General features: G+C 61.5%; 54 protein-coding genes (2 of these 54 cut by a window edge). 16 read left to right on the top strand and 38 right to left on the bottom strand.

The window, feature by feature from the left end:
- The 3 genes from G7020_RS04560 to ppsA form a co-directional block, all read right to left on the bottom strand.
- Positions 1–696, bottom strand: partial view of a zinc transporter ZntB gene (locus G7020_RS04560; protein ID WP_181082752.1) — the 5' portion only. The gene continues 294 nt to the left of window position 1, outside the view; the window shows 696 of its 990 coding nt (coding positions 1–696); its start codon is at positions 694–696; the stop codon falls past the left edge of the window.
- Positions 697–904: 208 nt separating this feature from the next.
- On the bottom strand, positions 905–1,393 hold the full coding sequence (gene rraA / locus G7020_RS04555) for a ribonuclease E activity regulator RraA (protein ID WP_181082751.1): 489 nt from the start codon (positions 1,391–1,393) through the stop codon (positions 905–907).
- 64 nt (positions 1,394–1,457) lie between these two features.
- Positions 1,458–3,830: a phosphoenolpyruvate synthase gene (gene ppsA / locus G7020_RS04550; protein WP_181082750.1), complete on the bottom strand. Its 2,373-nt coding sequence runs from the start codon at positions 3,828–3,830 to the stop codon at positions 1,458–1,460.
- A 155-nt stretch (positions 3,831–3,985) separates the two neighbouring features.
- On the opposite strand from ppsA, the gene ppsR reads away from it, so the two are divergent.
- Positions 3,986–4,804, top strand: a complete 819-nt coding sequence (gene ppsR / locus G7020_RS04545; RefSeq protein WP_181082749.1) for a posphoenolpyruvate synthetase regulatory kinase/phosphorylase PpsR — start codon at positions 3,986–3,988, stop codon at positions 4,802–4,804.
- Between the two features lie 90 nt (positions 4,805–4,894).
- Here ppsR and prpF read toward each other — a convergent pair whose 3' ends face one another.
- The 5 genes from prpF to G7020_RS04520 all read right to left on the bottom strand — a co-directional run bounded on the left by prpF (position 4,895) and on the right by G7020_RS04520 (position 11,753).
- Positions 4,895–6,082 (bottom strand): 2-methylaconitate cis-trans isomerase PrpF, encoded by a 1,188-nt coding sequence (gene prpF, locus G7020_RS04540; RefSeq protein ID WP_181082748.1) that lies wholly within the window; start codon positions 6,080–6,082, stop codon positions 4,895–4,897.
- 158 nt (positions 6,083–6,240) lie between these two features.
- Complete coding sequence (gene acnD, locus G7020_RS04535; RefSeq protein ID WP_181082747.1) at positions 6,241–8,844, bottom strand: Fe/S-dependent 2-methylisocitrate dehydratase AcnD; 2,604 nt, start codon at positions 8,842–8,844, stop codon at positions 6,241–6,243.
- Positions 8,845–8,918: 74 nt separating this feature from the next.
- Entirely contained in the window at positions 8,919–10,046 is a 1,128-nt protein-coding gene (prpC, locus tag G7020_RS04530; RefSeq protein ID WP_181082746.1) for a bifunctional 2-methylcitrate synthase/citrate synthase, read from the bottom strand.
- A 97-nt stretch (positions 10,047–10,143) separates the two neighbouring features.
- Positions 10,144–11,031: a methylisocitrate lyase gene (prpB, locus tag G7020_RS04525; RefSeq protein ID WP_181082745.1), complete on the bottom strand. Its 888-nt coding sequence runs from the start codon at positions 11,029–11,031 to the stop codon at positions 10,144–10,146.
- Positions 11,028–11,753, bottom strand: a complete 726-nt coding sequence (locus G7020_RS04520) for a GntR family transcriptional regulator (protein ID WP_181082744.1) — start codon at positions 11,751–11,753, stop codon at positions 11,028–11,030. Before G7020_RS04520 ends, prpB begins: the two co-directional genes overlap by 4 nt.
- 269 nt (positions 11,754–12,022) lie before the next feature.
- Between G7020_RS04520 and G7020_RS04515 the strand changes: the two genes are divergently transcribed.
- The 4 genes from G7020_RS04515 (at position 12,023) to pabB (ending at position 16,536) form a co-directional block, all read left to right on the top strand.
- Entirely contained in the window at positions 12,023–12,559 is a 537-nt protein-coding gene (locus tag G7020_RS04515; protein WP_181082743.1) for an ATP-dependent zinc protease, read from the top strand.
- Positions 12,560–12,563: 4 nt separating this feature from the next.
- Positions 12,564–14,090, top strand: coding sequence for an inactive transglutaminase family protein (locus G7020_RS04510; protein WP_181082742.1), 1,527 nt, complete (start codon positions 12,564–12,566; stop codon positions 14,088–14,090).
- Between the two features lie 4 nt (positions 14,091–14,094).
- Positions 14,095–15,081: an alpha-L-glutamate ligase-like protein gene (locus tag G7020_RS04505; RefSeq protein WP_181082741.1), complete on the top strand. Its 987-nt coding sequence runs from the start codon at positions 14,095–14,097 to the stop codon at positions 15,079–15,081.
- A gap of 108 nt (positions 15,082–15,189) precedes the next feature.
- Positions 15,190–16,536 (top strand): aminodeoxychorismate synthase component I, encoded by a 1,347-nt coding sequence (gene pabB / locus G7020_RS04500; protein ID WP_181082740.1) that lies wholly within the window; start codon positions 15,190–15,192, stop codon positions 16,534–16,536.
- A gap of 219 nt (positions 16,537–16,755) precedes the next feature.
- On the opposite strand, the gene thrH is transcribed toward pabB, so the two are convergent.
- Positions 16,756–17,373, bottom strand: coding sequence for a bifunctional phosphoserine phosphatase/homoserine phosphotransferase ThrH (gene thrH, locus G7020_RS04495; RefSeq protein ID WP_181082739.1), 618 nt, complete (start codon positions 17,371–17,373; stop codon positions 16,756–16,758).
- A 186-nt stretch (positions 17,374–17,559) separates the two neighbouring features.
- On the opposite strand from thrH, the gene G7020_RS04490 reads away from it, so the two are divergent.
- Positions 17,560–18,294 carry a phosphoadenylyl-sulfate reductase gene (locus G7020_RS04490; RefSeq protein WP_181082738.1) on the top strand — a complete coding sequence of 245 codons (735 nt, stop codon included), beginning with the start codon at positions 17,560–17,562 and terminating at the stop codon, positions 18,292–18,294.
- A 92-nt stretch (positions 18,295–18,386) separates the two neighbouring features.
- Here the strand turns inward: G7020_RS04490 and cysB are convergent, their stop codons facing one another.
- Positions 18,387–19,361 (bottom strand): HTH-type transcriptional regulator CysB, encoded by a 975-nt coding sequence (gene cysB, locus G7020_RS04485; RefSeq protein WP_181082737.1) that lies wholly within the window; start codon positions 19,359–19,361, stop codon positions 18,387–18,389.
- Positions 19,362–19,693: 332 nt separating this feature from the next.
- Between cysB and G7020_RS04480 the strand changes: the two genes are divergently transcribed.
- A complete protein-coding gene (locus tag G7020_RS04480; RefSeq protein WP_181082736.1) occupies positions 19,694–20,770 on the top strand; it encodes a 3-deoxy-7-phosphoheptulonate synthase in 1,077 nt (358 codons plus the stop codon).
- A 53-nt stretch (positions 20,771–20,823) separates the two neighbouring features.
- Here the strand turns inward: G7020_RS04480 and G7020_RS04475 are convergent, their stop codons facing one another.
- On the bottom strand, positions 20,824–21,111 hold the full coding sequence (locus G7020_RS04475) for a GNAT family N-acetyltransferase (protein ID WP_181082735.1): 288 nt from the start codon (positions 21,109–21,111) through the stop codon (positions 20,824–20,826).
- Between the two features lie 443 nt (positions 21,112–21,554).
- On the opposite strand from G7020_RS04475, the gene G7020_RS04470 reads away from it, so the two are divergent.
- A complete protein-coding gene (locus tag G7020_RS04470) occupies positions 21,555–21,809 on the top strand; it encodes an Lpp/OprI family alanine-zipper lipoprotein (protein WP_037022633.1) in 255 nt (84 codons plus the stop codon).
- 110 nt (positions 21,810–21,919) lie between these two features.
- On the opposite strand, the gene G7020_RS04465 is transcribed toward G7020_RS04470, so the two are convergent.
- From G7020_RS04465 to G7020_RS04455, 3 genes are all read right to left on the bottom strand, one after another.
- Positions 21,920–22,882 carry a L,D-transpeptidase family protein gene (locus G7020_RS04465; RefSeq protein ID WP_181082734.1) on the bottom strand — a complete coding sequence of 321 codons (963 nt, stop codon included), beginning with the start codon at positions 22,880–22,882 and terminating at the stop codon, positions 21,920–21,922.
- 68 nt (positions 22,883–22,950) lie between these two features.
- Complete coding sequence (locus tag G7020_RS04460; protein ID WP_181082733.1) at positions 22,951–23,232, bottom strand: hypothetical protein; 282 nt, start codon at positions 23,230–23,232, stop codon at positions 22,951–22,953.
- Positions 23,233–23,276: 44 nt separating this feature from the next.
- Positions 23,277–23,882, bottom strand: coding sequence for an arylesterase (locus G7020_RS04455; protein WP_181082732.1), 606 nt, complete (start codon positions 23,880–23,882; stop codon positions 23,277–23,279).
- A 10-nt stretch (positions 23,883–23,892) separates the two neighbouring features.
- Here G7020_RS04455 and G7020_RS04450 point away from each other — a divergent pair, with 10 nt between their 5' ends.
- From G7020_RS04450 to greB, 3 genes are all read left to right on the top strand, one after another.
- The gene (locus G7020_RS04450; RefSeq protein ID WP_181082731.1) at positions 23,893–24,579 is read left to right on the top strand and encodes an ABC transporter ATP-binding protein; all 687 of its coding nucleotides are present in this window, start codon (positions 23,893–23,895) and stop codon (positions 24,577–24,579) included.
- Positions 24,576–27,080, top strand: a complete 2,505-nt coding sequence (locus G7020_RS04445; protein ID WP_181082730.1) for an ABC transporter permease — start codon at positions 24,576–24,578, stop codon at positions 27,078–27,080. The genes G7020_RS04450 and G7020_RS04445 overlap by 4 nt, the downstream gene beginning before the upstream one ends.
- An 88-nt stretch (positions 27,081–27,168) precedes the next feature.
- Complete coding sequence (greB, locus tag G7020_RS04440) at positions 27,169–27,669, top strand: transcription elongation factor GreB (RefSeq protein ID WP_181082729.1); 501 nt, start codon at positions 27,169–27,171, stop codon at positions 27,667–27,669.
- A gap of 93 nt (positions 27,670–27,762) precedes the next feature.
- On the opposite strand, the gene G7020_RS04435 is transcribed toward greB, so the two are convergent.
- A complete protein-coding gene (locus G7020_RS04435) occupies positions 27,763–29,175 on the bottom strand; it encodes a transglycosylase SLT domain-containing protein (RefSeq protein WP_181082728.1) in 1,413 nt (470 codons plus the stop codon).
- Positions 29,176–29,353: 178 nt separating this feature from the next.
- Between G7020_RS04435 and G7020_RS04430 the strand changes: the two genes are divergently transcribed.
- Entirely contained in the window at positions 29,354–30,151 is a 798-nt protein-coding gene (locus G7020_RS04430) for a TatD family hydrolase (protein ID WP_181082727.1), read from the top strand.
- Here the strand turns inward: G7020_RS04430 and G7020_RS04425 are convergent, their stop codons facing one another.
- From G7020_RS04425 to selD, 7 genes are all read right to left on the bottom strand, one after another.
- Complete coding sequence (locus G7020_RS04425) at positions 30,152–30,949, bottom strand: acyl-CoA thioesterase (RefSeq protein ID WP_181082726.1); 798 nt, start codon at positions 30,947–30,949, stop codon at positions 30,152–30,154.
- Between the two features lie 118 nt (positions 30,950–31,067).
- Positions 31,068–33,065 carry a transglutaminase TgpA family protein gene (locus G7020_RS04420; RefSeq protein WP_181082725.1) on the bottom strand — a complete coding sequence of 666 codons (1,998 nt, stop codon included), beginning with the start codon at positions 33,063–33,065 and terminating at the stop codon, positions 31,068–31,070.
- Positions 33,065–34,018, bottom strand: a complete 954-nt coding sequence (locus G7020_RS04415; protein ID WP_181082724.1) for a DUF58 domain-containing protein — start codon at positions 34,016–34,018, stop codon at positions 33,065–33,067. Before G7020_RS04415 ends, G7020_RS04420 begins: the two co-directional genes overlap by 1 nt.
- Before the next feature lie 16 nt (positions 34,019–34,034).
- Positions 34,035–34,952, bottom strand: coding sequence for an AAA family ATPase (locus G7020_RS04410; protein ID WP_181082723.1), 918 nt, complete (start codon positions 34,950–34,952; stop codon positions 34,035–34,037).
- A 157-nt stretch (positions 34,953–35,109) separates the two neighbouring features.
- On the bottom strand, positions 35,110–35,388 hold the full coding sequence (locus G7020_RS04405) for a hypothetical protein (protein WP_181082722.1): 279 nt from the start codon (positions 35,386–35,388) through the stop codon (positions 35,110–35,112).
- Between the two features lie 14 nt (positions 35,389–35,402).
- Positions 35,403–36,518 carry a tRNA 2-selenouridine(34) synthase MnmH gene (gene mnmH / locus G7020_RS04400; RefSeq protein WP_181082721.1) on the bottom strand — a complete coding sequence of 372 codons (1,116 nt, stop codon included), beginning with the start codon at positions 36,516–36,518 and terminating at the stop codon, positions 35,403–35,405.
- Entirely contained in the window at positions 36,518–37,552 is a 1,035-nt protein-coding gene (gene selD, locus G7020_RS04395; protein WP_181082720.1) for a selenide, water dikinase SelD, read from the bottom strand. The genes mnmH and selD overlap by 1 nt, the downstream gene beginning before the upstream one ends.
- 198 nt (positions 37,553–37,750) lie before the next feature.
- Here selD and G7020_RS04390 point away from each other — a divergent pair, with 198 nt between their 5' ends.
- Positions 37,751–38,743, top strand: a complete 993-nt coding sequence (locus G7020_RS04390; RefSeq protein WP_181082719.1) for a patatin-like phospholipase family protein — start codon at positions 37,751–37,753, stop codon at positions 38,741–38,743.
- Between the two features lie 122 nt (positions 38,744–38,865).
- Here G7020_RS04390 and G7020_RS04385 read toward each other — a convergent pair whose 3' ends face one another.
- The 8 genes from G7020_RS04385 to G7020_RS04350 form a co-directional block, all read right to left on the bottom strand.
- Positions 38,866–39,942, bottom strand: a complete 1,077-nt coding sequence (locus tag G7020_RS04385) for an AI-2E family transporter (RefSeq protein WP_181082718.1) — start codon at positions 39,940–39,942, stop codon at positions 38,866–38,868.
- A gap of 219 nt (positions 39,943–40,161) precedes the next feature.
- Complete coding sequence (locus G7020_RS04380) at positions 40,162–41,010, bottom strand: DUF4892 domain-containing protein (RefSeq protein WP_423835553.1); 849 nt, start codon at positions 41,008–41,010, stop codon at positions 40,162–40,164.
- A gap of 98 nt (positions 41,011–41,108) precedes the next feature.
- Positions 41,109–41,975, bottom strand: a complete 867-nt coding sequence (locus G7020_RS04375; RefSeq protein ID WP_181082717.1) for an alpha/beta fold hydrolase — start codon at positions 41,973–41,975, stop codon at positions 41,109–41,111.
- Complete coding sequence (locus tag G7020_RS04370; protein WP_181082716.1) at positions 41,972–42,781, bottom strand: alpha/beta fold hydrolase; 810 nt, start codon at positions 42,779–42,781, stop codon at positions 41,972–41,974. The genes G7020_RS04375 and G7020_RS04370 overlap by 4 nt, the downstream gene beginning before the upstream one ends.
- Before the next feature lie 121 nt (positions 42,782–42,902).
- Positions 42,903–43,346 (bottom strand): hotdog fold thioesterase, encoded by a 444-nt coding sequence (locus G7020_RS04365; RefSeq protein ID WP_181082715.1) that lies wholly within the window; start codon positions 43,344–43,346, stop codon positions 42,903–42,905.
- A 19-nt stretch (positions 43,347–43,365) separates the two neighbouring features.
- Positions 43,366–43,827 carry a phosphohistidine phosphatase SixA gene (sixA, locus tag G7020_RS04360; protein WP_181082714.1) on the bottom strand — a complete coding sequence of 154 codons (462 nt, stop codon included), beginning with the start codon at positions 43,825–43,827 and terminating at the stop codon, positions 43,366–43,368.
- Entirely contained in the window at positions 43,824–44,162 is a 339-nt protein-coding gene (locus G7020_RS04355) for a DUF4389 domain-containing protein (protein ID WP_181082713.1), read from the bottom strand. Before G7020_RS04355 ends, sixA begins: the two co-directional genes overlap by 4 nt.
- A gap of 21 nt (positions 44,163–44,183) precedes the next feature.
- The gene (locus tag G7020_RS04350; RefSeq protein WP_181082712.1) at positions 44,184–45,206 is read right to left on the bottom strand and encodes an NAD(P)H-dependent glycerol-3-phosphate dehydrogenase; all 1,023 of its coding nucleotides are present in this window, start codon (positions 45,204–45,206) and stop codon (positions 44,184–44,186) included.
- A gap of 404 nt (positions 45,207–45,610) precedes the next feature.
- Between G7020_RS04350 and fabA the strand changes: the two genes are divergently transcribed.
- Positions 45,611–46,126, top strand: a complete 516-nt coding sequence (gene fabA, locus G7020_RS04345) for a 3-hydroxyacyl-[acyl-carrier-protein] dehydratase FabA (protein WP_037022674.1) — start codon at positions 45,611–45,613, stop codon at positions 46,124–46,126.
- An 11-nt stretch (positions 46,127–46,137) separates the two neighbouring features.
- The gene (gene fabB / locus G7020_RS04340) at positions 46,138–47,355 is read left to right on the top strand and encodes a beta-ketoacyl-ACP synthase I (protein ID WP_181082711.1); all 1,218 of its coding nucleotides are present in this window, start codon (positions 46,138–46,140) and stop codon (positions 47,353–47,355) included.
- A 77-nt stretch (positions 47,356–47,432) separates the two neighbouring features.
- On the opposite strand, the gene sstT is transcribed toward fabB, so the two are convergent.
- The 3 genes from sstT to G7020_RS04325 form a co-directional block, all read right to left on the bottom strand.
- Positions 47,433–48,677: a serine/threonine transporter SstT gene (sstT, locus tag G7020_RS04335; RefSeq protein ID WP_181082710.1), complete on the bottom strand. Its 1,245-nt coding sequence runs from the start codon at positions 48,675–48,677 to the stop codon at positions 47,433–47,435.
- Between the two features lie 189 nt (positions 48,678–48,866).
- Positions 48,867–50,486, bottom strand: coding sequence for a methyl-accepting chemotaxis protein (locus tag G7020_RS04330; protein ID WP_181082709.1), 1,620 nt, complete (start codon positions 50,484–50,486; stop codon positions 48,867–48,869).
- Between the two features lie 154 nt (positions 50,487–50,640).
- Positions 50,641–51,663 carry an amidohydrolase family protein gene (locus tag G7020_RS04325; RefSeq protein ID WP_181082708.1) on the bottom strand — a complete coding sequence of 341 codons (1,023 nt, stop codon included), beginning with the start codon at positions 51,661–51,663 and terminating at the stop codon, positions 50,641–50,643.
- Positions 51,664–51,831: 168 nt separating this feature from the next.
- Here G7020_RS04325 and G7020_RS04320 point away from each other — a divergent pair, with 168 nt between their 5' ends.
- Positions 51,832–52,266: an OsmC family protein gene (locus G7020_RS04320; protein WP_181082707.1), complete on the top strand. Its 435-nt coding sequence runs from the start codon at positions 51,832–51,834 to the stop codon at positions 52,264–52,266.
- 51 nt (positions 52,267–52,317) lie between these two features.
- On the opposite strand, the gene htpG is transcribed toward G7020_RS04320, so the two are convergent.
- From htpG to G7020_RS04295, 5 genes are all read right to left on the bottom strand, one after another.
- Positions 52,318–54,225, bottom strand: a complete 1,908-nt coding sequence (htpG, locus tag G7020_RS04315; protein ID WP_181082706.1) for a molecular chaperone HtpG — start codon at positions 54,223–54,225, stop codon at positions 52,318–52,320.
- A gap of 116 nt (positions 54,226–54,341) precedes the next feature.
- Positions 54,342–55,343 (bottom strand): MFS transporter, encoded by a 1,002-nt coding sequence (locus G7020_RS04310; protein ID WP_181082705.1) that lies wholly within the window; start codon positions 55,341–55,343, stop codon positions 54,342–54,344.
- 42 nt (positions 55,344–55,385) lie between these two features.
- Positions 55,386–55,832 carry a PaaI family thioesterase gene (locus G7020_RS04305; protein WP_181082704.1) on the bottom strand — a complete coding sequence of 149 codons (447 nt, stop codon included), beginning with the start codon at positions 55,830–55,832 and terminating at the stop codon, positions 55,386–55,388.
- On the bottom strand, positions 55,829–56,287 hold the full coding sequence (locus tag G7020_RS04300) for a PaaI family thioesterase (protein ID WP_181082703.1): 459 nt from the start codon (positions 56,285–56,287) through the stop codon (positions 55,829–55,831). Before G7020_RS04300 ends, G7020_RS04305 begins: the two co-directional genes overlap by 4 nt.
- Positions 56,288–56,346: 59 nt before the next feature.
- Positions 56,347–56,873, bottom strand: the 3' portion of a protein-coding gene (locus G7020_RS04295) for a DUF599 domain-containing protein (RefSeq protein ID WP_181082702.1). It continues 199 nt past the right edge of the window; only the last 527 of its 726 coding nucleotides appear in the window; its start codon lies beyond the right edge, outside the window; its stop codon occupies positions 56,347–56,349.

Here is a 56,873-nt window from a genome sequence, read left to right as displayed (position 1 = left end):
CAGCTCGTTCCAGTACACGGTATCGTCATCGACGAACCAGGGAAGCCGTTTGCGCGCCAGTTGTCCGTAGATCTCGTTCTGAGGCAGCAGAAACCGGCGCAGGCTTGCAGCTTGGCGCCGCAACGCAAGCAACTTGTCCTGCGGTGGCGCATAGCGCGGCTCGGTTTCGAGGCGATCCTCTTCGTCATCCACTTTCTCGGCGAGCAGCGCAACCAGATCATCCACGCGGTCGGTCAATGCTTCGGCGAGACTGATCAGCACCTCGGAAGCCGTTTTCGGGCCTACGCCTGCAGCCAGTTGCTGGATCACCGCCTCGGTGGAGCGCAGTGGTCGCAGGCGCAGCGAAATCACTCTGCGCGCATCGGCGAAAACCCGTAGTGAAACCATGTCCTCAGGTTCGGCATCCGGATTGAGGTTCACCCCTCGCAAAAACAGCAACAGCTCGTCAGCCGGCAAGGGCAGCAGTCGTGGGCGCGTGTTTTCCTCAAGCAGCACATCACAGGTAAAACCGCTCAAGCCACTCCGTTCGCGCAACCAGGCCTGGGCCTGAGGCTGGCTGCGATCCCAGTGCAGCCACAGGCTTTCGCTCTCGACCAGCTCCAGCGAGGCAATGTCCGCATAAGTGAGCTGGCGGGCGCCACCCCGCCCATCCAGCACCAGGGCATGCAACAGGCCCATTTCCTCATCAGCCAGCATGGCTTCCCCGCTCAGACTGCAAAAAAGCCCGGCTTGCAGGCTGTATGAAAACGTAGCGAGCGAAGGTCAGGCAAGGCAAAAACAGGCGAAAAAGCGCAGTTTACGAGCTGTAAATGAGCATTTTGAGCCTGTTTTTAACGCAGCATGGCCGAGCGCAGTAGTTTTCACACAGCCTGCTTGACCGGGCTCGTGTAACCGAAAGCATGACTCAATCAGGCATTTTCAACGCTTCTGGCGAAACCACGATGCCGTTGTTGTCGGCATAGAGGTATTCACCCGGGCGGAAGGTCACGCCGCAGAAGGTCACCGGGATGTTCAGTTCGCCGACACCCCGCTTGTTGCTCTTCAGCGGATGGCTGGCCAGCGCCTGCACGCCGAGGTCGGTTTGCGCGACGATATCCACATCACGGATGCAGCCATAGATGACCAGCCCCTGCCAGCCATTGCGCGCAGCCTTCTCGGCCAGCATGTCGCCCAACAGGGCGCAACGCAGCGAGCCACCACCATCGACCACCATCACCTTGCCGGCACCATCGAGCTCGACCTGCTCCTTGACCAGCGAGTTGTCCTCGAAGCACTTGACCGTGACGATCTGCCCGCCGAAGGAATCACGACCACCGAAGTTGCTGAAGATCGGTTCCACGACCTGAATCAGCTCAGGGTAGGCATCGCACAGATCTGGCGTGACGTATTGCATGAGTGTTCCCCTTGTTTTGCTGGTACGAAAAAGGGCGAATTTCGCCCTTTTTACCTGTGAGCGATCAGTTGATCTCGGCATCCGCCAGGAAGAACCAGGTATCGAGTACCGAGTCAGGGTTCAGCGAAACGCTCTCGATGCCCTGCTCCATCAGCCACTTGGCCAGATCCGGGTGGTCGGACGGCCCCTGGCCGCAGATGCCGACGTACTTGCCGGCCTTGTTGCAGGCTTCGATGGCGCTTGCCAGCAGCTTCTTGACCGCCGGGTTACGCTCGTCGAACAGGTGCGCAATGATGCCCGAGTCACGGTCCAGACCCAGCGTCAGCTGCGTCATGTCATTGGAGCCGATGGAGAAACCATCGAAGAACTCCAGGAACTCGTCGGCCAGCAGTGCGTTGGATGGCAGCTCGCACATCATGATGATGCGCAGACCGTTCTCGCCACGCTTGAGTCCGAACTGAGCGAGGATGTCGATGACCTGCGAGGCCTCGCCGAGGGTGCGCACGAAGGGCACCATCAGCTCGACGTTGGTCAGCCCCATCTCGTCGCGCACCTTGCGCATGGCACGGCATTCGAGCTCGAAGCAGTCACGGAAGGATTCGCTGATATAGCGCGAGGCGCCACGGAAGCCGAGCATCGGGTTTTCTTCTTCCGGCTCGTAGAGCCTGCCGCCGATCAGGTTGGCATATTCGTTGGACTTGAAGTCCGACAGGCGCACGATGACCTTCTTCGGCCAGAAGGCTGCAGCCAGGGTACTGACGCCCTCGACCAGTTTTTCGACATAGAAGTCGACCGGGTCGCCATAACCGGCGATGCGTTTCTCGACACTGTTCTTCACATCGCTCGGCAGGCCGTCGAAATTCAGCAGCGCCTTGGGATGCACGCCGATCATGCGGTTGATGATGAATTCCAGGCGAGCCAGGCCAACGCCTTCGTTGGGCAGCTGGGCGAAGTCGAATGCGCGGTCGGGGTTACCGACGTTCATCATGATCTTGAACGGCAGTTCGGGCATGGCGTCGATGGAGTTCTGGCGGATATCGAAGCCCAGTTCGCCTTCGAAGATCAGGCCGGTGTCGCCTTCGGCACAGGTCACGGTGACGCGCTGGCCATCCTTGAGCAGCTCGGTGGCGTTGCCGCAGCCGACGACCGCCGGAATCCCCAGCTCGCGCGCGATGATCGCCGCGTGGCAGGTACGGCCACCGCGGTTGGTGACGATGGCGCTGGCGCGCTTCATCACCGGCTCCCAGTCCGGATCGGTCATGTCCGATACCAGCACGTCGCCCGGCTGGACCTTGTCCATTTCAGAAACGTCGCGAATGATCTTCACCGGACCGGCACCGATACGCTGGCCAATGGCACGACCTTCGACCAGCACGGTGCCCTTTTCCTTCAGCAGGTAGCGCTCCATGACATTAGCGCTGCTGCGGCTTTTGACGGTTTCCGGACGTGCCTGAACGATATACAGCTGGCCATCGTCACCGTCCTTGGCCCACTCGATATCCATCGGGCGACCGTAGTGCTTTTCGATGATCATCGCCTGGCGGGCCAGGTTGCTGACTTCCTCGTCGGTGAGACAGAAGCGCATGCGTTCGGCCTGATCGACATCGACGGTCTTGACCGACTTGCCGGCGCTGGCTTCTTCGCCGTAGATCATCTTGATCGCCTTGCTGCCCAGATTGCGGCGCAGGATGGCCGGACGGCCTGCTTCAAGCGTGTGCTTGTGGACGTAGAACTCGTCGGGGTTGACCGCGCCCTGAACCACGGTCTCTCCAAGGCCGTAGGCGCCGGTGATGAATACCACGTCACGGAAGCCGGATTCGGTATCCAGGGTGAACATCACACCAGCAGTGCCGGTTTCGGAGCGCACCATGCGTTGCACGCCAGCGGACAGGGCGACCAGTTTGTGGTCGAAGCCCTGGTGCACGCGATAGGCGATGGCGCGGTCGTTGAACAGGGAGGCGAACACCTCCTTGGCAGCACGGATCACATTGTCCACGCCACGAATATTGAGGAAGGTTTCCTGCTGGCCGGCGAAGGAGGCATCCGGCAGGTCTTCTGCGGTTGCCGAAGAGCGCACCGCAACCGCCAGGTTGTCGTTACCGGCGGACATCTCGGCAAAGGCTGCACGGATATCGGCGTCCAGTTGCGGTGGAAACTCGGCGGCCATGACCCAGCCGCGAATCTGCGCACCGGCCTTGGCCAAGGCGTTGACGTCATCCACATCCAGCGCATCGAGCAACGTATGGATCTGCTCGTTCAGACCGCTGAGTTCCATGAAATCGCGATAGGCCTGCGCCGTAGTGGCGAAACCACCAGGTACTGAAACACCCGCGCCTGCGAGGTTGCTGATCATCTCGCCCAGGGAGGCGTTCTTGCCCCCTACACGCTCAACATCATGATTGCCGAGCTTATCGAGGGAAACTACGTACTCTACCAAGGTGATCTCTCCACGTTGTATTGGAAACTCGGTTCGCGCCCAGGTGGCACGGTGGCCCGGCTCTGCAAAATAAGTGACAATGCCAGCCAATCGAGGCTCTTCAAGGGGCCTTCACTATAGCTGAGAAGCGTTCTCGACTTAAGGCTCCAAGGGCAATGAAACGAACTGCTTTTTTCATCTCCGACGGTACCGGGATCACGGCCGAAACACTCGGCCAGAGCCTGCTGGCACAGTTCGAAACCATCAACTTCACCAAGCTGACCCGGCCATACATCGATACGACCGAAAAAGCGCGGGCAATGGTACAGCAAATCAATAAAGCAGCGGAAAGCGATGGTGCGCGTCCGATCATATTCGACACCCTGGTCAATCAGGAAATTCGCGACATCCTCGCCGAATCCAACGGCTTCATGATCGATATCTTTTCCTCGTTCCTCTCACCACTGGAACATGAACTGATGTCACGCTCCTCGTATTCCGTGGGCAAATCCCACTCCATCGGTCACAGCAGCAACTACATGGAGCGCATCGAGGCGGTGAACTTCGCCCTCGACAATGACGATGGCGCCCGCACCCGTTACTACGACAAGGCCGACCTGATCCTGGTCGGCGTATCACGCTGCGGCAAAACCCCGACCTGCCTCTATATGGCCATGCAGTACGGCATCCGCGCTGCCAACTACCCGTTGACCGAAGAGGACATGGAGCGCCTGCAACTGCCCAGCGCCCTCAAGACCTACAAGGACAAACTGTTCGGCCTCACCATCGACCCCGAGCGGCTGGCCGCCATCCGCAACGAGCGCAAGCCCAACAGCCGCTACGCCAGTTTCGCCCAGTGCGAATTCGAGGTACGCGAAGTCGAAAGCCTGTTCCGCCGCGAAAACATCAACTACATCAATTCGACGCACTTCTCCGTCGAAGAAATCTCCGCCAAGATCCTGGTGGAAAAAGGCGTCGAACGGCGATTCAAATAAATGCCGCTTCGCTAGACAACAAAAAGTCCGCCAGGTGCGGACTTTTTGCTTTTCACGCCGCGATAAATCCGCTTCGGGGCTCGACGCCCATCAGAACGCATCCTCGGGAACGCGTACCCAGCCTTCCATCAGGATGCGCGCACTGCGGCTCATGATGGCCTTGGTCACCGTCCACTGACCCTCGACCTGGCGCGCCTCGGCACCGACACGCAACGTGCCGGACGGATGTCCGAAACGTACCGCCTCACGCTCACCGCCGCCCGCCGCCAGGTTGACCAGCGTGCCGGGCACCGCCGCCGCCGTGCCGATGGCCACGGCGCAGGTGCCCATCATGGCGTGGTGCAGCTTGCCCATGGAGAGCGCGCGGACCAGCAGGTCCACTTCCCCGGCATCGATGGCCTTGCCACTGGATGCCGCATAAGTTTTCGGCCTGGAAACGAAGGCGACCTTCGGCGTGTGCTGGCGGGTCAATGCTTCTTCTGCCGTCTTGATCAGTCCCATGCGCAGCGCGCCAGCCACGCGAATAGCCTCCAGACGCGCCAGCGCCTCGGCATTGCCGTTGATGTCTTCGCGCAGTTCGGTGCCCTGATAGCCGATGTCTTCGGCATTGACGAACACGGTAGGAATGCCGGCGCTGATCATGGTCGCCTTGAGCGTGCCGATGCCGGGAATGTCGAGCACATCGACCAGGCTGCCGGTGGGGAACATCGAACCGCCCTCTTCGCCGTCATCGGACGGATCGAGAAATTCCAGCACGATTTCCGCCGCTGGGAAGGTCACGCCATCCAGCTCGAAATCACCGGTTTCCTGTACCTGGCCATTGCTGACCGGTACATGGGCGATGATGGTTTTCTGGATATTGGCCTGCCAGATACGCACCACGCAGGTGCCATTCTCGGGAATCCGCGATGGGTCGACCAGGCCTGCGTGGATGGCGAAGGCGCCGGCACCGGTGGACAGGTTGCCGCAGTTGCCGCTCCAGTCGACGAAGGGCTTGTCGATGGAAACCTGGCCGTAGAGGTAGTCCACGTCGTGGTCCGGCTGGCTGCTTTTCGACAGGATCACGCACTTGCTGGTACTGGAGGTGGCGCCGCCCATGCCGTCGATATGCGCGGCATAAGGGTCGGGGCCGCCGATCACGCGCATGAACAGCTTGTCGCGAGCCTCGCCTGGAACCTGGCAGCGCTCAGGAAGGTCCTGCAGGCGGAAAAACACGCCCTTGCTGGTGCCGCCACGCATATAAGTAGCGGGAATTCTGATCTGGGGTGCACGAGCCATGAAAACGAGTCCTCATGAAACGCTGCCGCCAGAGGGCGGCAGCGGGAATGGAATGCGGGTGTAGGGTGGATGTCGCTTCTGACATCCACCCCGACACCGCTCGGTGGATCGCCACCCGGTGGAACGCCACCCGGTGAATCGGTAAAGCGTGATCCACCCTACGCCTGCCCGAGGAAATCCTTGGCAAAGCGCTGCAGTACGCCACCCGCCTCGTAGACGGAGACTTCGTCGGCGGTATCCAGACGGCAGATCACCGGCACCTCGACGGTTTCGCCGCTCTGGCGGCGGATAACCAGCGTCAGCTCGGCACGCGGCGTGCGCTCACCGATCACGTCGAAGGTCTCGGTACCATCGATACCCAAGGTCTTGCGATCAGTACCCGGTTTGAACTCCAGCGGCAACACCCCCATGCCCACCAGGTTGGTGCGGTGGATGCGCTCGAAGCCTTCGGCGACGATGGCTTCCACACCCGCCAGACGCACGCCCTTGGCCGCCCAGTCACGGGAAGAACCCTGACCGTAGTCGGCGCCGGCAATGATGATCAGCGGCTGCTTGCGGTTCATGTAGGTCTCGATGGCTTCCCACATGCGCATGACGGTGCCTTCCGGCTCGACACGCGCCAGCGAACCCTTCTTCACCTGACCGTCGACCACGGCCATTTCGTTGACCAGCTGTGGGTTGGCGAAGGTTGCGCGCTGCGCCGTGAGGTGATCACCGCGGTGGGTGGCGTAGGAGTTGAAGTCCTCTTCCGGCAGGCCCATCTTGTGCAGATATTCACCCGCGGCGCTGTCCAGCAGGATGGCGTTGGAGGGCGACAGGTGGTCGGTGGTGATGTTGTCCGGCAACACCGCCAGCGGGCGCATGCCCTTGAGCGTGCGTTCGCCGGCCAGCGCGCCTTCCCAGTAAGGCGGACGACGGATATAGGTGGACATCGGTCGCCAGTCGTACAGCGGGCTTTCGGCCTCCTGCACTGCGCCGAGGTCGAACATCGGAATGTAGACCTGATGGAACTGCTCCGGCTTCACCGAGGCGGCGACGATAGCGTCGATTTCCTCGTCGCTCGGCCACAGATCCTTCAGGGTGACGGGGTTGCCCTGGGCGTCATGGCCCAGCACATCCTGCTCGATGTCGAAGCGCACGGTGCCGGCGATGGCATAGGCGACCACCAGCGGCGGCGAGGCAAGGAAGGCCTGCTTGGCATAGGGGTGAATACGGCCATCGAAGTTGCGGTTGCCGGACAATACGGCAGTGGCGTACAGGTCGCGGTCGATGATTTCCTGCTGGATCACCGGGTCCAGCGCGCCGGACATGCCGTTGCAGGTGGTGCAGGCGTAGCCGACGATGCCGAAGCCGAGCTTTTCCAGCTCGGGCAGCAGGCCGGCCTCTTCCAGATAGAGCCTGGCGACCTTGGAACCCGGAGCGAAGGAAGTCTTGACCCAGGGCTTGCGCAGCAGACCCAGTTCGTTGGCCTTTTTCGCCACCAGGCCTGCAGCGACCACGTTGCGCGGGTTGGAGGTGTTGGTGCAGCTGGTGATGGCCGCGATGATCACGGCGCCATCGGGCATCAGCCCTTCCGCTTCCTCGGCTTTACCGGCTTCCAGCTTGGCCTCGTCGGCGATGCCGCGTTCGTGCAGTGCCGAGGTCGGCAGGCGACGGTGCGGGTTGCTCGGGCCAGCCATGTTGCGCACGACGCTGGACAGGTCGAACGACAGCACGCGCCCGTACTCGGCGGTCTTCAGCGCATCGGCCCAGAGGCCGGTGGTCCGGGCGTAGTTCTCGACCAGCGCGACCTGCTCCGGCTCGCGACCGGTCAGCTTGAGGTATTCGATGGTCTGCTGGTCGATGTAGAACATCGCCGCCGTCGCACCGTATTCCGGGCACATATTGGAGATGGTGGCGCGGTCGCCGATGGACAGGCTGTCGGCGCCCTCGCCGAAGAACTCGACCCAGGCACCGACCACGCGCTCCTGACGCAGGAACTCGGTCAGGGCCAGGACGATATCGGTGGCGGTGATGCCGGGCTGGCGCTTGCCGGTCAGGCGCACGCCGACGATATCGGGCAGGCGCATCATCGACGGACGGCCAAGCATGACGGTTTCAGCTTCCAGGCCACCGACGCCGATGGCGATCACGCCCAGGGCATCGACGTGTGGCGTGTGGCTGTCAGTGCCAACGCAAGTGTCAGGGAAAGCCACGCCGCCGCGCGCCTGGATCACCGGACTCATTTTCTCAAGGTTGATCTGGTGCATGATCCCGTTGCCGGCAGGGATCACATCGACGTTCTTGAAGGCCGTCTTGGTCCACTCGATGAAGTGAAAGCGGTCTTCGTTGCGACGCTCTTCAACGGAGCGGTTCTTCTCGAAGGCATCCGGATCGAAGCCGGCATGCTCCACCGCCAGCGAGTGATCGACGATCAGCTGGGTCGGCACCACTGGATTGACCTTGGACGGATCGCCCCCCTGCTCGGCAATCGCATCGCGCAGGCCGGCGAGGTCCACCAGCGCGGTCTGGCCGAGGATGTCATGGCACACCACACGTGCCGGGTACCAGGGGAAATCCAGGTCCTGCCTGCGCTCGACAAGCTGCTTCAGCGAATCGCTCAGCATCGCCGGATCGCAACGGCGCACCAACTGTTCGGCCAGCACGCGGGAGGTATAGGGCAGTTTGTCATAGGCGCCGGGCTGGATGGCTTCGACCGCCGCGCGGGTATCGAAATAATCAAGCAGGGTGCCAGGCAGAGGTTTGCGGTGTTCTGTATTCATGCCGGAAGAACTCAATCCAGTAATGTTCCGTGAAGCAAGGAAAGGGGAGCCCTCGCGGTCTCCCCCTTATCCGATCAACGCTCGGCGATCGGTACGACCTTGCGCTGTTCCGGACCGATGTAATCGGCGCTTGGCCGAATGATCCGGTTGTTGCCGCGCTGTTCGAACACATGGGAGGCCCAGCCGGTTACACGCGAGCAGACAAAGATCGGCGTGAACAGCTTGGTGGGAATGCCCATGAAGTGGTAGGCCGAGGCATGGTAGAAGTCGGCGTTGGGGAAGAGCTTCTTCTGCTCCCACATGGTCTCGTCGACGGCTACCGATACCGGATAGAGCACGGTGTCGCCAACTTCGTCGGCCAGCTGCTTGGCCCAGACCTTGATGACCTCGTTGCGCGGGTCGGAAACGCTATAGATGGCGTGACCGAAGCCCATGATCTTGTCCTTGCGCTCGAGCATGCCGAGGATGGCTTCGCGGGCCTCTTCGGGGCTCTTCCACTGCTCGATCATGTCCATTGCCGCCTCGTTGGCGCCGCCGTGCAGCGGGCCACGCAGCGAACCGATGGCGCCGGTCACGCAGGAGTAGAGGTCGGACAGGGTCGAGGCACAGACGCGCGCGGTGAAGGTCGAGGCATTGAACTCATGCTCCGCGTAGAGGATCAGCGAAACGTTCATCACCTTGACGTGCAGGTCGCTCGGCTTCTTGCCGTGCAACAGCGCGAGGAAGTGGCCGCCCAGGGTGTCTTCGTCGCTGGTACAGTTGATCCGTACACCTTCATGGCTGTAGCGGTACCAGTAGCACATGATCGCCGGGTAAGCGGCCATCAGGCGCTCGGCGACATCGCGCTGCTGCTCGAAGCTGACTTCAGGCTCCAGATTGCCCAGCATCGAGGTGCCGGTACGCATGACATCCATCGGGTGAGCGCTGGCCGGGATGCGCTCCAGCACTTCCTTGAGGGTCTGCGGCAGGTCACGCAGGGTCTTCAGGCGGTTCTTGTAGGCAACCAGTTGCTCGCCGGTGGGCAGTTCACCGTAGAACAGCAGGTAGGCCACTTCCTCGAAATCGCATTCAGCAGCCAGATCGCGCACGTCGTAGCCGCGATAGGTCAGCCCGGCGCCGGTCTTGCCGACGGTGCACAGTGCAGTCTGACCTGCGATCTGGCCGCGAAGGCCTGCCCCGGTCAATACTTTTGCTTCAGCCATGGGTTATCTCCTTATTGGATTTATTCGGGATATTTCAACTTGCATCGATGAAGACCCGCCGACTCCGAGCGTCATGACGGTCGGAGCCAGCCACCACTCAGCTCTTCTTCTGGGCGAACAGCGCATCGAGGCTTTGCTCGAAGGCGTGGTAGTTGATGCGGTCGTACAGCTCCATCCGGGTCTGCATGGTGTCGACCACATTCTTCTGCGTGCCGTCGCGGCGCAGCGCGGTGTAGACATTCTCCGCCGCCTTGTTCATGGCGCGGAACGCCGACAAGGGGTACAGCACCAGGGACACGTCGACGCTGGCCAGTTCTTCGGTGGTGTACAGCGGCGTGGCGCCGAATTCGGTGATGTTGGCCAGGATCGGCGCTTTCACGCGGTCGGCGAAGGTCTTGTACATGGCCAGTTCGGTGATGGCTTCCGGGAAGATCATGTCGGCGCCGGCCTCGATGCAGGCAGCGGCGCGATCCAGAGCGGCATTCAGGCCTTCGACGGCCAGCGCATCGGTACGCGCCATGATCACGAAGCTGTCATCGGTACGGGCATCGACGGCGGCCTTGATGCGGTCGACCATTTCCTGCTGGGAGACGATTTCCTTGTTGGGACGGTGGCCGCAGCGCTTGGCGCCGACCTGATCCTCGATGTGGATCGCCGCCGCACCGAACTTGATCATCGACTTGACGGTACGCGCCACGTTGAAGGCCGAGGAGCCGAAGCCGGTGTCCACATCCACCAGCAGAGGCAGATCGCAGACATCAGTGATACGACGCACGTCGGTCAGCACGTCGTCGAGTCCGGTGATACCCAGATCCGGCAGTCCCAGCGAACCGGCGGCGACACCGCCACCGGACAGGTAGATGGCCTTGAAGCCGGCGCGCTTGGCCAGCAGGGCATGGTTGGCGTTGATGGCGCCGACGACCTGCAGCGGATGTTCACTGGCCACGGCGTCACGGAAACGCTGACCGGCAGAAGGAAGAGTCATGCATTACCCCTTTTATATGGTGTGTGTTCGAGAACGCCCTTGAAGTGGCGCTCAACATTGCGCTTGGAAGCGGCGATATGGCGGCGCATCAGCAGCTCCGCCAGCTCGCCATCGCGTTCGGCGATGGCATCGAGGATGCGATGGTGTTCGGCGAAGGCCTGATGCGGACGGTTCGGTGTGGTGGAAAATTGGATGCGGTACATGCGCACCAGCTGGTAAAGCTCGTCGCACAACAGCTTGGCCAGGGTGCGGTTGCCGCTGCCCTGGATGATCCGGTAATGGAAATCGAAATCGCCTTCCTGCTGGTAATAACCGACGCCCGCCTGGAAGGCCTCGTCGCGTTCGTGCGTACCCAGCACGCGGCGCAGCTCTTCGATCTCGGCGTCGCTCATGCGCTCGGCAGCCAGCCGGCAGGCCATGCCTTCCAGTGACTCGCGGATTTCATAGAGTTCGATCAGTTCGGCATGGCTGAGCGAGACCACGCGGGCGCCCACATGGGGAATGCGCACCAGCAGCTTCTGCCCTTCGAGGCGGTGAATCGCCTCACGCAGCGGACCGCGACTGATGCCGTAGGTACGCGCCAATTCCGGTTCGGAAATCTTGCTGCCCGGCGCAATATCGCCCTTGACGATGGCCGCCTGGATCAGCCGGAACACGTGCTCGGACAGCGTGCCGCTGTCCGCTTGCTGTATTGCCGTGGGAAATTCCAGTGTATCGAGCATGATTGTCAACACTTGACCATTTCAATGCCCGCAAATTACGCCGCGATTGCCCAGCAGTCAAATCAGCACAGGGATAATTGTCAACAATATGACTAAAGTCGGAGATGGCACAGGTGCTGTTCGAGCCGTCCGGTTACGCTGTCGCGACCCTGAAACCAGCATGCTAGAATGCTGGCCTTTGCAGTGTCGGCGCCCGCCTGCGGCAACAATGACAAAAGCATGGGCCGGTTCCGGCCATTCGTTTTCCAATCTCGAAGACCACAGGTTCCATGAGAGTCAAAGCCTACTCCCTGCTGCTCTGCGCATGTTTCTCGCCCTCGATTGGCCTGGCCGCCGACAAGACCATTTATGGACTGAACGAACATGTGGCGCTGCCTGACTTCGGTCTGGAAGTGCCCGCCAAGCTCGACACCGGTGCCCAGACGGCTTCGCTCAGCGCAAGCGACATCACTCGTTTCAAGCGCAACGGAGAGTCCTGGGTACGCTTTTATCTGGCCATCGACAGCGCGCACAGCCACCCCATCGAACGTCCGCTGGCGCGTATCAGCAAGATCAAGCGGCGTGCCGGAGACTTCGACCCGGAAGAAGAAAAAACCTACACGGCGCGTCCCGTCATCGAGCTTGAGCTGTGCATGGGCAAGGCACTGCGCACCATTGAAGTGAACCTCACGGACCGCAGCGCTTTCCAATACCCACTTCTGATTGGTTCCGATGCCCTGACCCGCTTCGGTGCGCTGGTCGATCCAAGCCTTACTTACGTCGCCGGCAAGCCCGGCTGCATCACCGAATCCGACGCTGACGAGTGACCCCATGCGCGCGCTAACCCTGCATCTGAAAGTCCTGATCTTCCTGCTTGTCACGCTGGGCATTGCGATAACGGCCTACCAGATCTTCATTCTCGGCATTCCGGTGACCGAAGACGAAACCGATGATCTGTGGAATATCGATGCCAAGGTCGAGTTCCAGGCCAATCCGCGCGAGCCGGTCAAGCTGCAGATGTACGTGCCGCCGCTGAATCAGGAATTCGTCAGCCTCAACGAGAGTTTCATCTCCAACAACTATGGCGTCAGCATCAACCGCGCCGATGGCAACCGCCGGGTCACCTGGTCGGCGCGCCGCGTCACGGGCAAGCAGACACTCTATTACCGCCTGGTGCTGACCAAGCGTTATAGCGGCGAACAGACCAAGGCCAGCGGCCCGATCTTCCGCGACAGCATTCCGGTCGAAGGCGCGGAGAAAATCGCCGCCGAAGCCCTGCTCTCACCGATTCGCCAGCACTCGGCGGACGTCGAAACCTTCATCAGTGAAGCCATCAAGCGTGTCAACAATGCCAATGATGACAACGTGAAACTGCTCCTCGGCGGCGACTCGGCCACGGCGAACAAGGCTCGCGTGATCGAATTGCTGCTGTCCATCGCCCACGTGCCCATGGAGCGCGTGCATACAGTGCGACTGCTGTCCGACGTAGCGCAAACGCCGGAGCTGTGGCTGCGCAGTTTCAATGGCGACAGGTGGCTGTACTTCAACCCCGAAACCGGCGAACAGGGCCTGCCGCAGGACCGCCTGGTCTGGTGGACCGGCGACGAGCCGTTGGTCACCCTGGAAGGCGGACGCAACCCGCAGGTGACCTTCACCCTCAACAGCAGCGAGATGAACGCTATTCGCCTGGCCAAGCTGACCGACGAGAACACCGACGCGGATTTCCTCGAATACTCGCTCTACGGCCTGCCGCTGCAGACCCAGCAGACCTACCAGATCATGATCATGATCCCCATCGGCGTGCTGGTGATCCTGATCCTGCGCAACCTCGGTGGCCTGCAGACACTCGGCACCTTCACCCCGGTACTGATCGCCCTCGCCTTCCGCGAAACCCAGATCGGGTTCGGCATCATCCTGTTTACCGTGATCACCGCGCTGGGCCTGTCGCTGCGCTCGTATCTGGAACACCTCAAGCTGCAGATGCTGCCGCGCCTGTCGGTGGTGCTGACCTTCGTCGTGGTGCTGATTGCGGTGATCAGCCTGTTCAGTCACAAGCTCGGGCTGGAACGCGGCCTCTCGGTATCGCTGTTCCCGATGGTGATCCTGACCATGACCATCGAACGCCTGTCCATCACCTGGGAAGAACGCGGCGGCGGCCACGCCTTTAAGGTGGCGGTCGGCACCCTGATCGCGGCCAGCCTGTCGTTCATGCTGATGAACATTCCAGAGCTGACCTACTTCATCTTCACCTTCCCGGCGGTGCTGCTGATCATGGTGGGCTTCATGCTGGCGATGGGTCGCTACCGCGGCTACCGCCTGACCGAGCTGTTTCGTTTCAAAGCCTTTCTGAAGGATTGAGCCCATGTTCGGTCTGATCAAGACGTGGAAGGCGCTGGAAGCCAAAGGGATCATGGGCATCAACCGCCGCAACGCGGACTACGTGCTCAAGTACAACAAGCGCAACCTGTATCCGATCGTCGATGACAAGATCATCACCAAGGAGCGCGCCATCGAGGCCGACATCGATGTGCCGGAGATGTACGGCATCATCGAGACCGAAAAGGACATCGAGAAGCTCAAGGAGATCGTCAAGGATCACCCCGACTTCGTCGTCAAGCCGGCCCAGGGTGCCGGCGGCGACGGCATCCTGGTGATCGCCGATCGCTTCGAGGGCCGCTACCGGACGGTTTCAGGCAAGATCATCACCCACGAGGAGATCGAACATCAGATCTCCAACATTCTCACCGGCCTCTACTCGCTGGGCGGCCTGCGTGACCGTGCGCTGATCGAGTACCGCGTGACGCCCGACCCGATCTTCAAGAGCATCAGCTACGAAGGCGTGCCGGACATCCGCATCATCGTGCTGATGGGCTACCCGGTGATGGCCATGCTGCGTCTGCCCACACGCCAGTCGGGCGGCAAGGCCAACCTGCACCAGGGCGCCATCGGCGTCGGCGTGGACCTGGCCACCGGCATCACCCTGCGCGGCACCTGGCTGAACAACAAGATCACCAAGCACCCCGACACCACCAATGCGGTGGACGGTGTGCAACTGCCCAACTGGGACGGTTTCATGACGCTCGCCGCCGGCTGCCATGAGTTGTGCGGCCTGGGCTACATCGGCGTCGACATGGTGCTCGATGAGGAAAAAGGTCCCCTGATCCTCGAACTCAACGCCCGCCCCGGCCTGAACATCCAGATCGCCAACGATTGCGGCCTGACCCACCGGGCGCAGGCGGTGGAAACCCGGCTGGCGGAACTCAAGGAAAAAGGCATCAAGGAAACGCCCGAAGAGCGGGTGAAATTCGCCCAGGAGCTGTTCGGGCACGTTCCGCCTCACGCTGACTGATCCACACCGGGCCGCTCGCGCCATGACCAGCAAGCTGTTTTTAACGAAGTATTGCCAACGCAGGTAGTTTTCCAACAGCCTGCGAGCGGCCCCACACCGACCCAGCCCATGCCCATCTGCACGCTGCACCCACTGCCCTATCAAGCCGACCCCGCGCCCTGGTTCGAGCGCATTCGCCACGCCCCCGGCGCGGTACTGCTGGACTCGGGCCGCCCGGTCGCCGAGCGCGGACGCTACGATCTTCTGAGCGCCTGGCCGCAGCAGATTCTCCAACCCACTGCCGAAGAATCCGCAGCAGACTTTTTCCAGCGTTTACGCCAGGCCTTGCGGCAACTGGGCGCGGCCAGCGCACCCGAGGGTTGCGAACTGCCCTTTATCGGCGGCCTGCTCGGCTTGCTCAGCTACGACTTCGGCAGGCTGCTGGAAAGGTTGCCGCAGCAGGCGCAGGCCGATATCGACTTTCCCGCCGCCCGCTTCGGGCTTTATCCCTGGGCGCTGATAACCGATCACCAGCAGCGCAGCAGTCAGTTGGTCTTCCATCCTTCGCTGGCAGGCAATGAGCGTGAACGCTTGATCGGGCTCTTCGAGGCAGCCGCTTCGAACGCTGACGACAGCACAGGCTTTGCCCTGCTCGGCCCCTTTGCCGCCGACCTGGAGAGGGACGACTATCGCCAGGCCATCGAACGCATCCAGCAATACATCCAGGCTGGCGATTGCTATCAGGTGAATTTCGCCCAGCGTTTTCGCGCCGCGTGCCAGGGCGATGCCTGGGTCGCCTACCGGGCGCTGCGTGCGGCCTGTCCGACACCTTATTCGGGCTTTGTGGCGCTGGAGCACGGCGCTATCGCCAGCCTGTCACCGGAACGCTTTCTGCGCCTGAGTCAGGGCGAGGTGGAGACGCGCCCGATCAAGGGTACGCGCCCTCGCGGGCATGACGCGCCAAGCGACGCCGCACAGGCGCAAGCACTGCTCGACAGCCAGAAGGATCGTGCCGAAAACCTGATGATCGTCGACCTGCTGCGCAACGATCTGGGCCGCAGTTGCCGAACCGGCAGCGTGCAGACGCCGGAGCTGTTCGCGCTGGAAAGCTATCCCAACGTGCACCATCTGGTCAGTTGCGTCAGCGGTCGTCTTGCCGAAGACAAGGACGCCTTCGACCTGCTGGCCGGCAGCTTTCCCGGTGGCTCGATTACTGGCGCACCGAAAATCCGCGCCATGCAGATCATCGACGAACTGGAAGCCACCCGTCGTGCCATCTACTGCGGCTCGTTGCTGTATATAGATGTGCGCGGGGAAATGGACAGCTCCATCGCCATTCGCACCCTGCTCGTCCAGGACGGACAGATCAATTGCTGGGGCGGTGGCGGCATCGTCGCCGACTCCGAATGGCAAGCCGAATATCAGGAGTCGATCGACAAGGTGAAGGTGCTGCTGGGGACGCTGGAGGGGCTATAAGCTGCAATGTAGGGTGGATGCCGCTTTTTACATCCACCTGGCTCCGCTCGTCGGCTCGGTGAAGCGTGAGCCGACCTACAGAGGCTGGAGGCTGGACAGCGTGTAGCCTAATGCCAAAACCCCATCAAGCTTTTCCGTCCAGCTTTCCAGCTTCAAGCACTCTTATCGGCTTTTCTCGTCCAGCCTTCTAGCCTCAAGCGCTCTTATCGGCTCTTGCCGTTAAAGCGCCAACTTGCGGTTCGAAGCCTTGATGAATTCCTGCTTCAGCTCGTCGAAGGTATGCACCGCCGGGAATTGTGGGAATTCGGCGATGACATTGTCCGGCGCGTGAAAGAGGATGCCGGCATGGGCTTCGCTGAGCATGGTGGTGTCGTTGTACGAATCACCCGCCGCGATGACGCGGTAGTAAAGGCTCTTGAAGGCCAGGACCGACTGGCGCTTGGGATCCTTCTGGCGCAGCTGATAATCCACCACACGATCGGATTCGTCGGTGATCAGGCGATGGCACAGCAGCGTGGGGAAGCCCAGCTGGCGCATCAGCGGCTGGGAGAATTCGTAGAAGGTGTCCGAGAGGATCACCACCTGGAAGCGTTCGCGCAGCCAGTCGACGAACTCCACCGCGCCATCCAGCGGTTTCAGGGTGGCGATAACCTTCTGGATGTCGGCCAGCTTCAGGCCGTGCTCATCGAGAATGCGCAGACGCTGCTTCATCAGCACGTCGTAGTCGGGAATGTCCCGCGTGGTCGCCCGCAGCGATTCGATTCCGGTGGCCTCGGCAAAGGCGATCCAGATTTCCGGAACCAGCACACCTTCCAGGTCGAGACAGGCTATTTCCACGGGCCACTCCTCAATGCATAAAATTGAAGGCGGCACTCTAACGGCACGGCACGGGCGAAGCAATGCGAGGCTTATATTCGAAATGCTTGATCTTGGTAGTTAAAGGTTATTTAGCGATATAAAACCCTTTTGATACCATCCGCGCCCTCAGAGCGCCGAAGCGCCGCATAGAAGGAAAGCCGCCCGATGAGCCCATCCATTGACGTTACCGCGTTGGCCGAAGCCTACGCCGGCAAATCACCCCAAGAGATCCTCAAGCAGGCCTTCGACCTGTTCGGCGATGACTTGTGGATTTCCTTCAGCGGCGCCGAAGACGTGGTCCTGCTGGACATGGCCTGGAAGCTGAACAGGAACGTCCGGGTCTTCACCCTCGATACCGGTCGCCTGCACAGCGAAACCTACCGTTTCATCGAGCAGGTGCGCGACCATTACAAGATCCCTATCCAGATCATGACTCCGGATTCGAAGCTGCTGGAGACGATGGTCAACGAGAAAGGGCTGTTCAGTTTCTACCGCGACGGTCATGGCGAATGCTGCGGCATCCGCAAGATCGAACCGCTGCGGCGCAAACTGGCCACCGTTCGCGCCTGGGCCACGGGCCAGCGTCGCGACCAGAGCCCCGGCACCCGCAGTCAGGTTTCGGTGCTGGAGATCGATACCGCGTTCTCTACGCCAGACAACACCCTGTACAAGTTCAACCCGCTGGCGCAGATGACCAGCGAGGAAGTCTGGGGTTATATCCGCATGCTGGAGATTCCCTACAACAGCCTGCATGAGCGCGGTTTCATCAGCATCGGCTGCGAACCCTGCACACGCCCGGTGCTGCCCAACCAACACGAACGCGAAGGTCGTTGGTGGTGGGAAGAGTCCACGCAGAAGGAATGCGGGTTACACGCCGGCAACCTGATCGCCAGGGAATAAGGTTGCGGGGTTCGCAGAGCCGAACCCCTTACACCTGCTGCAGCCTTGGCCGAATGCATTCGGCCCTACGGAAAAGCGCAGCGATACTCTGCTCAGTAGGTCGGCAGCTCGACGTCCTGAAACAGCTCTTCCAGTTCGAGCTTGTTGCGGCACTTCACGGCCTTGTCGAGCATTTCCCGGTCCAGATGCGGTGCGAAGGCTTCGATGAAATCGCACATGAAGCCCCGCAGAAAGGTACCGCGCCGAAAGCCGATCTTGGTGACGCTGGCCTCGAAGAGTTCGCTGGCGTCGAGCACGACCAGATCGGGATCGAGCCTGGCATCTACCGCCATCTGCGCCACGATGCCTACTCCCAGCCCCAGCCGCACGTAGGTCTTGATGACGTCGGCATCCGCCGCCGTGAACACAACCTTGGGTGACAGCCCTTGATGGCTGAAGGCCTCATCGAGCTTGGAGCGCCCTGTAAAGCCGAACACATAGGTGACGATGGGGTGTTCGGCGAGTGCTTCCAGGGTGAGTTTTTCCAGTTTCGCCAGGGGATGCCCCTGCGGCACCACCACGCAACGATTCCAGCGGTAGCAGGGCATCATCACCAGGTCGCCGAACAACTCAAGCCCTTCGGTGGCAATGGCGAAATCCACGGTACCATCGGCGGCCATTTCCGCGATCTGCAGCGGTGTGCCCTGATGCATGTGCAGGGAAACGTCGGGGTACTGGCTGATGAACCGGCTGATGACCCTCGGCAAGGCGTAACGGGCCTGGGTATGGGTAGTGGCAATGCTCAGCGTGCCCTTCTTTTCGTTGGAAAACTCCTGGGCAATCTGCTTGATGCTTTCGCACTTGCGAAGAATTTCGCCAGCCGTGGTGATGATCCGCTCGCCAGCGGGCGTGACACGCGTCAGATGCTTGCCGCTACGGGCAAACACCTCGACACCCAGTTCATCTTCGAGCAGGCGAATCTGCTTGCTGATACCCGGCTGCGAAGTGAACAGGCTTTGCGCGGTGGCCGAGACATTGAGGTCATGATGCGCCACCTCCCAGATGTAACGCAGTTGCTGAAGCTTCATAGAAATCCCTCAAAAAAGCAGTGACATCCGATAGCCATCACTTCTTATAACGCTTGCGCATAGATAGCACGCGATTCTAGATCATTTATCCATGTGCTGCCTGCCCGCTTTGCCCGCAAGCACAGCAGGATTCGATAGCTTCGTTTGATCTTAGCAGTCCGGTACGAAACCACTACCAAGCGGGCTGTCCGACCAGCTCTTGCGACTTCAAGGTGATTGTCGAAACGACTCGATACGCGATAAGGTTCCGCCTCCCCGCTGCGCCCCCAGGCCCTGCTCCGCCGCACCGGGATGGCTGGCGGACGGCAACCGTGACCCTGACGAGTAACACGATGGCTGATTTACCGATCGACGACCTTAACGTTTTCTCCAACGAAACCCTGATCACACCGGAGCAGTTGAAGCGGGAACTCCCCCTCACCGCCTCCGCATTGAAGACCGTTTCCGAAGGGCGACAGGTCGTTCGTGACATCCTCGATGGCAAGGATCATCGCCTGTTCATCGTGATCGGCCCCTGCTCGATCCACGATCTCAAGGCCGCGCATGAATATGCCGAACGCCTCAAGGTGCTGGCCGAGAAAGTGTCCGACAGCCTGTTTCTGATCATGCGGGTCTACTTCGAGAAGCCGCGCACCACCGTCGGCTGGAAGGGCCTGATCAACGATCCCTATATGGACGACTCGTTCAAGATCCAGGACGGCCTGCACATTGGTCGCAAGCTGCTGCTCGACCTGGCCGAGATGGGGCTGCCCACTGCTACCGAAGCCCTGGACCCGATCTCTCCGCAGTATCTGCAGGACCTGATCAGCTGGTCGGCCATCGGCGCACGTACTACCGAATCCCAGACGCACCGCGAAATGGCCTCGGGCCTGTCCTCGGCGGTCGGCTTCAAGAACGGCACCGATGGCAGCCTGACCGTGGCGATCAATGCGCTGCAATCGGTGTCCAGCCCGCACCGCTTCCTCGGCATCAACCAGGCGGGCGGTGTCTCCATTGTCACCACCAAAGGCAACAACTACGGCCATGTGGTGCTGCGCGGCGGCAACGGCAAGCCCAACTACGATTCGGTCAGTGTCGCGGTATGCGAGCAGGAACTGAGCAAGGGGGGCATCAGCCACAACATCATGGTCGATTGCAGCCATGCCAATTCCAACAAGGACCCGGCGCTACAACCACTGGTCATGGACAACGTCGCCAACCAGATTCTGGAAGGCAACAACTCCATCGTCGGACTGATGGTCGAAAGCCACCTGGGCTGGGGAAACCAGTCGATTCCCAAGGATCTGGCGGACTTGAAATACGGCGTATCCATTACCGATGCCTGCATCGACTGGGACACCACCGAGAAAGCCATACTCGGCATGCATGCCAAGCTCGCCGAGGCACTGCCGAGACGGGCGCGCGGTTGACTGAAAGAGTCGAATGAAAAAACGCCGCTTGCGGCGTTTTTTCATTCGGGAACCTAACTGTCGGAACCACCTTGCGATTTGCCCTGCTTTTCTATGTAGCGCTCGACGTACGAGCAGGAAGGAATCACCGTATAACCCTCGCGTTCGGCGTATTCCAGCGCATGCCGGGCCAGAACAGCCGCGACGCCTCGACCGCGTAGCGCATCAGGAACGAAGGTTCGATAGATATCCAGGGTTTGCTTGCCCAGATCCATATAGGCCAGATAAGCACGATGACCATCCACGGTCGTCTCGAACTGGTGGCCTGCCCGATCATGGTGGATGGTCAGTGTGTCGCTCATCACGCCTCCTTCACTGTGGGTTCTGCATGCTCGCCTGCCTCGTACAACGCTGATAATGCCTTCAGCGAACAGCGCGCGCCATCTCTCTGTGCAGTCTCGCGTGCCAGTGCTCTGCTGCTCGCCCCTGAAACCTGCCTGCGCTGTTCAACCAACCGCCAGACGCCACAAACCACTGTCTCGAAAAGCATCGGTTACTTGCCGCTCAAACTGGCACGATGGTGCAACTTTGAGTTTCCGCCAGAGTCAATACAACGGATAAAAGTGCTGGCTTTGGCTGTTTTTCAGCCAGACAGCTCAGCCGCCATTGAAAAACAGGCGAGTTCGCATAAAAACTGTGCTGGCAGGTGTCTGCCTCAGTTTACTTGGCGAAACTTATCGGTAGTATGTGCCCGCCAACTTTCCATAATGGAAGTTGCCATGGATTTCATTTCAAGGGGAACACGATGAACAACGTTCTGAAACTTTCTGCTCTGGCTTTCGCTGCCGTTCTGGCTACTGGTTGCAGCAACAGCATGACTCAAGAAGGCGAAGCTCGTCTGACCGCCACCGAAGACGCTGCTGCTCGCGCCCAGGCTCGTGCTGACGAAGCGTACAGCAAGGCTGACGAAGCTCTGCAGGCCGCTCAGAAGGCTCAGCAGACTGCTGACGAAGCCAACGAGCGCGCACTGCGCATGCTGGAACGCGCCAGCCGCAAGTGAGTCTCTGTGCCGCCCTGAAAGCCGAAAAGCCATTCAGGGCGGATTACAGGCGTTAAAAAGCCGACCTGTAAACAGGTCGGCTTTTTTATGCGCGAAGATTTTTCAACATCTTAGAAAACCGGCTCTTCATGGCTCACCAGGGTCTGGCCCTGCTCGGCAATCTGAATGGGCAGGCCATCTTCTCCCGCGATGATCTCGCGTACCATCTCCCAATCCAGCCGTAACGTCCCCGCATCATCGTCCCGCTTGAGCAACGTATTGACCACCACGGCATGCTTGTCCATGAGCGTCATGGGCCGGTCCTCCTCCTCCAGCGGCGTATGCGCTTCCAGGTAGACCTTGCCCTGGCTGACACCAAACTTGTATGGCTCGTCGATGATACGCACCGGCGTGCCTACCTTGACTCGCCCTGACAGCTCAAGAACGTTGTGATTGAGCATACGGAAACAGCCATGGCTGACACGCATGCCAATGCCGAACTTCTTGTTCGACCCATGAATGAGATAGCCCGGCATCGCCAGGGTCATCTTGTATGGCCCCAGCGGGTTGTCCGGGCCTGGGGGGACCACCTTAGGCAGTGGATCGCCATCAGCGGCGTGCTCGTCACGAATCGACTGTGGCGGATACCAGGCCGGATTGCTGGTCATGGCTGAAATGCGTGTATTGCCCACCGGCGATCCCCAGCCTTCCCGCCCGATGCCCAGCGGATAGGTATGCACCACGGACTGACCTTCCGGGTAGTAGTACAGACGGTACTCGGCGAGGTTGATCACGATGCCTTCGCGTGGCCCCGGCGGCAGGATGAAGCGTGTCGGTAAAATGATGTCGGTGCCTTCACCCGGAAGCCAGGGATCGACCCCCGGATTCGCTGCGACAAGCTCCAGGTAACCCAGGTCATAGGTCTCGCCCAGGGCCGCGAAGGTATCTTCGTATTTGGCCTTGATGACCTGAATCTCGCCCACCACATCCTCGCCTTCGGGCGGCAGCGGCAATTCGAGCGCCGCCGATTGTCCGGCCAGCAGCAAGGCAGTGAGTGACACACAGGAGGCGACTGCAGAGGCACGCGAGAGCATTCAGGGTTCCTTGGGGTGAGTGGTGCTGTCGGCGATTGTACGTGAAGGAAGGAAGAACTCCGAGTCACCTACCAGGCACTGAGAGCCGATGGTAGACGCCGGCGCTGTGCGCTGAGCGTTTCACGACAGACCGGACAGAGCCGACGATCCTTCAGCAGGCCCTGCTCCAGATCCTGCCAGCGCGGCTGCGCCGGCAGAAAACCACCGCACAGGGTGCGATCAGCCTGGCCGTTCAGCTCCAGCTGGCGCAGGGCCAGATGCAGGCGATTCTCACGGCAGGCGAACAGATCGAACTGCTCATCCGGGACGATAAGACGGTAGGCAAAAAGGGACCAGGCTGGGCGAGGCATTCGAGGCTCCAATCAAGGGGCGCGACACTATCCGCGCCGCTGCCTCAAAGCAAGGGTTCGAGCACCGACCAGAGGTTGTTCAGCAACCGTTCCTGAGCGATGGCCGTGGGGTGAATGCCATCGGACTGCATCATGTTCGCGACGCCACCTACCCCTTCGAGAAAGAACGGAACGTAGGGCAGATCCTGCTCACCGGCGAGTGAGTCGAAGGCATTGGCGAATGCCGTGGTGTAACGCTGGCCCAGATTCGGCGGCATGCGCATGCCCAGCAGCACTACTTGGGCTCCCGCTTCCTGCGACATCTCGACCATCGCCGCAAGATTCTGTTTCAATTGCAGCGGTGATTGACCGCGCAGGCCATCGTTGCCGCCCAACTCCAGAATCACGACTTCAGGTGCATGCTCATCGAGCAGCGCCGGCAGCCTGGAACGCCCGCCCGCCGTGGTGTCACCACTGATCGAGGCATTTACCACCTGATACTCCAGAGCCTGTGAATCCAGTCGTTGTTGAAGCATATGCACCCAGCCCTGGCTGGTTTCCAGGCCGAAAGCGGCGCTGATACTATCCCCGACCACCAGGACCGTCCCGCCCAGGGCGCCCTGGGTCCAGCACAGCAAGACCAGAATCCCACCTTTCAGCCACATTCGCATCGGAATCTCCATGAGCGACAGCATTCTCAATGCCCGGAACCTTAGCAAAGTGGTACCCAGCGCGGAAGGTGAACTGGCCATCCTCGACGCGGTGTCACTGACCCTGGACAAGGGCGACAGCCTGGCCATCGTCGGCACTTCCGGCTCGGGGAAATCCACCCTGCTCGGCCTGCTCGCCGGGCTCGACCTGCCCACCTCCGGTGAAGTAACCCTGGCTGGCCATCGCCTTGGGGAGCTGGACGAGGATCAGCGCGCCAGGGTCCGTGCCGAGCATGTCGGTTTCGTTTTCCAGTCTTTCCAGCTGCTGGACAGCCTCAATGCATTGGAAAACGTCATGCTGCCGCTGGAGTTGCATGGTCGTCGCGATGCCCAGGCAAAGGCCAGCGAACTGCTCGAACGTGTCGGTCTGGGTGCGCGCCTGCACCACTATCCACGGCAACTGTCCGGCGGCGAGCAACAGCGCGTTGCCGTCGCCCGTGCGTTCGCCGCCGAACCCGAGGTGCTGTTTGCCGACGAACCGACCGGCAATCTCGACAGCCACACCGGCGCGAACATCACGGAACTGCTTTTCGAGCTGAACCGCGAGCGCACGACCACGCTGATTCTGGTAACCCATGATGAGCAGCTTGCGCAGCGCTGCCAGCATTTACTGCGCCTTGAAGGTGGCCGCAGGATCGACGCCGAGCAGACTCGATGAGGCGCATGACCATTGGCCGGCTGGCCACCCTCGCCCTGCGGCAACTCATGCGCGATGCCCGCGCGGGCGAATTGCGCATACTCTTCTTCGCGCTGCTGATCGCCGTGGCGGCCAGTACCGCCATCGGTTATTTCGGCGCGCGCCTGAACGATGCCATGCTTCTGCGCGCCACCGAATTCCTCGGCGCCGACCTGGTCGTGCGCGGCAGCGCCCCCGCAGCGCCGGAACAGATCGAAGCGGGCAACCTCTTGCAGCTCGATCATGCCCGAGTGGTTGAGTTCTCCAGCGTCATCGCCACCGATGAAAACCTGCAACTGGCCAGCGTCAAGGCCGCCGACAGCCATTATCCGTTGCGTGGCGAATTGCGCAGCGCCGCCGCGCCCTATCAACCCGAGCAGATCAGTGACGACGGACCGCAACCCGGCGAAGCCTGGGCCGAGGCACGGCTGTTCGCCGCCCTGGATCTGCAGATTGGCGATCTGATCGAAGTCGGTAACAAACAGCTGAAGCTGACCCGCGTACTGACCTACGAGCCGGATCGTGTGGGTGACTTCTACAGCCTGACGCCACGGGTGCTGATGCACCTTGACGATCTGCAGGCAACCGGTGTCGTCCAGCCCGGCAGCCGCGTGAGCTACCGCGAGCTGTGGCGCGGGCCTGCGTCACAGCTGCAGGCCTATCAGCAGGCCATCCAGGCTGATCTACAGCCGCACCAGCGCATCGAGACCGCGAAAGATGGCAATCGCCAGATCGGCGGTGCCCTGGGTCGTGCCGAGCGCTACCTTAACCTGGCCAGCCTGGCGGCGGTATTGCTCGCCGGGGTTGCCGTGGCCTTGTCCGCTGCACGTTTTGCCTCACGCCGCTTCGACGCCAGCGCGCTGCTGCGCTGCCTCGGGCTGTCCCGGCGCGAAGCGCTGCTGTTTTATACCCTGCAACTGACCTATCTCGGCGCACTGGCCAGCATGACCGGCGCGCTGCTGGGCTGGGCGGCGCAGCACGGGCTGTTTTTTCTGCTGCGTGATCTGGTGGTCAGCGAAATTCCTCCCGCAACACTCTGGCCGGCGCTGGCCGGCATCGCCACGGGTCTCGTGGCCCTGGCCGGTTTCGCCCTGCCGCCGCTGGCCGCACTGGGCCGCGTGCCACCGCTGCGTGTGCTGCGCCGCGACATGCTGCCGGTGCCGCCCAGCACCTGGCTGGTCTACGGCACGGCCATCGTCGCCCTGGGGCTGATCATGTGGCGCCTGAGCCTGGACCTGAAAATCACTCTGGCCCTGCTCGGCGGCGGGTTGCTCGCCACGCTGGTCCTGGGCGGCCTGCTGTTACTGACTTTGCAGGGACTGCGCCGGACGCTGTCCGGCGCCTCCCTGCCCTGGCGGCTGGGCCTAGGCCAGTTGCTGCGCCATCCACTGGCCGCTGCCGGCCAATCCCTGGCCTTCGGCCTGATCCTGCTGGCCATGGCGCTGATCGCACTGCTGCGCGGCGAACTGCTGGACACCTGGCAGGAGCAGTTGCCGGAAAACGCCCCCAACCACTTCGTGCTGAACGTGCTGCCGGCGGACAGTGCCGCCTTCGGTGAGCGCATCACGGTCCTGTCCGATCACGCCGCCCCGCTGTATCCGGTGGTGCCGGGACGGCTGGTGGCCATCAATGGCGAGCCGGTACGGCAGATCGTCAGCAAGGAAAGCCAGGGCGAACGGGCGGTCCGCCGCGATCTGAGCCTGACCTGGGCGCAGGAACTGCCTGCGGACAACCGCCTGACGGCAGGCCACTGGTGGAGCGAAAAGCCGGGCGAACTACCCAGCGTATCAGTGGAAGCGGAGCTGGCTGAGAGCCTGAGGGTAGGACTGGGTGACCGTCTGACCTTCACCGTGGGCGGCATTACCCGTGACGTCAGCGTCACCAGCCTGCGCGAAGTGAACTGGGACAGTTTCCAGCCCAATTTCTACATGATCTTCGAGCCACAGACCCTGCAGGACGTCCCGGCCACCTATATGACCAGCTTCCACCTGCCGCCCGGCAAGGATCGCGAACTGGTGCAGCTCGCCCGCGATTTCCCCTCCGCGACGATCCTGCAGGTCGAGGCCCTGCTCGGCCAACTGCGCAGCATCCTCGCGCAGGTCTCTCTGGCGGTAGAATATGTGCTGATGTTCGTGCTGGCAGCGGGTCTTGCCGTGCTGTTCGCCGGCCTGCAGGCGACCCTCGATGAACGCATCCGCCAGGGTGCGTTGCTGCGGGCGCTGGGCGCCGAGCGAAAGCTGCTGCTCAAGGCCCGGCGCGCCGAATTCGGCGTACTCGGCGCGGCCAGCGGCCTGCTGGCCGCGCTGGGCTGCGAACTGGTCAGCGCCCTGCTCTATCACTTCGTCTTCGACCTGCGCTGGCAGCCGCATCCCTGGCTGCTGCTCTTGCCGGTGATCGGCGCCTTGCTGGTCGGCGGCGCGGGCGTGATAGGTACACGTCGTGCGCTGAACGCCAGCCCGCTCAATGTGCTGCGCGAGAATTGAGCCCGTATCGGCCCTGCCGCAGATGCTGCTGGCTGAAACTGGCCACCAGCTTACAATGTGCGGCCCCGATAGCCGATCCGGATAGTCCATGAGTCGTTACCGTCCGCCGCGCCCTGCCGGCACCCCGCTGATCACGCCCGAAGGTGAAGCGCGCCTGCGTGCCGAACTGCACGAACTCTGGCACGTCAGGCGCCCGCAGGTGACCCAGTCGGTCAGTGAAGCCGCCGCGCAAGGCGATCGCTCGGAAAACGCCGAATACACCTACGGCAAGAAAATGCTGCGCGAGATCGACAGCCGCGTACGTTTTCTCACCAAGCGGCTGGAGAAGCTCAAGGTCGTCAGCGAGCGGCCAGGCGATCCAGGCAAGGTGTACTTCGGCGCCTGGGTGACCGTCGAGGACGAGGATGGCGAACAGGCCCGCTATCGCATCGTCGGTCCGGATGAACTGGATCTCAGGCAAGGCCTGATCAGTATCGACTCGCCCCTGGCCAGAGCCCTGGTAGGCAAGCCACTGGATGCCGAAGTGCAGGTACAGACGCCGACCGGGGCGAGGCTCTGGTATATCGTCGCCATCGACTATCAGACATGAAAAACTACCTGCGTTGGCAATAACAGGCTCGGCAAGCCGCTTGCGACTGACGCGCGTTTCTCGCCTGTTTTCGCCTTTGTCTTGCCTGCCCGGCTACCTGGCCGCACTCTGCGGCCCCGCCTCCAGCAGATTGCGCTCCCGGTTGTAGGCCAGGTAATACTTGTTCACTGCATTGACGTAACTCACCACGCCCATGCCCATGGTTTCCATGGCGATTCGTTCGACCTGGAAGAACCACTGATCCGGGTTGAGGCCTCGGCGGCGGGCTTCGGCACGCATGCTCTGCACCCGTTGCGGCCCCAGGTTGTATGCGGCGAGGATGAACGCCATGCGCTCACGCTCGTTGAGCCTGGGGCTGGCGAAGAAATCCCGGCGGATACTGGCCAGATACCTGGCACTGGCCAGTACATTGTCGTCCAGCTTGCCGATATCGGTGACGCCCATACTGCGAGCCGTGGCGGGTGTCACCTGCATCAGCCCGGTGGCGCCTGAAGCGCCACGGGCCGCCGGGTCGAGGGTCGACTCCTTGAAGGCCAGCGCTGCCAGGTTCAGCCAGTCTATGTCCTGCTGCCGGGCATGACGCTGCAGGGTCGAGCGGACCTTTTCCAGACGCTGCCGGCCAATGGAATCCAGTGGATACTGCACCCGATACAGACGCCGGTACACCCGCACGAAAGCGGCATCCTGATTGTCCGGGACACGATAACTCGTCAGAAAGCGATCAGCGCTGGCGCGCAACATGCTCGCGTCCTTGTGCACGAACCAGTGCATGTCCGCGTGCTTACCCAGCGTCAGTTGCGATTCGATACGAAGTTTCGGCAACACCTTCGCCCAGCGCTCGGCAATCGTCCGCTCAACGAGAGTCGCCGGGTAAATGCCGGCCTGGACCATTTCCAACACATCCTCCACGGCGAGCGTCGAGTCGACCCACTCGACAACGATGGGTGCCCGTCCGGCCTGCATCAGCTCACGGTTGATCTTTTCCAGCGTGGTGCCGGCGACACTGCCTGCCGGCAATGCCAGGCTGCGGCCAGAGAGCTGTTGCAGTTGCGTATAACGTCGACTGCCCTGACGCGTGACCAGTACCATCGGAACCTGTTCCACAACGGCACGGGTACGGCTCACCTGGCGCATGGTGCCTCGTTCGAGCAACTCGCCCGGCGCAACCAGGTCGCCTTCTCCCCTCTGCAGGGCGGCGAGCAACTGGTCCTTTGCCTTAGGGATGACTTTCAGGGTGATCGTGTGTCCCTGCGAGTCGCGATTGAGAAACTGCTCGAAGGCGCGCAAGCGCACATACTCGACGCCGATCGCCTCCCCCTTCACCTCACCGGAGCTGTTGCGGCTCTGATTCACCAGCACGCGCAACACTCCGCTGCGGCGAATCTGCGCCAGATCGCGTACCGTATCCGCCGCCTGCCAGGCCTGCGGGCCAACCACGCGGGCAACCGCCGGCCAGGGCGCAACCAGCATCAGCAGACAGAGCAACAGAGGCAGTAAACGGGTCATCGGCGAAGGTATCGACTCGAATGGAACAAGATGCCGTGCGGCCAGCCCTGGCGCAAGGCGGCGAAGGTTCTCACAGCAGAGAAGCAGTCGCCAGCAACTACCGACACATGACCTTAGCTATCAGCCTTAACTAATTGAATTATATAGTTATATTTTCATCTTATAAGTGAGCTTATTCATGCAACTTGTCGATATTGGCGTCAATCTGACACATCCGACCTTCAGCCGTGACCCACGCGCCGTTCTCGACCGCGCCCATGCCGCCGGCGTCATGCAGATGGTGCTGACCGGCACCAGCCTCAGCGAAAGCGAAGCGGCCCTGGCGCTCTGCCGCGACCTGGACGAAAGTGGCCAGCGACTGTTCTGCACTGTCGGCATTCATCCACACGAGGCAAGCCAGTGGTCATCGCAGAGTGCGGCAGCACTCCGGCAGTTGCTCGACGAACCCGAGGTACGCGCAGTCGGTGAATGCGGGCTGGACTTCAATCGTGATCTTTCGCCGCGCACGCAGCAGGAGCGAGTCCTCGAAGAACAGCTGCAACTGGCAGTGGAAACCGGTCTGCCGGTTTTTCTTCATGAGCGCGAGGCCGAGCAGCGTCTGGCAGACATCGTCCGGTCCTTTCGTGATCAGCTCAGCGCCGCCGTGGTGCACTGTTTCACTGGTGAAAAACGTGCTCTTTACAGCTATCTCGACCTCGATCTGCATATTGGCATTACCGGCTGGATCTGTGACGAACGCCGCGGGACGCATCTGCATTCGCTGGTGCGCGAAATACCCAGCGAACGTCTGATGCTTGAAAGCGATGCACCCTACCTGCTGCCGCGCACGCTGCGTCCCCGGCCCAAGCACAACGAGCCGGCGTATCTTCCTGAGGTCCTGCGCGAAGTCGCACGGCATCGAGAAGTGAGCGAACAGGAACTGGCTGCAAGCAGCACAGCCTGCGCGCAGCGGTTTTTCCGTATTCCAGCGCTGTAGTCAGCCGAACACCGTTACCGTCTGCCGACTCAAGGCCAGCAGTTCGCCCTGGGGGCTCCAGAGCGCGGCGGCGCAGTGGCCGTAGCCATCGCGGGCGTGCTCGATCACGGCGCGGTACTGGCACCAGTCATGGGTATCGACGTGTGGCTGCGGCTGAATGAACTCGATGGTCCAGGTCAGCGAACTGCCGGGAGCGAAGCCTTTGAGGTGCGACAGCACGGCAGGCGGCCAGGCGTCCACCAGCGCCAGTACATGGGCAATGGTCAGCGGTTCGCGCGCGACCTCGCCACGCTGGCGCACCCAGCCGCCCACTTCCCGCGAGGTGTTGCCGCTGAACGGCAAGCCGCCAATGCCCCAGCGCATGGCCAGGTGCCGGGTGAACTCCGGCGCGACACCGGGTATGTAGGGCAACTCCTGGCAGGCCTCCAGCGCAGGCATGCTTGGTGCCGGCTCCGCCTCTACCGCGACGACGGACGCACGCGAGGCGCCGAAACTGCCCTGCACCAGTGTCACCACCTGGCCGTTCTGCATGGCCCGACCGAGCACCTGGCTGACCGCCTTGCCTTCACGCAGCACCTCGGCCTCGAAGCTGACCGGCGTATCCACCAGCAGCGGGCCGACGAAGGTGATGGCCAGCGAGCGTACCGGGCGATCTTCCGGCACCTGCGCCCGCATCGCCTCGTACACCAGCGCCGCCGCCAGCCCGCCAAAGCCCGCCCGGCCCTGCCCCCAGCTGGCGGGTACGACGAGTTCCTGTGGGTTGTCGCGCACGGCTTGTATCAGTTCGGAAAGGGTCATGCTTGCCTCGAAAGCCGGTGATGGGCCGCTATCTTAGCCTTGCCCGGAGACACGGGCGCACGGCCTGACAGGGGAGATTAGCCAATCTGCAGGGCCGAAGAAGCCGAATGAGCTCGTCCTACGGCTTCCCGCGCGCCTCGGTACGCCACGGCAGGCGTCGCCCGAGCCGCGCCAGCGCGCTCTGTATCGCAGCCTTGTCCGGCGCCTCGCCGGCATAGCGTGCACGCTCGTACAGGCGGGCAAAATCGCCAATGGCCTCGGCCTGCGCCGGCAACTCGCGCGCCGCACGCTCGGCGAAGTCACGCGCGCCCTCACCATCCTCGCGGATGACGCCACGCCGCGCCAGCAAACGCTCGAAGCGGCGGAACAGGCGCAGTTGCGGATCACGCTCGTACTGCCAGGGCTTGAGGAGCAACAGGGTCAGCAGCGCAATCAGCACGGCGGCGCAGACGAGCAGCAACAATCCGAGCTGACGCGTATCGATGTCACCGAACCACCCCTTCAGGGTTCGCAGCTGACGCTCGCCCTGGTAATCGAGCACCCAGCGCTGCCAGCCGTAGTTGAGGTTGTCCCAACCAAAGCGCAGCTCGTTCAACCAGCCAATATCACGGTAGCGGCGCAGGTTCATCGGAGATTCCTGAAGCAGGCTCTGTTCATCGACCAACGCTTCTTCCAGCCCCAACTCGATGCGTTCCGGCGCAACCTGAAAGGTCGGATCCACGCTGACCCAGCCGCGTTCCGTGACCCAGTATTCGACCCAGGCATGAGCATCGAGCTGACGCACCGACAGGTAGTTGCCGGCAGGATTGACCTCTCCGCCCTGATAACCCGCCACCACCCGTGCGGGTACTCCTGCGGCGCGCAGCACAAAAGTCATCGCTCCGGCATAGTGGATGCAGAAGCCGTTGAGGGTCTCGAACAGGAAATCATCGACGATGTCACTGCCCACCGGCGGCGGTCGCAGCGTGTAGCCGTAGGGCTGCCGGTTGAAATGGCGCAGCAGCGCCTGCACCAGCGCTTCGGGGTCCTGATGCTCGCGGCGCAATTGTGTCGCCCAGTTGCGGGCGCGTGGATTGCCTTCGGCGGGCAGCTGCAGGGAGCGCTCCAGGGTGGCCGGCGCAGGCCTGGGTTCACGCAGGGCGTCAGGCCAGGAAGTCACCTCGTAGAGCAGCGGCTTGTCCACCGGATGCCGACGCTGCAGATGAAAGTCGGTCATCAGGCGTACATCGTCCGCATCGACCTCCCCCACGTCCAGCGCGTACAGCCAGGGGCGACCACTGGGCTGCATGACGATGCTGTAGTTCAGCGCCGCGCCCTGCGGACTCCACTCCGGCGCCTGGGGCACCTGCGCCGCGAAGGACTGCGACCAGCGTCGGCCATCGAAACGTTCGAACGTGACGGCGCGCCAGTACAGACGATCCCGCTCGGGCATCGGTCCTTCGAAGCTGGCCCTGAAGGCCAGCGCGGGAGAGCGGCTCAGTTCGGCGATATCGCCCGGCGACATACTGTCGGCCAGCCCGGAAATCGCCCGGTCCTTGGGCTGTGGCAATGACCATAGCGGACCGAAGCGTGGGAACAGCACGAACAGCAGCAGCATCAGCGGCGCCGCCTGCAACAGCAGCGAACCGGCCAGCCGCAGTGTCGGCCAGGGATGGGTTCTGGCGCTGCTCTGCTGCAGGCCGATCATCGCCGCCAGCAGCGCGATGATCGGCAACAGGCTGTAGAGCCCGGCCAGCAGGCTGTCGTTGAACAGGTAGCTGGTAACGACGGTGAAGAAGCCGAGAAAGATCAGCACCAGCGCATCGCGGCGACTGCGCATTTCCACCAGTTTCAGGATGAACGCGGCGATCAGCAGCACCACGCCGGCTTCCAGACCGATCAGGCTACCGCGAGACAGATACACACCGAACCCCGCGCCGATCATCATCAGCGCTTTCATCCAGCCGCGCGGATAACGCGCCTGCATGCGAAATATCCGTACCCGCCATGCCGCGCAACCCAGCCAGAGACCGATGATCCACAGCGGCAGATGGTCCAGATGCGGCAGGATCACCAGCACCTGGGCCACCAGCAGCCAGACCAGGCCGTTGCGGGGTATCGGCTGGATGCCACTCATCACTCGCTCTCCCGCTGACCAAACAGCGCCAACGCACGCAGGCAACGGTTGCGATGATCGGCTCCGCCAGCCGGGCCAATCGTCAACTCCGCAAGACGCAAGGCGAAGGGTTGCTGTCGGGCCGACAACTCGACGACCCAATGGCAGAGCCGCGACAGCCGCGCCTCCAGTTCACCGTCGAGGGCATCCAGATCGAGCAGCGGCTCCTGCCCAACCAACGCCGAAAACTCCTTCACCAACAACCCTTGGCCACGTGAAAAAGCCTTCCAGTGCAGCCGCCGCCGCGAATCCCCCGGCTGCCAGTCACGCAACCCCTGATAATCATCTACCCCATGACCCAGCGCGCGACTGCCTTCATCCTCATCGTCAAGGCCGGCGGTTTGCGGCAGCCCGCCGACTTCGGGCCGGGGATAGACCAGCGCCGCCAGTTGCAGATCGACCCAGCTCCAGGCCACCAGCAACCCCAGCGGGAAACGGCTTTCCACCCGCAACCGACCGGGGCGCAGCCAGCCACGGCGCTCGCTCGGCAGACTGAGTTCGACCTCGCAGATGCCGCCAACGGGCACATCGACTCGTTGTAAATCACCGCCCGGCCACCCCAGCGCGACGGCCTGATACAGACGGCCACGGCTTTCCAGCCTGACGCGCAGGCGCGCCTGTTCGCCGAGAAATACCGCATCCGAACCACCCGCCTGCAGCACCAGGCCGGCCAGGTTGCGCCAGGTATGCAGGATGGTTACCACGAACACCGAGCCGAGCAGGAAGGTCAGCGCATAGGCCAAGCTGTTCTGGTAGTTGATGGCCGCTACCAGCATCAGCAGCAGAGCAATCATGAAGGCCATGCCGACCGCGCTGGGCATGATGAAGATTCGTCGCTGATCGAGGCGTACGCTCGGCCCTGGCGGGATGCGCTTGAGCAGCCAGCGCTCACGAGTTCGCGGTAGCAGCCTCATGGGATCCAGGAGACCATCAGAGCGCCGGTACTTCGCGCAGCAGCCACTGCACCAGTGCACCGCCACCATGGCCACCGGCATCGGCGCGCTCGCGCAGCCGATGCCCTGTCACCGAGGGCAGCACCGCCTGCACATCCTCGGGGATCACGTAATCCCGATCATCCAGATAGGCCCAGGCCCGCGCCGCCGCCAGCAACGCAAGGCTGCCACGCGGCGACAATCCCCAGGCGAACTGCGGCTGCGTGCGCGTCGCTTCGACCAGTCGCAGCACATAATCAACCAGCGCATCGCTGACGCGGACCTGGGCCACGGTCTCCTGAATCGCCACCAGCGTGGCGCGGTCGAGTACGGGCTCCAGCCGTGCCAGCAGATCGCGCCGCGAATCGCCCAGCAACAGAGCCTTTTCCGCCGCCTTCGCCGGATAACCCAGCGACAGGCGCATGAGAAAACGGTCCAGCTGCGATTCCGGCAAGGTGAAGGTGCCACCTGAACTGACCGGATTCTGCGTGGCGATGACGAAAAAGGGTTCAGGTAGGGGTCGCGTGGCGCCCTCGATAGTGACCTGGCCTTCCTCCATGGCTTCGAGCAGGGCGCTCTGGCTTTTCGGTGTGGCCCGATTGATTTCGTCGGCCAGCACCAGTTCGGCGAAGATCGGCCCCGGATGAAAGACGAACTGCCCGCTGTCCTTGTCGAACACCGAGGTGCCGAGAATATCGCCCGGCAACAGATCGGAAGTGAACTGAATACGCTGGAATTCCAGCCCCATAACCCTGGCCAGGGTGTGGCTCAGAGTAGTCTTGCCCATGCCCGGCAGGTCCTCGATCAGCAAATGCCCCCGCGCCAGCAGGCAGGCCATTGCCAGTTGCACCTGTGATTGCTTGCCGAGCAGGACTTCATTGACCGCTCGTAGACAGACGTCCAATCGTGCGCGCATGCCACTCTCCTTCATTTGTCAGCCCTGATGCTACTGACACCGGGAGCCACAGGCAAAAGCACGGGAAACTGTTGTGATGAAGTTCCAGGGTGCGACCGAGCTGTAGCCGCAAAAGCGTCGTCGCAGGGCCGAACACGTTCGGCCCTGCGAGCGGCAACTAGCGCCCCGCGCGCGACTCGCGCAGGTAGAAGCGCGCCTTCTTGGCTTTCTGGGTACAGCCTCGATAGGCCTCGAACTGCTGCTGGGTCTTGGCGCCGGTCAGCAGGGCCATCGCCTTGGAGTAGCTCACGGTGCCGGCGAAACCTTCCGCTTCGGCCAGGCTCTGCTCCTCCCAAGCCGCATCCAGCAGGGATGCACAGCTGTCGCGATAGGCGGTTTTAGCGGCGCAACCGCTCAGGGTCAGCACCAGCAAGGACAGACAGATCAGGTTCTTCATCACCAACTCCTTCTTCAAAGGCTTTTATCGTGTTTGCGTGCAGCACGCTCGCGAAGAAACTCGACCACCGCGTCCTGCTCACCAGCAAATTCGATTCGGGACGCCTTGCTCTCACGCTGATAGACGTACATCGGGTCGTAATAGTCTGTGAGCAGGGCTTCGATCCAGTCGCGGTGTAGGTCCACCGCGCCACTGCGGGCCTGCTCGGCCAGCGCCTGATCCATGATCAGAGCCAGTTTCCTGTAGTGCTCGCCGCCCAGCCGCCTGCTGATATTGACCAGACTCTGCTGCAAACGCTCGGCGAAGGCAGCAAAGCCGGCATCACCCTGCCCGGCTATGAACTCGGCACACAGATCGACCACATAGTCTTTCAGAATCCGCTCGACACGCCCCTCAAGGCTGTCTTCCAGCCATACCAGGGGATAATGCTGCATGCCTTGGAACAGCGGCAGCGGGATCGAGCAGCGCCCCACCAGGCGCGCCTCATCCTCAAGTACGAACTGGCTGACATTTGCCGCCTGCATTTTCAGCAGGCGGACCGCCAGCGCATTTTCGAAGTCGATCTGTGCCGGCTGCGGCGTGGCACGCTTGCCGAAGCTCGAACCGCGATGATTGGCCAGACCTTCGAGGTCCACGCTGTTGCCCAGGCGTGCCAGCACTTCGGTCTTGCCGGTACCGGTCATGCCGCCGACCAGCACGAAATCCAGGCCGGTCGCTGCCTGTTCGAGCGTATCCAGCAGGAAATGGCGCATCGCCTTGTAGCCGCCGGTCACGCGCGGGTAGTCGATGCCCGCCTCGCTCTTGAGCCATTGCTGCACGATTTGCGAACGCAAGCCACCACGAAAACAGTAGATGTAGCCGTGCGGATTATTCCGGACGAAATCGACCCAGGCTCCCATTCGCTCGGCCTTTATCTGCCCGCTGACCAGCCGATTGCCAAGCTCGATGGCCGCCTGTTGCCCGTGCTGCTTGAAGCAGGTGCCGACCTTCTGCCGCTCAAGGTCATTCATCAGGGGCAAATTGACTACGCCAGGAAAGGCGCCTTTGGCGAATTCCACCGGTGCCCGCGCATCCATCAGCGGAATATCGTCAAGAAACAACGCTCGGTAGTTATCGGTATCACCGCGCATCAACGAACCTCGACCGCAAAAGCACCGGCTTCGACCAGCTCGCCAATCGGCTCGAGCGTCAGCCCCAGTTCGGTCGCTACGGCGAGAAACTCCGTTTCGCCTTCAGGCGTCACGGCGACCAGCAGGCCACCACTGGTCTGCGGATCACAGAGCAGCTGCTTGTGCGCCTCGTTCAGCGCGGCGATGCGTTCGCCATAACTGTCGAAGTTACGCCCGGTGCCGCCCGGCACGCAGCCCTGCTCAAGGTAATATTCGACGCCTTCGAGGCGCGGCACCCGTGCGTAGTCGATGCGCGCTGTGACGCCGCTGCCATCAGCCATCTCGACCAGGTGCCCGAGCAGGCCGAAGCCGGTGACATCGGTCATGGCATGCACCCCGGCAAGTTTGCCAAAACGGCTGCCGGGCGTGTTCAGCGTACACATCCAGTCTCGTGCACGGCCCACGTCCTCGGCACGCAGCTTGGCCTGCTTTTCCGCCGTGGTCAGGATGCCGATGCCCAGCGGCTTGGTCAGGTAAAGCTTGCAACCCACCGTGGCCGTATCGTTGCGCTTCATCTGGCTCTTGTTGACCAGCCCGGTCACCGCCAGGCCGAAGATCGGCTCGGGCGCGTCGATGGAATGCCCGCCTGCCAGCGGAATACCCGCTGCATCGCAGACCGCGCGACCGCCGGCGATCACCTCGCGCGCCACTTCCGGCGACAGCACGTTGACCGGCCAACCCAGAATGGCGATGGCCATCAGCGGATCGCCGCCCATGGCGTAGATGTCGCTGATGGCGTTGGTCGCGGCAATACGACCGAAATCAAAAGGATCGTCGACGATGGGCATGAAGAAATCGGTGGTCGAAACCACCCCGCGCTCGCCGTCGATGCCATAAACCGCCGCATCGTCGCGCGAGGCATTACCGACCCACAGGCGCGGATCGAGGTTCTGCGCACCGCTGCCGGCGAGAATAACATCCAGCACCTTCGGGGAAATCTTGCAGCCGCAACCGGCACCATGGCTGTACTGGGTAAGGCGAATGGGTTCGCTCATCTGGAAAGCCTCATGACGGTCGCAAAATGGGCGCCGATTGTAGCAAGAAGGCAGAAAGGCTGGCGCATGCCGTATCGAGCAGCAAGCGCTCAGCGGTGGGCTCCATCCAGAGCCTTGTCAGACTAAATATTGTTGTCCCGCGCTTGAAGCTCAACCACGCAGGCTTGATGCTAACGTTCCTGCCACAGGGAGAATTGCATGGGCAACAAGGTCGCACTGGTTCTGGGTTCCGGGGGTGCGCGAGGTTATGCGCATATCGGCGTCATCGAGGAGCTCACGCTGCGAGGCTACGAGATCGAGTGCATCGCCGGCTGCTCGATGGGCGCAGTGGTCGGGGGCATCTACGCGGCGGGCAAGCTGGACGAATACCGCGCCTGGATCGAAAGCCTCGACTATTTCGACATGCTGCGCCTGGTGGATCCGAGCTTCAGCCTCGGCGCCATTCGCGGCGAGAAGATTTTCGGACGCATTCGCGACATGCTCGGCTCGATCAATATCGAAGACCTGCCGATTCCCTTTACCGCCGTCGCCGCCGACCTGACCAACCAGCAGGAAATCTGGTTCCAGGAAGGCAACCTGGAACTGGCCATGCGCGCCTCCGCGGCGATACCAAGCCTGTTCACACCGGTCATACAGGGTAACCGGGTGCTGGTCGATGGCGGCATACTCAACCCGCTACCGATCGTGCCCGTGGTGTCCAGCCACAGCGACATCATCATCGCGGTCAACCTCAACGCCAACAATCATCGTCAGTACCCCTTGCCGGAGATATTCCGACCGGGTCGTTTCGACAGCATGATGAGCTCGATCAGCTCGCATATCCCGTTCTGGCGCAAGAACAATAATGGGCTGGATGAACAGCTTGCCGAGCTTCAGTCCGGCGAAGAAGCCCGTGCAGGTCAGCCGCCTGCGGCGCCGACCGGGCGTTGCCCGCCGAAATCGGCTGAAGGCTCGATGGTGGTGGATGTGAGCGGCCCGGCGTCGCTGCTCGAACTGATCAACCAGAGCTTCGAGGTGATGCAATCCTCCCTGACGCAATACAAGATCGCCGGTTACCCGCCCAACGTCCTGATCAATATCCCCAAGCGCGCCTGCCGCTTCTACGAGTTCTACAAGGCGCCGGAACTGATCAAGCTGGGGCGAATCGTCGCCAGCGATGCCCTGGACAAGTACGAGAAGGACCAGTGCTAGCAAGCCGCTGAATAACGCTTGCTACGTCGGATTACGCCTTCGGCTAATTCAACCTGCGAAGCGGGGCCGAGCAATGCGCTTTTTTCTTCCGGCGCTTTTATCAGGCTGCAGCCCCTTCGGCCTCACTCGGAGCGCTTCCTCGGCGCTTTCGGCGGTGCGGCGATTTCCGGGACTTCCTTGGCTACCCAGTCACCCAGCAGGCTGTAGGCGACTGCCAGCAGCGTTGGGCCGAGGAAAAGTCCCATGAAGCCGAACGCCAGCACGCCACCGAACACACCCAGCAGCACCACCACCAGCGGCAGGTTGCCACCGCGGCTGATGAGGTAGGGTTTGAGGACGTTATCCACGCCACTGATGATGAACATGCCCCACACGCCGAGGAATACGGCCATGCCGTACTGCCCCTGCCAGATCAGCCAGGCGACCGCAGGCCCCCAGATCAGCGGTGGCACCATCAGGAAGCTGAACGCGAAAGTCAGCAGTCCGAGGACCAGTGCCCCCGGCACACCGGCAATGCTGAAGCCGATATAGGCCAGGATCGCCTGCGCCGCCGCCGTGCCGATCACGCCGTTGACCACGCGCTGTACCGTGCCGGCCACCAGTTCCAGATAGTGATCGGCACGGCCTCCGATCAGTCGATGCAGCAGGCTATGGACGAATGCCGCAAGCTTGGGGCCATCGCGATAGAAGAAGAACACCAGCACCAGGCTCAGAGCCAGTTCCAGCATGCCGCCACCGATACGCGCACTACGCACCAGCAACCAGTTGCCAACCTGGCCGACGTAGGGGCGGATGGTGGCGAAGAATGCCGTGCCCTGCTCGTCCAGCGTGTGCCACAGATCCAGAAGGTTGTCGCCTATCAGCGGAAACTCACCGAGCCAGGTCGGCGGCTCCGGCAGCCCTTCGACCTGAAGGCTGTGGACCAGGACGTTGACCTCCCGAATCTGATCGGCAATGTTCAGCCCCAGCCAGACCAAAGGCACGGCGACCAGTACCATCCAGCTGAACGTCAGCAGCGTCGCGGCCAGGGTCGAATTACCATTGAGCCAGCGCGTCAACAGGCGCATGACCGGCCAACTGGCAAACGCCAGTACCGCCGCCCAGAACAGTGCGGAGGCAAATGGCGCCAGCACCCAGAGACAGGCACCGAGCAGCACCAGAAGCAGGATCTGCACCAGCAGACGATCATTGTTAAGCATCAGACTACCTATCCGGAAAAACGTGGTGCGACTGCAGCACGCCTGAATCAGGCGGCTATTGCAGTCTGAAACGCACCTCAGAACCTGTTCAAAGTCTCGCGAGCTAGAGCAATGCAAGGCAAAAACAGGCGAGGACACGGAGTTTACAGCTGTAAATGAGTAGTCCGAGCCTGTTTTTAACGCGGCAGTGCCGACGCGCAGCAGACGTTGAACAGGTTCTCAGCGCAATAGTCTGATGCGCAGACCTTCTTCAGCAGAGGCCTCGCCATCGAGGCGACGAGCCGCAATGCGCTCGGCCAGCAGGGCTTCATGCCAGGCAGCGGCGCCCTGACCTTCCAGCACTACCCGTATCGTGCTGTCGAGCCGCAGGACATTGGCCAGCAGCGCCGCCCACTCCTGGCTGGGCGCGTCGGGCAAACGGGGTAGCCACAGGGTTCCCGCGTTTTTCAGCTGGCGCAGCAGCGTTGCCGGGTTCGGCAGAATATCGCCCAGCGGCTGTTCCGGGCTGAACTGCTCCACGTGCAGATAGGGCCGGCCATTGCCACGTGTGATGCCGTAGAGCGCCACGAGACTGCCGGCATCATCCGCCAGGCGTGCCAGCAGGTAGGCCTGCTGGGCTTCGGGGCCATAGAGCGTGGCGCGCTGAAAGATATCGTTGGCCCAGAGACTGCTGGAACCACACTCACGGCCTTCACACCAGAACAGCAGTTCGGCCCCCGTCTCGATCAGCTGATTGCGGGTCGTCTCGAATGCTTCGATGCCGGTATGCGTCTCCGGCAACTGATAAGTGATGGCCGCCAGCTGGCCAGTGGCACTGATCTGATCGCTCACTCTCAGGCGCCCGCTGATACGGCGTATGGCATCCAGCGGATAGCTCCGTTCCACCGTCGGCTGTTCCCTGGCGGAGACGATTTTCGCCTGCGGGTAGTTCGCCAATACCCCGACACCCCTGCTGGCAGAAAGGTCCGCGGCATTTGCCACATCGACAAACAGGGTCAGGCCCAGTATCCCTATGGCTCTGTAAAGTCTGCACTCCCTGACCATGGCGGCCCTGTGAAAATCGATCATTGCACTGTGTTTCCTGCTGAGACGAATGCCCCAGCCTCACCAGTTGGCAAAAGCGTGTCAAGCGAGGCTTTGCGACAGATTCTTGCGCGGGCCGTCCGTTACCCAGCCACAGTCGCGAAGAAAGGATTGAAAACAGCCGCAATCGCCGCCGCACCCGCCTGATCATCCAGATGCAAATGGTGTCCGCCAGGCAAGTGATGCAGATCGAACGGCAGGGATTGCACCCGCTCACGCAGGTCTGGATCGACCAACAGGCCCTGCTCGGCAAGCACCAGGCTTGCCGGACAGGTTACAGCCTGGATAAAGGCCTGCGCATGGGCCTGGCTCAGACGCAGCGGCGACGGCAGCATCAAGCGCGCATCGGTACGCCAGGTGTAACCGCCCGGCACCGGCATCAGGCCACGCTGGGCCAGTAATTCAGCCGCTTCCCAACTGACCGCACCGACACCCTTCATGCGTGCCGCAACCGCCTGCTCGAACGTGGCATAGACCGGCTTGCGCTTGTTCTTCACTTTAAGCAGCGCCCGCAGCGATTCACCGAGTTTTTGCGGGGCGCCAGCGGCTTCGCCGGTAAAGGGAACAACGCCATCGATGAGCGCCAGGCGCTCGACCCGCTCTGGCATGGCGCCGGCCAGCAAGACCGCAACGATGGCGCCCATGGAATGCCCCAGCAGCGAGAATCGCTGCCAGCCGAACTGCTCCGCCGTCTGCAGCACGTCATGGGCGTAATCCCAGATGTTGTAGGCGGCCCCCAGGGGACGATGATCGGAATGGCCATGACCGGGCAGATCCAGCGCGACGATGCGCAGGCCGTCGAGCAGCGGCGCGAGTCGGCTGAAGGTCGCCGCATTGTCGAGCCAGCCATGCAGGGCGATGACCGGCTGACCGTTTTCCGGGCCATAAAGATGAGCCGCCACTTCGATATGCGGCAGGCTCAGACGGACCTCTTCGAAAGCGACGGTCATGCGACACCTCTTTTCTGATTCGCCTCGCCCCAGCGCATGAACAGCTCCCCGAGCAGGACTGCCGTATCCTGCGGATGCTCCAGCGGAAACATATGCCCGCCGGGCAATGTATGCCCCTCGCCGTGCGCAACCAGACGCAACAGATACAGATGATGCGGCAGCACGACTCGACTTTGCCGGCCTCGCACGACTGCCAGCGGGATTTTCAGGGCATGCGGCCAGCCAGGCGTGATATGCGGCACGCTGCGGTAGATGCGGATCTCCGTATCGGGATCGAAGCGCAGGCGCACGCCCTGCGCCGTCGGTTCCAGACCGTGCTCGACATAGGCATCCAGGCATTCGGGATCGAAGCTGCGAAACAATGCCCGACTGGCAAAATACTGCCGCGCCTCGTCAGTGTTGGCGAATTCTTCACGCCGTCCCAGGGTGCGCCCTGCCGGCGTCAGGCGATCGATGAAGCCGCAGCGCTTGGCGACCCAGATAACTGTCTGGTCGAACCAGGTCGGCATGGGCGAATCGAGCATGACCACGCCATGGTAGAGCTCGGGCCGCTGCAGCGCCGCGTGATAATGCAGCATGCCGCCCAGCGAATGCCCGACACCCCAGACTGGCTCACCGATACGCTCCAACTGCTCCAGTAGTTCACGCACCAGATTGTGCCAGTTGTCATCCACTGGAAAGCGCGGATCGTGACCGTGCTGCTCAAGATGGGTGACGCTGTAATCAGGTGCCAGTAACTCGAACAGCTTACGGTAAGTGCCTGACGGGAAGCCGTTGGCGTGGGCGAAGAAAATGCGCTGCGTCATGGATTCCAGGTGCCAAGGGAAAGACGTCCATTGTCTGGCAGCCCTTCCCTATGCGGCAATCGACCCAGGCGGCAGAATGAAAGGCAGTCACGCCAAACAAGGCGCCAGCGACGCCGGTTGACTATCGGCCTGGTCGCACGGACCCAAGCGGCACCACCGCAACCGTCAATCTTGAGATACAACTGGGTTTGCCATCCTCGCCGCTCAGGCGAATATCCCAGACATGAGTCGAACGCCCCAGGTGCACCGGGCGGCACACCGCCGTGACACGCCCGCTGCGCAGGCCGCGCAAATGGTTGGCGTTGACCTCCAGCCCTACGCAATAGAAACGCTCGGGATCGATACAGTAGTGACTGGCCATCGAGCCCAGAGTCTCGGCCAGCACCACCGAGGCACCGCCATGCAGCAGCCCATAGGGCTGATGCGTGCGCGAATCCACCGGCATGCTGGCGGTAATGGACTGTTCGTCGAGTGCTTCGAAGCGGATATCGAGCAGCTCGACGATGGAGTGCTTGCCGCTGACGTTGAGCTGTTCGAGATCAGGTTGGCGCTGCCAGATGCTCAAAGGGGCTTCCTCATGGTCACTATCTGCTCGGATGACGAAGCAAGACAAGCTGCATCAGCCCAGCCGCCAGGTACTCGCCTTCCAGTTCAGCCAGGCTTCCCGTTGCCATGGGCAGCGGCGTATCACGACGCCCACTGACCAGCAGGTCACCCAGCGCGCCGACCAGCGGCTGGTGCGTCACCAGGAGGATTTCCTCTTCGCTGCGGCGACCGAGATAAAGCAGCGCATCGCCCGGATCGGATTCGGGCGTGAGCCAGGGCACGGTCTCCACCGCGCCGCTGAAGCCAAGCGCCTGCCGGACGATCTCGGCAGTCTGCTGGGCGCGGCTGTAAGGGCTGGCCAGAATGGCCTGCAAGTGGCGTCCGCGCAGATGAGCCGCACTGTTGTTCACTTCAAGCCTGCCGGCATCAGTCAGGTTGCGCTCAGCATCGGTACGCGCCCTGGGTTCGGCCTCGCCGTGACGCAGCAGCCACAGCCTCATGGCTGCTGCCCCTGCTGCGGCGCTTCGGGCGCAACCGGCGGGGGCGTTTCGATGTCGGCAGGACGCGGCACCGGCCAGTCGGACATCGGCCATGGCTTGCGGTCGGTGTTGAAGGTGCCGAAACGACCAATCTGCGCCACGTACTGACTTAGACTGTCGCCAAAGCCACGCAGGCTCTCGTTGGGCTTGCCGTTCAACGCCCGCATGACCAGCTGCGCAACCACGACTATCAGCAGCACTACCTCGGCGATCTGCCAGACGAAAAAGAACAGCAGCATCCAGACCGCGCGCATGATCAGCGACTGGCGCTCGGCATTATTGTGTGATGAGTTCATCTGTATCTCCGCTTTCTTGGCTCAAAAGCCGTCGGTCGAAATGAAATCCACGTCGGTCTTGGGCTCACCACGCATCAACAAGCCAATGACCTGTTCCAGCGTACGACCCTCGAACAGGATGGCATGCAGTCCTGCGACCAGCGGCATGTAAACCTGCAACTCCTCTGCCTTGGTCTTCAGCACCCGAATGGTATTGACGCCCTCGGCTACTTCGCCCAGGCGCGAGACGGCCTCATCGAGACTCAAGCCTTGGCCGAGCGCCTGGCCTACCTGGAAATTACGGCTTTTTGCCGAAGTACAGGTAACGATCAGGTCGCCGACACCGGCAAGGCCGAGAAAGGTCATCGGATTGGCGCCCAGCCTGACGGCAAAACGAGTCATTTCGGCCAGAGCGCGGGTAATCAGCATGCTGCGGGTGTTCTCGCCCATGCCCAGGGCTGCGGCCATGCCGGCCATGATCGCGTAGACGTTCTTCAGCGCGCCACCCAGTTCGACGCCGAAGCGGTCGGCGCTGGCATAGACGCGGAAGGTACGCCCGTGCAGCACGGCCTGCACCTGCCGGCAGAGCGCTTCGTCATGGCTTGCGACCACGGTGGCGGTCAGTGCATGCTCGGCGACTTCACGCGCCAGATTAGGACCGGAAATCACACCGATACGGGCCTGCGGAGCGATCTCTTCGAGAATCTGGCTCATCAGCAGAAAGCCCTGGGCCTCGATGCCCTTGGTGGTGCTGACCAGCATCTTGCCCGCCAGCCGGTCGGCGAACGGCGACAGCGCCTGACGCAGGGCTGCCGAGGGCAGCGCCACAAAGATCAATTCGCAGTCATCGAGCGTCTGGCCGAGGTCCGTGACCGGATCGATCTGAGCCAGTAAGGTCACGCCCTTGAGATAGCGCGGATTCTGGCGCTGGGTGCGCATGCTCTCGGCCTGCTCGGGATCGCGCATCCACAGACGCACGCTGTGGCCATTCTCGGCCAGAAGATTCGCAATGGCGGTGCCGAAGCTGCCGCCGCCAAGCACCGCGATGGGTTGCTGTTCAGTCATGGGGTATCCGTTTCGAGCCATCGGCTGGCGATGCCCGGCATTATTACGTAGCCATCGGCGCACAGCCAGAACAAAGGCTGCCGGGGTACGGAATCATCAGGTTACAGATCCAGCCTATACGAACAAACCCCTTGCGCCTGTCTCACGCAGCTATTACCCCATAGTCTATGGGGGACAGTTTGTCATAAGGTCGTTGTCACAACGCAGGAGTGGTAAAGTAGCGCCCCGTTTCTGTCATGGAGCCTCTCGTGGCCAGATGGAAACGGAAGACGCCCTTGTTCTTGCGCTGTGACTTTAGGCGCAGGGTGGCAGTCTATTACTAGTCTTTTATGATCGTACTCTTGATTTTCGAGTCGAATGAAAAGCAGCAAGCCCTCCATAAAAGGGACCATTGAGGAATACGCATGACCAAACAACAGGCCTTTACTCGGGAAGATCTGCTCCGTTGCAGCCGCGGCGAGCTGTTTGGCCCCGGTAATGCGCAACTGCCCGCACCGAACATGCTGATGGTCGATCGCATCGTTCATATCAGCGAGGTGGGCGGCAAGTACGGCAAGGGCGAATTGGTCGCCGAGCTGGATATCAATCCGGACCTCTGGTTCTTTGGCTGCCATTTCGAAGGCGATCCGGTCATGCCCGGCTGCCTGGGCCTGGATGCCATGTGGCAGCTCGTCGGTTTCTACCTTGGCTGGCAGGGCAACCCCGGTCGTGGTCGTGCACTGGGTTCTGGCGAAGTGAAGTTCTTCGGCCAGGTCCTGCCGACCGCCAAGAAAGTCACCTATAACATTCATATCAAGCGCACCATCAGCCGCTCGCTGATCCTCGGCATCGCCGACGGAACAGTCAGCGTCGATGGCCGCGAGATCTACAGTGCCGAAGGTTTGCGTGTCGGCCTGTTTACCTCTACCGATAGCTTCTGAAGGACTTCCGCATGCGTCGCGTCGTGATCACCGGCCTGGGTATCGTTTCCTGCCTCGGCAATGACAAAGACACCGTCTCCGCCAACCTGCGCGCCAGCCGCCCCGGCATTCGCTTCAACCAGGCCTACGCGGACATGGGCTTGCGCAGTCAGGTTTCCGGTTCAGTCAACCTGAATCTGGAAGAACTGATCGACCGCAAGATCCTGCGTTTCATGGGCGATGCGGCGGCCTACGCCTATCTGGCCATGCAACAGGCCCTGGAAGACTCGGGCCTCAGCGCCGATGACATCTCCAACCCGCGCATCGGCCTGATCGCCGGTTCCGGTGGCGCCTCGACCATCAATCAGATGGAAGCCATCGACATCCTGCGCGACAAGGGCGTCAAGCGCATTGGCCCATATCGCGTGCCGCGCACCATGAGCAGCACCGTGTCGGCCTGCCTGGCCACGCCGTTCCGTATCAAGGGCATCAACTATTCCATCGCATCGGCCTGCGCCACCAGCGCGCATTGCATCGGTCATGCCATGGAACAGATCCAGATGGGCAAGCAGGACGTGGTCTTTGCCGGTGGCGGTGAAGAAGAACACTACAGCCAGAGCTGCCTGTTCGACGCCATGGGCGCTCTCTCCAGCCAGTACAACGACACGCCGGAAAAAGCCTCGCGCGCCTACGATGCCAAGCGTGACGGCTTCGTCATCGCCGGCGGTGGCGGCATGGTGGTGGTCGAGGAGTTGGAGCACGCGCTCAAGCGCGGCGCCAAGATCTACGCGGAAATCGTCGGCTACGGCGCCACGTCCGATGGCTACGACATGGTCGCCCCGAGCGGCGAAGGCGCACTGCGTTGCATGCAGCAGGCGATGGCCACTGTCGAAGGTCCGATCGACTACCTCAATACCCACGGCACGTCCACTCCGGTGGGCGACGTCGCGGAAATCAAGGCCGTACGCAACATGTTCGGCGACAAGGTTCCGGCAATCAGTTCGACCAAGAGCCTGTCCGGCCACTCGCTGGGCGCCGCCGGCGTTCACGAGGCGATCTACTGCATGCTGATGATGCAGGGCAACTTCATTGCCGGCTCGGCCAACATCGACGAGCTGGACCCGGAAGTCGCCGACATGCCGATCGTCCGCGAGACGCGCGAGAACGCACAGTTCGACACCGTCATGAGCAACAGTTTCGGCTTCGGTGGCACCAACGCCACCCTGGTGCTCAAGCGCTGGAAAGGCTGATCCGCTTCAAGCGCACCAACGAAAACGCCCCGACCGGTTCGGGGCGTTTTCGTTTCCGGCTTCAATTGCGGGAATCATCAGCTCCAGGGTTCATTCGGCAGCTCGACGGTATCGCCATGGGCGATACAGGACGCTGCCGTGAACAGCGCATCGGTGGACGAATTCAGTGCGGTCTCCGCCGAATCCTGCACGATGCCGATGATGAACCCGACCGCCACCACCTGCATCGCCAGGTCATTGGGAATTCCGAACAGGCTGCACGCCAACGGGATCAGCAACAACGATCCCCCCGCCACACCCGAGGCGCCGCAGGCAGAGATTGACGCCAGCAGGCTGAGCAGAATCGCGGTCGGCACATCCACCACGATGCCCAGCGTATTGACTGCAGCCAGGGTCAGCACCGTGATGGTGATGGCCGCGCCGGCCATGTTGATGGTTGCCCCGAGCGGAATCGACACCGAATAGGTGTCCTTGTGCAGCCCCAGACGTTCGCACAGCTGCATATTGACCGGAATGTTCGCTGCCGAGCTGCGGGTGAAGAATGCAGTGATCCCGCTTTCTCGCAGGCAGGTGAAAACCAGTGGGTAGGGATTGCGGCGAAGCTTCCAGTACACGATCAATGGATTCATCAGCAGCGCCACGAACAGCATGCTGCCAACCAGTACCAGCAACAGCTGAAAATAGCTGGCGAGCACCGCGAACCCGGATTGCGCCAGCGTTCCGGCGACCAGCCCGAAAACGCCCAGAGGAGCGAAGCGGATCACCACCTTGACGATAAGCATCACGCCCTCGGAAATATCGCTGACCAGCTCGCGCGTGGTTTCCCGCGCATGGCGAAAGGCAAATCCCAGCCCAATCGCCCATGCCAGAATGCCGATGTAGTTCCCCTCGATAAGTGCATGTACAGGGTTGTCGGCAATATTGAACAGCAGCGTCTTGAGCACGGCACCGACGCCAGATGGCGCCACTACATCGCTTGCCTCGTTGACGAGGGTCAGGGTCGTCGGGAACAGACTACTGGCAATTACGGCCACCACCGCCGCACTCAGGGTTCCAAGGGCATATAAAAGCAGGATCGGGCGAATATGCGTGGGTTGTCCCTGCTTGTGGTTGGCCAGCGAAGCGGTTACCAGCACGAAGACCAGCACCGGCGCCACGGCCTTCAGGCCCGCCACGAAGAGATCACCCAGCAAGCTGACCGAACGCGCGGCTTCGGGAAACAGCCAGGCCAACAGGCAGCCGGCAACCAGCCCCGTGACGATCTGCGCCACCAGACTGATACGGCTATAGGCTCTGAAAACACGAGTGGACAGGTTGGACATGAAGAGAGTCTCGGCGTAAGAGGCTACGGATACTGGCGCGTGGCGGACAACACGAGCACGCTGGGCGACCGGATAAAACGCCGGATGGTACGCACCCGCGGCCCATCTGCCCAGCACTTGTAATGCAACGTCTGAACGATATTGCAGCGTGCGTGACGCCTCGACTGGCCCGAGGCGTCAGCTGCCTGTTCAGATACGGAAACGCGCGACCAGGTTGTTCAGATCGATGGCGAGCCGGGACAGTTCCTGGCTCGCCGCACTGGTCTGGTTGGCGCCGGCGGCGGATTGCAGCGACAGGTCACGAATATTGACCAGGTTGCGGTCCACTTCGCGTGCGACCTGAGCCTGCTCCTCCGACGCGCTGGCAATCACCAGGTTACGTTCGCTGATCTGGCTGATGGCCGCCGTGATGCCTTCCAACGCCTCGCCAGCGGCCTGCGCAAGCTCCAGTGTGGTGTGGGCACGATCACTGCTGGTCTGCATGGCCTGTACCGCTTTGTCTGTGCCCTGATGGACAGCAGCGATCATCTGCTCGATTTCCTGCGTGGACTGCTGCGTGCGATGCGCCAGTGCCCGCACCTCATCGGCCACGACGGCGAAGCCACGACCGGCATCGCCAGCGCGTGCGGCCTCGATGGCGGCGTTCAGAGCCAGCAGATTAGTCTGATCGGCAATCGAGCGAATCACATCCAGCACCTGGCTGATATCACGCACTTGCCCCGCCAGCCGCTCGACCTGCTCAGCCGTCGCGCTCACATCAGCGTCCAGAAGATTGATCGAGTCGACCGTTCTGATGACCTGCTGGCGACCCTGCTGCGCAGTTGCGTCCGACTCGCGCGAGGCTTCGGAAGTCGCCACGGCATTGCGCGCTACTTCGTCGACCGCCGCGGTCATCTCGTTCACCGCCGTCGCCGCCTGCTCGATCTCATGGTTCTGCTGATGCAGGCCACGGGTCGAATCCTCAGTGACCACATTCAGCTCTTCAGCAGCTGATGCCAGCTGATTCGAGGAATCGGAAATACCCTGGATGGTGCTGCGCAGGGTTTCCTGCATGACTTTCAAGGCTGCCAGAAGACGTGCCGGCTCATCACGTCCGAGCACTTCGACGTGCTGCGTCAGGTTCCCGGCTGCGACCACTTCAGCGATGGCAACCGCCTCATTCAGAGGCTGGACGATACTGCGGGTGAATACCCAGGCGAGCAGCGCTGTCAGAAATGCCGACACCACAAATGTTGCAATCATCCACAGCCGAGAGGTCTGAAAGATCTTCTCCGAGTTCTGGACCGAAAGTGATGACTGTTCAGAACTGAATACAACCAGCTTATGCAACGAATCGTTTAGCGCGTTGCCGGTCACATTCAGTTTCGAGCCGATCACTTCAATCGCCGCCCCGGTCTGGCCCTGCCGCTCCAGACTGGTGACCTCTGCGAGGACCTCTTCGTAGGCTTCCCGCGTACTCCGATAGTTGTCAAAAAGTTCCTGTTCGCGCGCCAGCACTATGTTGCGCTGATACGCCTCTTCATAGTGACGTAGCCCATTTCGGAACTCATCAAGAGCTGCGCGATTCGCTTCGGCCCGAGCAGGGTCGAGTACCAAGCGCAGAGTATAAATACGGGTACGCAGCGTATGTTGGTTCAGCTCTCCCAAAGCTACGATGCTCGGCAACCAGTGTTCACTCAGCCCCTTCGCTTCGCTGTGCATCTGCGACATTTTCTGCAGCGCGAACAGCCCCAGCAGAACCAGAATAGTACCTATCAGGCCGAATCCCAGCGCTGATCGCCGAGAAACATTCATATTGCGCACAAGCATGGGACAACCTCACTCCATGGAACAAAATGCTGTATCCGAACGTTTACAGCAACTTGAGCGCAGTATCGTCACCGGCGGCTAATTACTTGAATGATTGACGTCAAATTAACGTTATTTAGCTTCGCACCCTGACCGACGGTACGCGAAGGATGGCTCAGCGCACCTGAGCCTGACGTTTGCGTGGCAGGATGGCGAGGAAGTTGTCGAGCGCTACTTGGTTGGCAACCTTCTTCGGCAGGGCATCGAGAAAGGGCACAAACGCCTGCATGCCTTCAGCAAGGCTGTCAAAACGCCCCACCACATCGCTGCCTAGCATGAATCGAGTCGGGTGACGCTCGACCAGCTCCAGCCACTCCTTTCGAGGGGTTCCTTCAGCATTCAGCAGGTAGGGCTTAAGCATGGTCCAGGACAGATCGATATGCAGGTTGGGGTAATCATCGAGCAGGCGTGAAACCGTTGGCAGCAGAAAATCAAGCTGCTCCTGATGACGATGCAGCTCCATGCTGGTACCGGCATGTGCCCAGATGAAACGGGTATGCGGATGGTTGCGCAGCGGCTCCTCCAGCTCGCCCAGATACAGCGGATTGCGTTCGCGCTTGGAGGTGATGTTGGAATGCAGCATCACCGGCAGGTCGAATTCGGCGGCCAGGTGATAGACCTTCGCCAGCGCCTCGTTGTTGGCGCGCGGCGTGTCGCCTTCGGTCAGCGCGGTGATGTCGTCGTGACGAGTAAAGACCTCGCCGATGCCCTGCCAGAGGCCGGGGTTGAGTTCGAGCATGCGGCGGATATGCGTGGCGGCATTCTTGTCGTTGGGGTTGAATCCGGACAGGAAGGGATGGAAGCGCAGGCGCTGTTGTTCATCCAGTTCCTCCATGGCAGCCGCGACGATCATGTCAGTTGCGCTGTACCAGTACACGGGAGCATCGTCGCCGGCGTAATAACGTGGTCTTTTCGGCTCGTTTTCATGCCACTTCTTCGCCACCGGAATGCCACTGACCATCACATGGTCGATGCCACCCTCATCCATCGCCTCGATGAGTTTCTCGATGCCGGCACTTTCCTGGAAGAAATCCACCAGATGCAAGTGCGCATCGCTGTAGCGGTAATCACGCGCCTGGGCCGGCGCAATGGATGCGACCAGACAGATCGCAGCAAGGTATTTCTGAACGTTGAGCACTGTTGTCCTCCTGACAGCCAAGCGGATAGACCACCAACCTGGTAGACGGGTTCAGGTTTCAGTCCCACAAATACCCCGCAGGGTATATTGATGATGATCAACGCCGCGCCTCGATCCCACCGTTAGGCTAGGGCCTCGACACTTATTCAATCAGGAGCGGAATCAGACATGGCCATCAAGACCATCAGTGCCAAGGGCGAAATGAATGCCGGCATGAGTATCGAGGTGCAATGCGGCAACCATCGCCTGGTCATGGACCAGCCGAAAAACGCCGCCGGCCAGGACCTTGGCCCCACGCCACTGGAAGCGATTCTCGCGGCGGTGGCCGGCTGCTTCGGCACTATCGGACGCTTTATCGCGCATCAGAAGAAAATCGAATTACGCAGCATGCGTTTCGAAGTTGAAGCCGACTACGATCCGGCTGGCCTGCTCGGTCGCGATCCAGATGTGCGGCCAGGCTTTCAGGAGCTGCGGATCAAGGTCGAGATCGATGCGGATCTCAGCCGCGAAGAAAAGCAGGCCCTGCTCGAACAGATCGAAAAATGCTGCCCGGTCGCAGACAACCTGACTTATGGCACGCGGCTGGTCAGCGTGCTGGCCTGAACGCAGAAAGCCCGTCGATGACGGGCTTTCTGCATTTCTATAGCGGATCGATCAAGCGGAAAGCTCAACCAGCAACTTGTTCAGACGCTGCACATAGGCCGCAGGGTCCTTGAGGCTGTCGCCCGCCGCCAGTGCCGCCTGGTCGAAGAGGATGTGCGAAAGGTCGGCGAAGCGGTCTTCGTCCGGCTCGGCATCCAGCTTCTCGACCAGCGGATGCTGCGGATTGAACTCGAAGATCGGCTTGGACTCCGGCACCTTCTGCCCGCTGGCTTCGAGGATCTGGCGCATCTGCAGGCCCAGGTCCTGCTCGCCGATGGCGAGGATCGCCGGCGAGTCGGTGAGGCGATGGGAAACCCGCACCTCGGCCACCGCGTCACCCAGCGCTCCCTTGAGGCGCTCCACCAGGCCTTCCTTCGTCTTGGCGATTTCTTCCTGGGCCTTCTTGTCCTCTTCCGAATCCAGCTTGCCGAGATCCAGGTCGCCACGCGCCACGTCGACGAACTGCTTGCCGTCGAACTCGGTCAGGTAGCTCATCAGCCACTCGTCGATGCGGTCGGTGAGCAGCAGCACTTCGATGCCCTTCTTGCGGAAGACTTCCAGGTGCGGGCTGTTCTTGACCTGCGCATGGGACTCGCCGGTGAGGAAGTAGATCTTGTCCTGGCCTTCCTTCACGCGGCCCAGGTAATCGGCCAGCGAAACCGTCTGCTCGCCGGAGGCATCCTGGGTGGAGGCAAAGCGCAGCAGGCTGGCGATCTTCTCCTTGTTGGCGAAGTCTTCGGCGGGACCTTCCTTGAGCACCTGGCCGAACTGCTTCCAGAAGGAGGCGTACTGCTCGGGCTCGTTCTTCGCCAGTTTCTCCAGCATGTCCAGCACGCGCTTGGTCAACGCCGACTTCATGGAGTCGATCACCGGGTCCTTCTGCAGGATCTCGCGCGAGACGTTCAGCGACAGGTCGTTGGAATCGACGACGCCCTTGATGAAGCGCAGGTACAGCGGCAGGAACTCGTCGGCCTGGTCCATGATGAACACGCGCTGCACGTAGAGCTTGAGACCCTTGGGCGCTTCGCGCTGGTACAGGTCGAACGGCGCGCGGCCCGGCACATAGAGCAAGGAAGTGTATTCCAGCTTGCCTTCGACCTTGTTGTGGCTCCAGGCCAGCGGGTTCTCGAAGTCGTGGGCGACGTGCTTGTAGAACTCCTGGTATTCCTCGTCCTTCACCTCGGTGCGCGGACGGGTCCAGAGCGCGCTGGCGCGGTTGACCGTTTCCCACTCCGGCTCGGCGGGCTTGTCCTTCTCTTCGCCATGGAATTCCTTCGGCAACTCGATGGGCAGCGCGATATGGTCGGAGTACTTCTTGATGACGTTGCGCAGACGCCAACCATCGGCGAACTCTTCTTCGCCGGCCTTCAGATGCAGGACGATACGGGTGCCGCGCTCGGCCTTCTCGACGGTGGCGACCTCGAATTCGCCCTCGCCCTTCGAGGACCAGTAGACGCCCTCTTCCGCCGGCGTACCGGCGCGGCGGCTGAACACTTCCACCTGGTCGGCGACGATGAACGCCGAGTAGAAGCCGACGCCGAACTGGCCGATCAGGTGCGAATCCTTCTTCTGGTCGCCGGTCAGGTGCTTCATGAAATCGGCGGTGCCGGACTTGGCGATGGTGCCCAGGTGGGTCACCACGTCGTCGCGGTTCATGCCGATGCCGTTGTCATCGAGGGTAACGGTCTTGGCGTCCTTGTCGAAGCTGACGCGAATCCGTAGATCACCGCTGCCTTCGAGCAGCTCAGGCTTGGCCAGCGCCTCGAAGCGCAGCTTGTCGGCGGCGTCGGAAGCGTTGGAGATCAGCTCGCGAAGAAAGATCTCCTTGTTCGAATACAGCGAATGAATCATCAGGTGAAGCAGTTGCTTCACTTCGGTCTGGAAGCCCAGGGTTTCTTTGTTTTGAGTCTCCACACTCATCGTCTACGAACTCCACATCGTCAATGGCACGGGCCGCGATCGCGGCGATGTCAGGCAGATGGGGGCTATGGGGAGAAATTCAAGCCTGCGCCTGACAGACCATTGAAAAACCCACGCTAAGGCTCAAGCAATTCGAGCAGCACGATATCGTCTGGCGCAAGGTTGTAGACCGCTTCACCCGAGCCTTTGAGCAAGTGCCTGATGGCCAGGTTGCCTTCCGGATCGATACCGATGAAGCGCCCCTCGGCCATTGCGCCCCGCTCTGTATGCGCGCGCACCCGCAGCTGTACATAGCGCGCCGGATCACCCAGCAGATGCTGCAAGGTAAAACCATGACGGCGGTCGTTGAGTGACGGACCCTGCGCAGAAACTGCCTGCTCGCGGCTTGCCTGATCTTCGCGGGGCGGGTCGGCCTGCTCGTCATGAGCATGCAGGCCATCCGTAAGCAATTCGATGCTGCCGCTGATACTGGTGCGCAAATGCAGGGGTAGAACCAGATGAAAATCACCGGCCAGTTTGTTGGGCGACACCGGCTGTAGATCCAGATGCAGTGTGTAACCACTCTGGACTCTCCGCGCCTCGGGCAGCTCCTGCTCCGGTCGTGTCCAGCTGATTTCGATTGCAGTTGAAGGATGGGCGTCTTCTGGCAGGACATCGAGGCGCACGGCGCCGGGCTGAATGTTGCCGAGACGAATGACCAGCTCCTGCCGGGCAAAGGGATCATGGCCTTCACGCAACGTCAGCACACCATCGACAAGCGTCCCGACGCTCGGGGTGAAAGATCGCCCATACAACTGGCCATGCAGGTTGAACGCCAGCCTGCTGTCCTGGATATCCTCGTCCGGCTCAAGCCATTTGAGGCCGACAATGGTTTCGAATCGCTCCGGTGCCTGGCTGGCCAGCAGCGAGAACCCCACCACCAACGGGATGATGCCCAACCCGCAAAGCCCGACCGCCTTGCGTGCGGTCTTCCAGTGAGCGATGACATAAATGAGCGTGATCGGCGGGATCATGGATCCCACTCCCCACAACAGGCTGGTGCCGAAGGCCAGCACCACCAGCCAGATGCCAGAGACAACGATCAGCAGCAATCCGCCGAGTATCAGCAACGCATCCATTCAACTTCCTTGAGGCTTCTACGGTGGTAACCGCCTGACGCTTCAGGGCTCATCGACCTTGAAATGACAACGTGCGGTAGCGATGGGCTCGGCCTGGTTGGTCTGCCAGGCAGTGACCGCAACGTTGGCGACACGACGGCCCTGGCGCCACACCTGGCAGGCGGCAAAGGTGTCACGATAGAGACCGGCACGCAGATAATCTATCGAGAAGTCGATGATTTTGGGCAAATGTGGGCTGCCCATGAACATCAGCAGATGCAGCATCGCCGCATGTTCCATGAAGCCGGCGATGACCCCGCCATGCAACGCCGGAAGCGTGGGGTTGCCGATATTGTCCTGGCTGCTGGGCAGGCGGAATACCATCTCATCACCCAGGCGCAGGCACTCGATACCGATCAGCCGGGCATAGGGCACCATCTGCAAAAGCGGATCGTAGTCGTTGCTTTCGTGGGCCTGACGCACCCATTCGTTCAGGTTCCTGTCGCTCATGCAGATGTGCCCCGCTCGCTCATCACCGTCCCCTTGCCCATCCGCATGAACGCACCGACCACATGGGCAATGGGTTCGTTGATGTCGCGCTGATAGGCCACGCCACGGGCAAAGATCACGGTCGGGGTAACTCGGTAGCATTCGGCGAAACCGAATACATCGTGCCCCGGCTCGGCGGGGTGCATGTAGTCGATGCGCAGATCCAGGGTCGGGCAGATTTCCAGCTCGGGCAACGCGCAGGCCGTGGAGATGCCGCAGGTGGTATCCATCAACGTGGTGATGGCGCCACCATGAATGATGCCGGTTTCAGGATCGCTGACGATATTTTCGCTGCAAGGCAGGCGCAGTGTCAGGCCGGTTCGGTCGGCCCGCTCGACGCTCATGCCCAGCACCTGGCAATGCCGCAGGAAGGATAAGAAGCGCTGGGTACGCTCCAGAATCACGGGGTCGCTCATGGGGCGATGTCTCGACAATCAAACAAGCCGCACATGGTAACGCCTCACCGCAGGACGACCTATTCCCCGGGCAGTTCGCTCGGCAAGGTTGGCGTGAATACCATCACTTTGAGCACATCGGAATGGAATTCGCGACGGTAGAGAATCAGCACGACACCCGTCGTCACCGCCATGAAGAACCAGGGGTTGATGAACCAGGACAGGGTCGCCATGCCGAAATAATAGGCGCGCAGGCCGAAATTGAACTGATTGGCGGCCATTGACATGACCCTGGCCGCCCGCTCGGCGAACGACTTGCGTTCCTGGTCACTGACGTTGCGCTCTCCCACCATAGGCGCAGACGCCACCAGCACGGCAGCAAAGTTGTACTGACGCATGCACCAGCTGAAAGTGAAGAAGGCATAGACGAAGACTACCGCCAGTGCGAGCAGCTTGACTTCGGAAAGCTCGCGGCTCACCGGCTGGGCGAAAGGCAGATCGGCCAGCAGCGACACGGCACGATCGGAGGCGCCCAATGCCGTGAGAATACCGGCCAGGATAATCAGCGTGCTGGAAGCGAAGAAGGAAGCGTTGCGCTCCAGATTGC

It is taken from the genome of Stutzerimonas stutzeri (assembly GCF_013522825.1).
GTDB classification, from domain to species: Bacteria; Pseudomonadota; Gammaproteobacteria; order Pseudomonadales; family Pseudomonadaceae; genus Stutzerimonas; species Stutzerimonas stutzeri_AK.
This window is presented reverse-complemented; position numbering and strand designations above follow the sequence as displayed.

Bases quoted from the DNA above. Each gene is read 5' to 3' on its own strand.
- G7020_RS04375 (WP_181082717.1), bottom strand. From the start codon at position 41,975: ATGACCGTCGCTTTCGAAGAGGTCCGTCTGAGCCTGCCGCATATCGAA.
- greB (WP_181082729.1), top strand. From the start codon at position 27,169: ATGAGTCGTTACCGTCCGCCGCGCCCTGCCGGCACCCCGCTGATCACG.
- G7020_RS04455 (WP_181082732.1), bottom strand. From the start codon at position 23,882: ATGCGAATGTGGCTGAAAGGTGGGATTCTGGTCTTGCTGTGCTGGACC.
- G7020_RS04520 (WP_181082744.1), bottom strand. From the start codon at position 11,753: ATGCTCGATACACTGGAATTTCCCACGGCAATACAGCAAGCGGACAGC.
- G7020_RS04305 (WP_181082704.1), bottom strand. From the start codon at position 55,832: ATGAGCGACAGGAACCTGAACGAATGGGTGCGTCAGGCCCACGAAAGC.
- G7020_RS04445 (WP_181082730.1), top strand. From the start codon at position 24,576: ATGAGGCGCATGACCATTGGCCGGCTGGCCACCCTCGCCCTGCGGCAA.
- G7020_RS04385 (WP_181082718.1), bottom strand. From the start codon at position 39,942: ATGCTTAACAATGATCGTCTGCTGGTGCAGATCCTGCTTCTGGTGCTG.
- G7020_RS04450 (WP_181082731.1), top strand. From the start codon at position 23,893: ATGAGCGACAGCATTCTCAATGCCCGGAACCTTAGCAAAGTGGTACCC.
- G7020_RS04475 (WP_181082735.1), bottom strand. From the start codon at position 21,111: ATGAGCGACACACTGACCATCCACCATGATCGGGCAGGCCACCAGTTC.
- fabB (WP_181082711.1), top strand. From the start codon at position 46,138: ATGCGTCGCGTCGTGATCACCGGCCTGGGTATCGTTTCCTGCCTCGGC.
- G7020_RS04415 (WP_181082724.1), bottom strand. From the start codon at position 34,018: ATGAGGCTGCTACCGCGAACTCGTGAGCGCTGGCTGCTCAAGCGCATC.
- pabB (WP_181082740.1), top strand. From the start codon at position 15,190: ATGCCCATCTGCACGCTGCACCCACTGCCCTATCAAGCCGACCCCGCG.
- G7020_RS04300 (WP_181082703.1), bottom strand. From the start codon at position 56,287: ATGAGCGACCCCGTGATTCTGGAGCGTACCCAGCGCTTCTTATCCTTC.
- G7020_RS04515 (WP_181082743.1), top strand. From the start codon at position 12,023: ATGAGAGTCAAAGCCTACTCCCTGCTGCTCTGCGCATGTTTCTCGCCC.
- G7020_RS04490 (WP_181082738.1), top strand. From the start codon at position 17,560: ATGAGCCCATCCATTGACGTTACCGCGTTGGCCGAAGCCTACGCCGGC.
- G7020_RS04430 (WP_181082727.1), top strand. From the start codon at position 29,354: ATGCAACTTGTCGATATTGGCGTCAATCTGACACATCCGACCTTCAGC.
- G7020_RS04510 (WP_181082742.1), top strand. From the start codon at position 12,564: ATGCGCGCGCTAACCCTGCATCTGAAAGTCCTGATCTTCCTGCTTGTC.
- cysB (WP_181082737.1), bottom strand. From the start codon at position 19,361: ATGAAGCTTCAGCAACTGCGTTACATCTGGGAGGTGGCGCATCATGAC.
- G7020_RS04355 (WP_181082713.1), bottom strand. From the start codon at position 44,162: ATGAACTCATCACACAATAATGCCGAGCGCCAGTCGCTGATCATGCGC.
- prpF (WP_181082748.1), bottom strand. From the start codon at position 6,082: ATGGCTCGTGCACCCCAGATCAGAATTCCCGCTACTTATATGCGTGGC.
- fabA (WP_037022674.1), top strand. From the start codon at position 45,611: ATGACCAAACAACAGGCCTTTACTCGGGAAGATCTGCTCCGTTGCAGC.
- sstT (WP_181082710.1), bottom strand. From the start codon at position 48,677: ATGTCCAACCTGTCCACTCGTGTTTTCAGAGCCTATAGCCGTATCAGT.
- htpG (WP_181082706.1), bottom strand. From the start codon at position 54,225: ATGAGTGTGGAGACTCAAAACAAAGAAACCCTGGGCTTCCAGACCGAA.
- G7020_RS04470 (WP_037022633.1), top strand. From the start codon at position 21,555: ATGAACAACGTTCTGAAACTTTCTGCTCTGGCTTTCGCTGCCGTTCTG.
- G7020_RS04370 (WP_181082716.1), bottom strand. From the start codon at position 42,781: ATGACGCAGCGCATTTTCTTCGCCCACGCCAACGGCTTCCCGTCAGGC.
- G7020_RS04380 (WP_423835553.1), bottom strand. From the start codon at position 41,010: ATGATCGATTTTCACAGGGCCGCCATGGTCAGGGAGTGCAGACTTTAC.
- acnD (WP_181082747.1), bottom strand. From the start codon at position 8,844: ATGAATACAGAACACCGCAAACCTCTGCCTGGCACCCTGCTTGATTAT.
- selD (WP_181082720.1), bottom strand. From the start codon at position 37,552: ATGAGCGAACCCATTCGCCTTACCCAGTACAGCCATGGTGCCGGTTGC.
- G7020_RS04465 (WP_181082734.1), bottom strand. From the start codon at position 22,882: ATGCTCTCGCGTGCCTCTGCAGTCGCCTCCTGTGTGTCACTCACTGCC.
- prpB (WP_181082745.1), bottom strand. From the start codon at position 11,031: ATGACTCTTCCTTCTGCCGGTCAGCGTTTCCGTGACGCCGTGGCCAGT.
- G7020_RS04425 (WP_181082726.1), bottom strand. From the start codon at position 30,949: ATGACCCTTTCCGAACTGATACAAGCCGTGCGCGACAACCCACAGGAA.
- G7020_RS04390 (WP_181082719.1), top strand. From the start codon at position 37,751: ATGGGCAACAAGGTCGCACTGGTTCTGGGTTCCGGGGGTGCGCGAGGT.
- G7020_RS04420 (WP_181082725.1), bottom strand. From the start codon at position 33,065: ATGAGTGGCATCCAGCCGATACCCCGCAACGGCCTGGTCTGGCTGCTG.
- G7020_RS04320 (WP_181082707.1), top strand. From the start codon at position 51,832: ATGGCCATCAAGACCATCAGTGCCAAGGGCGAAATGAATGCCGGCATG.
- G7020_RS04460 (WP_181082733.1), bottom strand. From the start codon at position 23,232: ATGCCTCGCCCAGCCTGGTCCCTTTTTGCCTACCGTCTTATCGTCCCG.
- G7020_RS04330 (WP_181082709.1), bottom strand. From the start codon at position 50,486: ATGCTTGTGCGCAATATGAATGTTTCTCGGCGATCAGCGCTGGGATTC.
- G7020_RS04480 (WP_181082736.1), top strand. From the start codon at position 19,694: ATGGCTGATTTACCGATCGACGACCTTAACGTTTTCTCCAACGAAACC.
- G7020_RS04505 (WP_181082741.1), top strand. From the start codon at position 14,095: ATGTTCGGTCTGATCAAGACGTGGAAGGCGCTGGAAGCCAAAGGGATC.
- rraA (WP_181082751.1), bottom strand. From the start codon at position 1,393: ATGCAATACGTCACGCCAGATCTGTGCGATGCCTACCCTGAGCTGATT.
- G7020_RS04410 (WP_181082723.1), bottom strand. From the start codon at position 34,952: ATGCGCGCACGATTGGACGTCTGTCTACGAGCGGTCAATGAAGTCCTG.
- G7020_RS04350 (WP_181082712.1), bottom strand. From the start codon at position 45,206: ATGACTGAACAGCAACCCATCGCGGTGCTTGGCGGCGGCAGCTTCGGC.
- ppsR (WP_181082749.1), top strand. From the start codon at position 3,986: ATGAAACGAACTGCTTTTTTCATCTCCGACGGTACCGGGATCACGGCC.
- prpC (WP_181082746.1), bottom strand. From the start codon at position 10,046: ATGGCTGAAGCAAAAGTATTGACCGGGGCAGGCCTTCGCGGCCAGATC.
- G7020_RS04405 (WP_181082722.1), bottom strand. From the start codon at position 35,388: ATGAAGAACCTGATCTGTCTGTCCTTGCTGGTGCTGACCCTGAGCGGT.
- mnmH (WP_181082721.1), bottom strand. From the start codon at position 36,518: ATGCGCGGTGATACCGATAACTACCGAGCGTTGTTTCTTGACGATATT.
- G7020_RS04310 (WP_181082705.1), bottom strand. From the start codon at position 55,343: ATGGATGCGTTGCTGATACTCGGCGGATTGCTGCTGATCGTTGTCTCT.
- sixA (WP_181082714.1), bottom strand. From the start codon at position 43,827: ATGAGGCTGTGGCTGCTGCGTCACGGCGAGGCCGAACCCAGGGCGCGT.
- G7020_RS04435 (WP_181082728.1), bottom strand. From the start codon at position 29,175: ATGACCCGTTTACTGCCTCTGTTGCTCTGTCTGCTGATGCTGGTTGCG.